The 57671-nt window shown below is 63.9% G+C and carries 46 protein-coding genes and 2 tRNA genes (2 of these 48 running past the window's edge); 23 read left to right on the top strand and 25 right to left on the bottom strand.

What is annotated here, in order from left to right:
• Positions 1-4170 carry the 3' portion of a glycosyltransferase gene (locus tag GSQ92_RS05065; protein ID WP_158802324.1) on the top strand. It extends 102 nt beyond the left edge of the window, so 4170 of the gene's 4272 nt are visible here — the last part of the coding sequence; the start codon falls outside the window, past its left edge; the stop codon is at positions 4168-4170.
• Here GSQ92_RS05065 and GSQ92_RS05060 read toward each other — a convergent pair.
• On the bottom strand, positions 4113-4856 hold the full coding sequence (locus tag GSQ92_RS05060) for a FadR/GntR family transcriptional regulator (protein ID WP_158802323.1): 744 nt from the start codon (positions 4854-4856) through the stop codon (positions 4113-4115). The two genes, GSQ92_RS05065 and GSQ92_RS05060, sit on opposite strands and share 58 nt — an antisense overlap.
• Before the next feature lie 207 nt (positions 4857-5063).
• Here GSQ92_RS05060 and GSQ92_RS05055 point away from each other — a divergent pair, with 207 nt between their 5' ends.
• From GSQ92_RS05055 to GSQ92_RS05040, 4 genes are all read left to right on the top strand, one after another.
• Positions 5064-5840 carry an SDR family oxidoreductase gene (locus GSQ92_RS05055; RefSeq protein WP_158802322.1) on the top strand — a complete coding sequence of 259 codons (777 nt, stop codon included), beginning with the start codon at positions 5064-5066 and terminating at the stop codon, positions 5838-5840.
• 120 nt (positions 5841-5960) lie between these two features.
• A complete protein-coding gene (locus GSQ92_RS05050) occupies positions 5961-6956 on the top strand; it encodes a substrate-binding domain-containing protein (protein WP_158802321.1) in 996 nt (331 codons plus the stop codon).
• 141 nt (positions 6957-7097) lie between these two features.
• The gene (locus GSQ92_RS05045; RefSeq protein ID WP_158802320.1) at positions 7098-8597 is read left to right on the top strand and encodes a sugar ABC transporter ATP-binding protein; all 1500 of its coding nucleotides are present in this window, start codon (positions 7098-7100) and stop codon (positions 8595-8597) included.
• Positions 8594-9604 (top strand): ABC transporter permease, encoded by a 1011-nt coding sequence (locus tag GSQ92_RS05040; protein ID WP_158802319.1) that lies wholly within the window; start codon positions 8594-8596, stop codon positions 9602-9604. Before GSQ92_RS05045 ends, GSQ92_RS05040 begins: the two co-directional genes overlap by 4 nt.
• A gap of 11 nt (positions 9605-9615) precedes the next feature.
• On the opposite strand, the gene GSQ92_RS05035 is transcribed toward GSQ92_RS05040, so the two are convergent.
• Genes GSQ92_RS05035 through GSQ92_RS05025 form a run of 3 tightly spaced genes read right to left on the bottom strand, consistent with a single transcriptional unit; the run spans position 9616 to position 12822 of the window.
• Complete coding sequence (locus GSQ92_RS05035; protein WP_158802318.1) at positions 9616-10713, bottom strand: glycosyltransferase; 1098 nt, start codon at positions 10711-10713, stop codon at positions 9616-9618.
• On the bottom strand, positions 10710-12086 hold the full coding sequence (locus GSQ92_RS05030) for an ATP-binding protein (protein WP_254065557.1): 1377 nt from the start codon (positions 12084-12086) through the stop codon (positions 10710-10712). The genes GSQ92_RS05035 and GSQ92_RS05030 overlap by 4 nt, the downstream gene beginning before the upstream one ends.
• A gap of 10 nt (positions 12087-12096) precedes the next feature.
• Positions 12097-12822: a response regulator gene (locus GSQ92_RS05025; protein ID WP_158802316.1), complete on the bottom strand. Its 726-nt coding sequence runs from the start codon at positions 12820-12822 to the stop codon at positions 12097-12099.
• A 135-nt stretch (positions 12823-12957) separates the two neighbouring features.
• Here GSQ92_RS05025 and GSQ92_RS05020 point away from each other — a divergent pair, with 135 nt between their 5' ends.
• Positions 12958-13527, top strand: coding sequence for a hypothetical protein (locus GSQ92_RS05020; RefSeq protein ID WP_158802315.1), 570 nt, complete (start codon positions 12958-12960; stop codon positions 13525-13527).
• A gap of 286 nt (positions 13528-13813) precedes the next feature.
• On the top strand, positions 13814-16783 hold the full coding sequence (locus GSQ92_RS05015; protein ID WP_158802314.1) for a glycosyltransferase family 2 protein: 2970 nt from the start codon (positions 13814-13816) through the stop codon (positions 16781-16783).
• A gap of 135 nt (positions 16784-16918) precedes the next feature.
• Here GSQ92_RS05015 and GSQ92_RS05010 read toward each other — a convergent pair whose 3' ends face one another.
• Complete coding sequence (locus GSQ92_RS05010) at positions 16919-17908, bottom strand: YihY/virulence factor BrkB family protein (protein WP_158802313.1); 990 nt, start codon at positions 17906-17908, stop codon at positions 16919-16921.
• A gap of 245 nt (positions 17909-18153) precedes the next feature.
• Here GSQ92_RS05010 and GSQ92_RS05005 point away from each other — a divergent pair, with 245 nt between their 5' ends.
• The 3 genes from GSQ92_RS05005 to GSQ92_RS04995 all read left to right on the top strand — a co-directional run bounded on the left by GSQ92_RS05005 (position 18154) and on the right by GSQ92_RS04995 (position 21448).
• Positions 18154-19287, top strand: coding sequence for a type III PLP-dependent enzyme (locus GSQ92_RS05005; protein ID WP_158802425.1), 1134 nt, complete (start codon positions 18154-18156; stop codon positions 19285-19287).
• A gap of 300 nt (positions 19288-19587) precedes the next feature.
• Complete coding sequence (locus GSQ92_RS05000; protein WP_158802312.1) at positions 19588-20760, top strand: tetratricopeptide repeat protein; 1173 nt, start codon at positions 19588-19590, stop codon at positions 20758-20760.
• A 55-nt stretch (positions 20761-20815) separates the two neighbouring features.
• Positions 20816-21448 carry a class I SAM-dependent methyltransferase gene (locus tag GSQ92_RS04995; RefSeq protein WP_216856745.1) on the top strand — a complete coding sequence of 211 codons (633 nt, stop codon included), beginning with the start codon at positions 20816-20818 and terminating at the stop codon, positions 21446-21448.
• Positions 21449-21665: 217 nt separating this feature from the next.
• Here the strand turns inward: GSQ92_RS04995 and GSQ92_RS04990 are convergent, their stop codons facing one another.
• Positions 21666-22796: a hypothetical protein gene (locus GSQ92_RS04990; protein WP_158802311.1), complete on the bottom strand. Its 1131-nt coding sequence runs from the start codon at positions 22794-22796 to the stop codon at positions 21666-21668.
• Positions 22797-22894: 98 nt separating this feature from the next.
• Between GSQ92_RS04990 and GSQ92_RS04985 the strand changes: the two genes are divergently transcribed.
• Positions 22895-23485, top strand: a complete 591-nt coding sequence (locus GSQ92_RS04985) for a hypothetical protein (protein WP_158802310.1) — start codon at positions 22895-22897, stop codon at positions 23483-23485.
• Between the two features lie 39 nt (positions 23486-23524).
• Here the strand turns inward: GSQ92_RS04985 and GSQ92_RS04980 are convergent.
• Positions 23525-23599 (bottom strand) — tRNA-Thr (locus tag GSQ92_RS04980).
• Positions 23600-23735: 136 nt separating this feature from the next.
• Positions 23736-24683, bottom strand: a complete 948-nt coding sequence (locus tag GSQ92_RS04975) for an alpha/beta fold hydrolase (protein ID WP_159013101.1) — start codon at positions 24681-24683, stop codon at positions 23736-23738.
• 222 nt (positions 24684-24905) lie between these two features.
• On the opposite strand from GSQ92_RS04975, the gene GSQ92_RS04970 reads away from it, so the two are divergent.
• Positions 24906-25331, top strand: a complete 426-nt coding sequence (locus tag GSQ92_RS04970) for a cupin domain-containing protein (RefSeq protein WP_158802308.1) — start codon at positions 24906-24908, stop codon at positions 25329-25331.
• Between the two features lie 640 nt (positions 25332-25971).
• Here GSQ92_RS04970 and glnA read toward each other — a convergent pair.
• Positions 25972-27396: a type I glutamate--ammonia ligase gene (gene glnA / locus GSQ92_RS04965; protein WP_158802307.1), complete on the bottom strand. Its 1425-nt coding sequence runs from the start codon at positions 27394-27396 to the stop codon at positions 25972-25974.
• A gap of 85 nt (positions 27397-27481) precedes the next feature.
• On the bottom strand, positions 27482-27820 hold the full coding sequence (locus GSQ92_RS04960) for a P-II family nitrogen regulator (RefSeq protein ID WP_158802423.1): 339 nt from the start codon (positions 27818-27820) through the stop codon (positions 27482-27484).
• Between the two features lie 278 nt (positions 27821-28098).
• Between GSQ92_RS04960 and GSQ92_RS04955 the strand changes: the two genes are divergently transcribed.
• On the top strand, positions 28099-29313 hold the full coding sequence (locus GSQ92_RS04955) for an aminotransferase (protein ID WP_158802306.1): 1215 nt from the start codon (positions 28099-28101) through the stop codon (positions 29311-29313).
• Positions 29314-29350: 37 nt separating this feature from the next.
• Positions 29351-29426, top strand: a tRNA-His gene (locus GSQ92_RS04950).
• 64 nt (positions 29427-29490) lie between these two features.
• Here GSQ92_RS04950 and GSQ92_RS04945 read toward each other — a convergent pair.
• Entirely contained in the window at positions 29491-30078 is a 588-nt protein-coding gene (locus GSQ92_RS04945; RefSeq protein ID WP_216849969.1) for a biotin transporter BioY, read from the bottom strand.
• A gap of 164 nt (positions 30079-30242) precedes the next feature.
• Between GSQ92_RS04945 and GSQ92_RS04940 the strand changes: the two genes are divergently transcribed.
• The 3 genes from GSQ92_RS04940 (at position 30243) to GSQ92_RS04930 (ending at position 32901) form a co-directional block, all read left to right on the top strand.
• Positions 30243-31121 (top strand): cytochrome c oxidase assembly protein, encoded by an 879-nt coding sequence (locus GSQ92_RS04940; protein WP_158802305.1) that lies wholly within the window; start codon positions 30243-30245, stop codon positions 31119-31121.
• A complete protein-coding gene (gene hemA / locus GSQ92_RS04935; protein ID WP_371418536.1) occupies positions 31121-32359 on the top strand; it encodes a 5-aminolevulinate synthase in 1239 nt (412 codons plus the stop codon). Before GSQ92_RS04940 ends, hemA begins: the two co-directional genes overlap by 1 nt.
• A 92-nt stretch (positions 32360-32451) precedes the next feature.
• Positions 32452-32901 (top strand): CHRD domain-containing protein, encoded by a 450-nt coding sequence (locus tag GSQ92_RS04930; protein WP_158802304.1) that lies wholly within the window; start codon positions 32452-32454, stop codon positions 32899-32901.
• On the opposite strand, the gene GSQ92_RS04925 is transcribed toward GSQ92_RS04930, so the two are convergent.
• From GSQ92_RS04925 to GSQ92_RS04910, 4 genes are read right to left on the bottom strand one after another with little or no spacing between them, the layout of a single operon-like run.
• Positions 32885-36766: a glycoside hydrolase family 99-like domain-containing protein gene (locus tag GSQ92_RS04925; protein WP_158802303.1), complete on the bottom strand. Its 3882-nt coding sequence runs from the start codon at positions 36764-36766 to the stop codon at positions 32885-32887. The two genes, GSQ92_RS04930 and GSQ92_RS04925, sit on opposite strands and share 17 nt — an antisense overlap.
• Positions 36767-36814: 48 nt before the next feature.
• A complete protein-coding gene (locus GSQ92_RS04920; RefSeq protein WP_158802302.1) occupies positions 36815-38362 on the bottom strand; it encodes a DHA2 family efflux MFS transporter permease subunit in 1548 nt (515 codons plus the stop codon).
• 5 nt (positions 38363-38367) lie between these two features.
• Positions 38368-39501: an HlyD family secretion protein gene (locus tag GSQ92_RS04915; RefSeq protein WP_158802301.1), complete on the bottom strand. Its 1134-nt coding sequence runs from the start codon at positions 39499-39501 to the stop codon at positions 38368-38370.
• Positions 39502-40008 (bottom strand): MarR family winged helix-turn-helix transcriptional regulator, encoded by a 507-nt coding sequence (locus GSQ92_RS04910; protein ID WP_158802300.1) that lies wholly within the window; start codon positions 40006-40008, stop codon positions 39502-39504.
• Between the two features lie 137 nt (positions 40009-40145).
• On the opposite strand from GSQ92_RS04910, the gene GSQ92_RS04905 reads away from it, so the two are divergent.
• Positions 40146-40808 carry a glutathione S-transferase family protein gene (locus GSQ92_RS04905; protein ID WP_158802299.1) on the top strand — a complete coding sequence of 221 codons (663 nt, stop codon included), beginning with the start codon at positions 40146-40148 and terminating at the stop codon, positions 40806-40808.
• A gap of 188 nt (positions 40809-40996) precedes the next feature.
• Here the strand turns inward: GSQ92_RS04905 and GSQ92_RS04900 are convergent, their stop codons facing one another.
• Positions 40997-41857: a DMT family transporter gene (locus GSQ92_RS04900; RefSeq protein WP_158802298.1), complete on the bottom strand. Its 861-nt coding sequence runs from the start codon at positions 41855-41857 to the stop codon at positions 40997-40999.
• Positions 41858-41987: 130 nt separating this feature from the next.
• On the opposite strand from GSQ92_RS04900, the gene GSQ92_RS04895 reads away from it, so the two are divergent.
• Positions 41988-43211 (top strand): MFS transporter, encoded by a 1224-nt coding sequence (locus GSQ92_RS04895; RefSeq protein ID WP_159013100.1) that lies wholly within the window; start codon positions 41988-41990, stop codon positions 43209-43211.
• 241 nt (positions 43212-43452) lie between these two features.
• Entirely contained in the window at positions 43453-44019 is a 567-nt protein-coding gene (locus GSQ92_RS04890) for a hypothetical protein (protein ID WP_158802296.1), read from the top strand.
• Between the two features lie 644 nt (positions 44020-44663).
• Here the strand turns inward: GSQ92_RS04890 and GSQ92_RS04885 are convergent.
• The 5 genes from GSQ92_RS04885 to GSQ92_RS04865 all read right to left on the bottom strand — a co-directional run bounded on the left by GSQ92_RS04885 (position 44664) and on the right by GSQ92_RS04865 (position 49073).
• Positions 44664-45317 carry a CoA transferase subunit B gene (locus tag GSQ92_RS04885; RefSeq protein ID WP_159013099.1) on the bottom strand — a complete coding sequence of 218 codons (654 nt, stop codon included), beginning with the start codon at positions 45315-45317 and terminating at the stop codon, positions 44664-44666.
• A gap of 11 nt (positions 45318-45328) precedes the next feature.
• Positions 45329-46066: a CoA transferase subunit A gene (locus GSQ92_RS04880; protein WP_159013098.1), complete on the bottom strand. Its 738-nt coding sequence runs from the start codon at positions 46064-46066 to the stop codon at positions 45329-45331.
• Positions 46053-47369, bottom strand: a complete 1317-nt coding sequence (locus GSQ92_RS04875) for an AmpG family muropeptide MFS transporter (RefSeq protein ID WP_254065556.1) — start codon at positions 47367-47369, stop codon at positions 46053-46055. The genes GSQ92_RS04880 and GSQ92_RS04875 overlap by 14 nt, the downstream gene beginning before the upstream one ends.
• Before the next feature lie 34 nt (positions 47370-47403).
• The gene (locus GSQ92_RS04870; protein WP_159013097.1) at positions 47404-48342 is read right to left on the bottom strand and encodes an NAD(P)H-dependent glycerol-3-phosphate dehydrogenase; all 939 of its coding nucleotides are present in this window, start codon (positions 48340-48342) and stop codon (positions 47404-47406) included.
• A 74-nt stretch (positions 48343-48416) separates the two neighbouring features.
• On the bottom strand, positions 48417-49073 hold the full coding sequence (locus GSQ92_RS04865) for an OmpW family protein (protein ID WP_158802292.1): 657 nt from the start codon (positions 49071-49073) through the stop codon (positions 48417-48419).
• Between the two features lie 48 nt (positions 49074-49121).
• Between GSQ92_RS04865 and GSQ92_RS04860 the strand changes: the two genes are divergently transcribed.
• The gene (locus GSQ92_RS04860) at positions 49122-49697 is read left to right on the top strand and encodes a M23 family metallopeptidase (protein ID WP_159013096.1); all 576 of its coding nucleotides are present in this window, start codon (positions 49122-49124) and stop codon (positions 49695-49697) included.
• On the opposite strand, the gene GSQ92_RS04855 is transcribed toward GSQ92_RS04860, so the two are convergent.
• The 3 genes from GSQ92_RS04855 to GSQ92_RS04845 all read right to left on the bottom strand — a co-directional run bounded on the left by GSQ92_RS04855 (position 49637) and on the right by GSQ92_RS04845 (position 54486).
• Positions 49637-50443 (bottom strand): YdcF family protein, encoded by an 807-nt coding sequence (locus tag GSQ92_RS04855; RefSeq protein ID WP_158802290.1) that lies wholly within the window; start codon positions 50441-50443, stop codon positions 49637-49639. The genes GSQ92_RS04860 and GSQ92_RS04855 overlap by 61 nt on opposite strands.
• A gap of 275 nt (positions 50444-50718) precedes the next feature.
• Positions 50719-51174 carry a hypothetical protein gene (locus GSQ92_RS04850; protein ID WP_158802289.1) on the bottom strand — a complete coding sequence of 152 codons (456 nt, stop codon included), beginning with the start codon at positions 51172-51174 and terminating at the stop codon, positions 50719-50721.
• 90 nt (positions 51175-51264) lie between these two features.
• A complete protein-coding gene (locus GSQ92_RS04845) occupies positions 51265-54486 on the bottom strand; it encodes an error-prone DNA polymerase (RefSeq protein WP_158802288.1) in 3222 nt (1073 codons plus the stop codon).
• Between the two features lie 194 nt (positions 54487-54680).
• On the opposite strand from GSQ92_RS04845, the gene GSQ92_RS04840 reads away from it, so the two are divergent.
• On the top strand, positions 54681-55682 hold the full coding sequence (locus GSQ92_RS04840; RefSeq protein ID WP_159013095.1) for a hypothetical protein: 1002 nt from the start codon (positions 54681-54683) through the stop codon (positions 55680-55682).
• Positions 55683-55963: 281 nt separating this feature from the next.
• Here GSQ92_RS04840 and tyrS read toward each other — a convergent pair whose 3' ends face one another.
• On the bottom strand, positions 55964-57214 hold the full coding sequence (gene tyrS / locus GSQ92_RS04835; RefSeq protein ID WP_158802286.1) for a tyrosine--tRNA ligase: 1251 nt from the start codon (positions 57212-57214) through the stop codon (positions 55964-55966).
• 61 nt (positions 57215-57275) lie between these two features.
• On the opposite strand from tyrS, the gene GSQ92_RS04830 reads away from it, so the two are divergent.
• A protein-coding gene (locus GSQ92_RS04830; RefSeq protein WP_174246641.1) for an anhydro-N-acetylmuramic acid kinase crosses the window boundary here: on the top strand, positions 57276-57671 show its start. Its footprint extends 672 nt past the window's final position; only the first 396 of its 1068 coding nucleotides appear in the window; its start codon is at positions 57276-57278; its stop codon lies off the right edge, out of view.

The raw sequence follows: 57671 nt of genomic DNA, 5'->3' as shown, positions 1-57671 counted from the left end.
AACGGGCGACCTGAGCGTCAAAGCCACAACGACGACGGTGCCCTGGACAACCGCATCGCTGGCATCGTCAACGGGCTGACCGATCGGAGCAGCCTCTCGCCCGAACGGCGCGCGGCGATCACGGACTGGCCCACGCAGTACCACCTCTCCTCCAAGCGAGCGAACCTGCTGCGGCCCTTCGCCGAGGATCTGCGCGGCAAGCGGGTGCTGGAAGTCGGCGCCGGTTGCGGCGCCATCACGCGTTATCTCGGCGAAACGGCGCGCGAAGTCGTTGCAGTCGAAAGCAACCCGCGTCGGGCTGAGATAATCCGCGCGCGCACCCGAGACCTCGCGAATGTCACCGTCATCAACGACAACCTCTTCGGTTTTACGCTTGAGGAACCAGCCGACGTCATCTTGCTCATCGGCATGCTGGAATATGCCGGGGTCTTTTTCGCCGGCCAGGAAGAGCCCGAGCGAGCGCTGCTCATCCATCTCGCGGGCCTGTTAAAGCCAGACGGATTATTGCTGGTCGCGGCGGAGAACCGGCTCGGCCTGAAACATCTCGCCGGCGCCGCGCGCGATCCTGTCGGTGCCCCCGATCTTGGCGATAGCGACAACACGGCAAGCGTCGCGGCTTTCGGAAAGAACGACCTGCAGCGGATGCTGCGAAGCGCGGGATTTGCGCGGCAGGACATCTATCTTCCTTTCCCTGACTACAAATTACCGAGCGTGGTCATCTCGCCGCTTGGCGCCGCGACACACGGCTTTGATCCCGGCGCCCTGGCGGCGGAGACCGTGCATAGCGATCAGCAGTCTCCCTTGGATCCTGCCTTCTCGCTGCAAAGGGCGTGGCCGGTGGTCGCGGGCAACGGCTTGCTTGCGGAATTGTCCAACGCCTTTCTCGTCGCGGCGCGTCCCACATCGCCAACCGCCGGGGAGCCAAGCAACGGCGTCCTGGCTTGGCATTATGCGCTCGACCGGCAGCCCGCCTTCATGAAAGAGACGGTCTTCGCGAAGCACGACGCCGCCATCCGCGTGAGCCGCCGCCCCCTGACGCTGACCGCCGCCGGCGACTCACCGATCATCCACGCCAATCCGGAAGAGGCTTACCTTCCAACGCGATCCTGGTGGTTCCGCCTGGTCGAGCTGTTCGGGCAGCCGGAATGGACCCTGGACCAGGTCACAGACTGGGCGAGAGTTTGGGTCGAGGCGCTGCTCGCCCGCATCGGCCAAGTCCCGCTTTCGGCGGAATCACTGGTCGAGGGCACGCATTTCGACGCGACACCTTTCAACCTTGCTGTGCTTCCCGAAGGTGCGCCGGTCTTCTTCGACCAGGAATGGCAAACTCGCGCGACGCTCCCGCTTGGCTTCGTGCTGGCCCGCAGTCTGCGGGAGTCGGTGCGGCGGGTGGAAGCCATCGCGCCACCTGCCGATCCGACGCTCGACACGGCCGATCGCATTGTGAGCGCGGTACTGACACAGCTCGGCTTTCTCATCACACCGTCTGATCTCGCACGTTATTCCGAGCTCGAATTGATGGTGCAGACCTGGGTCGGCGGGAAACTTCTACCCGAACACAACGCGACAATTGGCCATGTTTTCCAAAGACCTCTCCGATGGCATTTGCCCGCCGGTAGTCCCTGGCGACTTGCTCGCGTCGAGGAACTTGAAACCCAGCTTCGAGCCTCGGCCGCCGCGCTGTCGGAGATGGCCGCGCATTCCGGCGAACTCCGCCGGCTCTCCGAGGATGTCGGACGTCTCGCGGAGGATATCGCCCGGCGCGAGGCAGCCGCCCGCAGTCAGCGCGGGGAGATGCTGTTGCTCGCGGGTAATGTGAACCGCTTGCGTCTGACCGAGCGACGCGCGCAGCGCCAATGGCGCGAGGCCGCCGATCGGCTGGATACCGCCAACGAGCGTCTCGCAGCACAGGACATCCGGATCGCCGCGCTCGCGGGCTACGAGCAGACGGTCAAGACGATCTACGCCAGCACCACCTGGCGCGTGGTCGCTCCGCTCAACCGCATCGCGGAACGTCATCCGAGTTTCTTCCGGCAAGCGCGAGGAGCTGCCAAGATCCTCGTATGGACCGCGCGCGGCCAAGTTTTCTCCCGTCTCCGACAACGCCGCGCCGTAGCGGCGGGGGCCTGCCTGCCGTCACCATCTCCCACGCTGCCCGCGCTAGCACTGGTACCCGATCCCAAGGAGGCGATGGCCGCGCGACTGCAGAGCGGACTGCAGGATTTCCTCGACAGCGGCGAGCGGCTGGTTCTGCCGGCCGTGGAAAAGCCGCGACTCTCAATTCTCATTGTCTTGTTCAACAAGGCCTTCTTCACCTTGGGCTGCCTGCGGGCCTTGGCTCGGGACCTTGAGCCGGGAATGGAAATCATTCTGCAGGACAACGGCTCGACGGATGAGACCGCCGCATTGCTCGATCGCATCGATAATGCTCGTGTCCTGCGCAACGGCGGCAACCTGGGCTTTCTGCGTGGTGCCAACGCGGCGGCGGCGGCGGCGGGCGGCGAGTTCCTCCTATTCCTCAACAACGACGCCTTCGTGCATGCGGGCTCGATCGCGGCGGCGATCTCCATACTGGATCGGGAACCGGCAGCGGGCGCCGTAGTCGGCCGTCTCATCCATCCGGACCGGCGGCTACAGGAGGCAGGTGCCATCGTCTGGCGAGACGGCATCACCGAAGGCTATGCGCGCGGCCGGCCCGCCGACGCGGCCGAGGCGATGTTCCGACGCGTCGTGGACTACGGTTCCGGAGCCTTCCTGATGACCCGGCGCGACGCCTTCACGCGTCTCGGCGGTTTCGATGAACGATACGCTCCCGCCTATTACGAGGATTCTGACTACTGCCTGCGCCTGCGGGAAATCGGCCTCGCGACCGTCTACGAACCCATGGCGAGCGCCGATCACTTCGAGTTTGGCAGCCAGGCGGCCAGCGGCGAGGCGGAAGCGCTCATGCACCGCAACCGCCGCCGTTTCCGTGCCCGCCATGGCGCGGCTCTGGCCGGTCACTTGCCCGCACTTCCTGGCAACCGCCTCGCAGCACGGGTGCCGCCGGGCGCCAGCGGGCGGCGCGTGCTGGTGCTCGAGGAAAAAGTGCCGCATCGCCCGTACGGCGCTGGCTTCCCCAGGCTGCTGAGCGTGCTCAACGGCATGATCGCGCTTGGCTGGTCGGTGACCTTGCTCCCGCTCGACGAGCCGGAGATTGATTGGGAAGGCGCCTATACCGAACTCGACCCGCGCGTGGAGGTCCTGTCAGGCGGACTCGATGTGCTTGCCAGTCTTCGAGAGGAGCGCTGCGGCTTCTACGAAGTCCTCTTCATCAGCCGCCCCAACAACATGCAGCGTTTCCGCGATTTTGCCGAAACCTCGGGCCTCGACCTTTCCGGCATTCGCATCGTTTATGATGCCGAGGCTTTCGCTGCCCTGCGCGAAATGGCGCGACGTAAGCTTCACGGTGAGGCAGCAAGCGTCGAGGAGGCTGCAGCGCTGATCGAAACCGAGGCGGCGCTGGCCGCAGGCGTGGAATCCGTCACCGCAGTGAGCGAGGCGGAGGCAGCGCTGTTCCGCACTCATGCCCAAGCACCCGCCTATGTTCTCGGCGACACCGTCAGCCTCTCAATCGGTGCTCCGGACTTCGCTCAGCGGCGAGGCTTTCTTTTCGTCGGCCGCCTGCTCGAAACGGACTCGCCCAATTACGACAGCCTGCGATGGTTCGTGCAGGAGATATGGCCCGCGGTGCGGGCGATGCTTGGCCATGTCACGCTGACAGTCGCGGGCGCGCTATTCCCCGGAGCACCCGATCTCGCGGCGCCCGGTGTGGAACTGCTCGGCCAGGTCGAAGATCTCGAGCCGCTCTATGCCAGTGCTCGCATCTTCCTCGCGCCTACGCGCTTCGCCGCCGGCCTGCCGCATAAGGTGGTGGAAGCGGCGGCCGCCGGGCTGCCGACCGTCGCGACAAACCTCATCGCCGGCCAGATGGGCTGGCGCCACGGCGAGGAAATCATGAGCGCCGACCGGCCCGAGGATTTCGCCCAATCCTGCGCCAGCCTGTATGAAGACGAAACGCTATGGTGCCGTGTGCGGGATGGCGGCCAGACGCGCATCGCGGCCGAGCACAGTCAGGCGCGCTTCATCGCGACACTCGCCGCCGTATTGGACGGCACCGGCCAGAGCTGAAGATCCGCCGCCGCTACCCGCAACACCTCCCGCATCCCGCGATCCGCGCGCGCCGGATCGCGCAGCCGGATCGCCTCGACAATCTCGCGATGCGCCGAGGACGCGGCCTCCAGAGACAGTGCGGCGCCGCTCGACCGGCGAAAGGCCGCGAGCAGGACTGAGGAGACCGTCCCGGCCCATTGCAACAGGAAAAGATTGCCGCTCGCCCGCAGCACCGCGAGGTGGAAGTCGAGATCGGCCGCGACGCGCTCCTCCAGCGTTGGCGCCGATGCCATCCGGGTGAAGGCTTGATCGATGGCGGCAAGATCGGCGGCGCTCGCGCGGTCCGCGGCCAGCGCCGCCGCGCCTGGCTCGATGAGCCAGCGGCATTCCAGCAGGGCGCCCAGCATATCGGCATCCATGGTAGGACCGCACCAGGCGAGCAGCTCCGGATCCATGAGGTTCCAGCTCTCGCGCGGCAATACACGGGTGCCGGTGCGGGGGCGCACGCCGAGCATGCCCTTCGCCGTCAGCACCTTGATCGCCTCGCGCAAAGCCGATCGGCTGACCCCGAGTTCGGCGCTCAGGTCCTGTGTATTAGGCAGCCCCTCGCCAGGCGCGATGTCGCCCGACAGGATACGGCGCGCGAGCGTATCCACCACACTGCGATGCACACGGGGGCGTGGGCTAAGTCTGACTTGACTCAACGAATGATCCGAATATTGATCCGCTGCGGTAGCATACCGTTCCCGCCGTATAGGGAAAGGGCGGGATGCGGAGGAAGTCGATGAACTCCATCAGCGGGAACGTCCGCGCAGCATGACGGCCATCAAACTCCCCCCGGCAATGCTATTGGGCCCCTGCGTTGGTATCGAGGTCGGCCTAGCGGCGCCCTCAGAGACGGTGGGCTATTGATGGCGGGACGGCTGCAAGACAAGGTCGCCTTGGTGACCGGCGCTGGCCGGGGCATAGGCGCAGCGATCGCCTGGTGCTTCGCGCGCGAAGGCGCCGCCGTCGTTATCGCCGAGAAAGACCCCGAGACCGGCGCCGCTATGGCGGAACGGCTTCAGGAGCAAGGCGCACGCGCGCTCTTCGTCGAGATGGATGTAACCGCCCGGCGTGATGCCGAAACGGCGGTTGCTCAGGCGCTCGGCGCTTTCGGGCGGCTCGACACTCTCGTCAACAATGCCGGCATTAACGTCTTCCACGAGCCGCTCGAAACCAGCGAGGCCGAGTGGCGCCGCTGCTTCGCGGTGGACCTCGATGGCGTCTGGCACATGTGCCGCGCGGCACTGCCCGGAATGCTCGAGCAAGGCAGCGGTTCGATCGTGAACATCGCCTCCAGCCATTCGAGCACGATCATCCCCGGCACCTTTCCCTATCCGGTCGCGAAGCACGGTCTGCTTGGGCTTACCCGCTCGCTCGGCATCGAATATGCGGCGCGGGGCGTGCGGGTGAATGCCATCGCGCCCGGCTATATCGATACCTCAATCGCCCGCGACTATTGGGCGACCTTCCCGGACCCCGCCGCTGAAAGGGCGCGGGCTGAGGCGCTGCATCCGCCGAAGCGCATCGGGCGGCCCGAGGAAGTCGCCATGACCGCTGTTTTTCTCGCCTCCGACGAGGCACCTTTCATCAACGCCGCCTGCATCGCGATCGATGGCGGCCGGTCGGTCGTCTATCATGACTGAGCCAGCTTGGATCGCGTGCGCATTGGCGGCGCGCCATGAGACCCGCCGATCCCCGGCGGGAAGTCTGCGGAGCTGCCGCCCGGGCGCCGCACCGATCAACAAAGGGCGAAGGGACGGACAATGAAATCACGCACGACACTTCTCGCCACCGCCTGCGCCGCCGTCGTTTTTGCCGGCGGCATGACGGCGTTTTCGGCCGCCCGCGCGGCCGATGATGCGCCGCTGACGATCGCTTACATTCAGAAACAGGGCGACCAGCAGTATTTCGTCGATGAGGCCCAGGGCGCCAAAGACGAGGCCAAAGCGCTGGGCAATGTGAAGGTCGATGTCGTCAACGTGCAGATGGATGCCAATGCCGCCATCAGCGCGATGAACGTGATGGTCGGCCAGAAAGTGAACGGCATCGCCATCGTGGTGCCGGATCAGCAGATCGGGCCGCAGGTCATCGACATGGCGACGACCGCCAATATTCCGATTGTCTCGACCGATGATCCGATCAAGAGCGGCACTGGGCAATTCGCGGCTTTCGTCGGCTTCGATGGCTACCAGATGGGCTATAAGGTCGGCGAGGCGGCGGGCGATATCTACAAGCAGCTTGGCTGGACCGCAGACACCACCCGCGTCGCCGCGCCCTATGAGCAGCAGCTTTCCGTCTGCGCGGATCGGGAGAAGGGCGAGGAAGCCGGCTTCCTCGCGGCGGCAGGAACTGTGCCGACGATTATCAAGATCGGCACCGACAATTCGGTGGTGGACGCGCAGAACCGCACGGCGGCCGTCGTCACCGCCAATCCGCAGATCAAGCATTGGGTCGTCTGGGGCTGCAACGATGAGAGCGAGACCGGTGCCGTGACAGCCCTCGCCAATGCCGGCATTCCGGCCGATGGCATCGTCGGTGTTGGCCTGGGCGGCTATCTCACCTGCAAGGATTGGCAGGCGGGTCAGCCGACCGGCAACAAGGCGGCGCTGTTCATTAGCGGCCATGATGTCGGCAGCGCGGCGCTGAAGGTTCTGGTGGATTCGATCCGCAACAAGACGCCGCTGCCCCCGAAGACCATCGCGACGACGACGATCGTGACGCCCGGCAACTGGAAGAGCGTCATGGGTAGCTGCAGCTAGGGCGGGCGAGCGCGGGGTGGGTCGTAAACCCACCCCCCAACCCCTCCCTTGCAGGGAGGGGGGCCACGCGGCCTGACTTCACCCCTCCCTGGAAGGGAGGGGCCGGGGGTGGGTCAGCGGGCCGCGAGAGAAAGGCGTCCCATGACTGATCCGGTCGTCCTCAAAATGGAAAACGTCGCCAAGCGTTTTGGCGCCGTGCAGGCGTTGCGCGGCGTCTCGCTCTCGGCGCGGCGCGGCGAGGTGCTCGCACTGATGGGCGAGAACGGTGCCGGCAAATCGACGCTGCTGCGGTTGATGAGCGGTGTGCATCAGCCCGACGAAGGCAGCATCACCGTCGATGGCCAGACCGTCATTTTCGCAACGCCCCATGCGGCGCGCGAGTCCGGCGTTCGCGTGGTGGTGCAGGAACCCGAGATCATCCCGGATGTTTCCGTCGCCGAAAACGTCTATGCCGGCGCCCTGCCGCGTCGCGGTCGCCTGTTCGATCGCACCGGCCTCTATGCGCAGGTGGCGAAGGATCTCGCCCGGTACGGCTTCACCGGTGTCATCCGCCCCGAACAGCTTGGCCGCACATTGTCGCCAGCCCAGCGCCAGATCGTCGAGATTCTGCGGGCGCTGACGGGCGGTGCCCGCATCATCGCTTTCGACGAGCCGACTTCCTCCTTGTCGGATCACGAGGTGGAGTCACTCTTCCGCCTTATCACCCAGCTCACGGTGGAAGGAATCGCCGTGATCTACGTCTCGCATCGCATGAAGGAGATCTTCCGCGTCGCCACGCGTATCCTCGTGCTGCGCGACGGCGCCTCCGTCGGCGAGCGTATCGCCGCGGAGACCAATGATGGCGAGCTCGTCCGCATGATGGTCGGCCGCGACCTCTCGGCGCTTTTCCCGCGCAGCCCCCGCCAGATCGGCCGCACGGTGCTGCGCCTGCGTGACGTCACCACCGAGGACGTATCCGGCATAAGCTTCGAGGTGAGGGCAGGGGAGGTGGTGGCGCTTGCTGGTCTTGTCGGCGCCGGACGCACGGAACTCGCGCATGCCGTCATAGGCGACACGCCCATCCTATCCGGCAGTGTCGAGGTCGAGGAGAAGCCGCTTCATCTGCGTTCGCCGCGTGACGCGGTGCGCGCCGGCCTGGCCCTCGCGCCCGAGGAACGCAAGCAGCAAGCGCTGCTCATGAAGCGTTCGGTGCGCGACAATATTTGCCTTTCGGTGCTCAGCCGGTTGCAGAAATTCCACATCGTGAGTCGTGCCGAGGAATCCCGTATCGCCCGCCGCTACGTCGCCGAGCTGCGCGTACGCACGCCCACGATCGAGCAGGAGGTTTCAACACTCTCCGGGGGCAATCAGCAGAAGACGGTGCTGGCGCGCTGGCTGGCCCGGCAGGCCAAGCTTTTGATTCTCGACGAACCGACGCGCGGCGTCGATGTTGGCGCCAAGGCTGATATCTACGCCATCATCGACAAGCTGGCCGCCGAGGGCAGCGCCATCCTGGTGATCTCGTCCGAATTGCCGGAGGTGCTGGGCCTCGCCGACCGCATCATCGTGATGCAAGGCGGCCGCATGCGCGGCGAACTCACGCGCGACGAAGCGACCGAAGAGAAAATCCTGAGCCTCGCTATCCTGGAGGATGCTGCATGACCGCGACCGCAGCCGAGACGGCCGTGTCACATCCTTCCACGTTCCGCCGCGCCCTGGCGACGATCGGCGTGCAGAATGTCAGCCTGTTGCTGGCACTCGCGGCTCTTGTCGCCTTTATCGGCGTGCAGAACAGCAACTTCTTCTACGCCAGCAATATCGCGACGATCGGAACCACCGTTGCGATCGTCGGTGTGCTCGCGGTCGTGCAGACCGTGGTGATGCTGCTGGGCGGCCTCGACATTTCCGTGGGATCGCAAGCGGGGCTCACCTCCGTCGTCTCCGCGATGGTCTTCATGTCGACCGGCAGCGCGCTTGCCGGCATCGCGGCGGCGCTGGTGCTGGGTCTTTGCACCGGGCTGCTCAACGGCGTTGTCATCATCTATGGCCGTGTGAATGCGGTGATCGCGACGCTCGCGACCTTCGCCGCCTATCGCGGCGTGGCGAACCTGGTCTCCAATGGCCGGGCGCAGGGCTATACGGGCATGAACCACTTGTTCGTGTTCCTCGCGCGGGGCGACATCCTCGGCATTCCCGCGCTCATCTGGATTCTGCTGCTCGTGGCGCTGCTGGTGCAGCTCATGCTCCACTTCACGGATATTGGCCGCAACATCTACGCTGTCGGCGGCAATGCGACGGCGGCGCGGCTCGCCGGAATTCCGCTCAACCGCTACATCATCGGCATCTACATGCTTGTGGGCGTCGTCGCGGCACTGGCCGGCATTCTGCTGACCGCGCGCACCGGATCGGGGCAACCGACTTCCGGCAGCCAGGGACTTGAACTTCAGTCGATCACCGCGGCGGCGCTGGGCGGCGTCTCATTGCAGGGCGGGCGAGGAACCATCGTCGGCACGATCCTGGCGGTGATCCTGCTCGGGGTGCTTGAGAACGGCTTGATCATCCTGAACGTGAATTCCTTCTGGCAGGATATCGCGCAGGGCGCCTTGCTCGTGATCGCCGTCGTCATCCAGCAGCGCCGCGCGGGCGGCCGTGGCGTCGGCTTGCCGTAGGCTCTCGCCGCTCACGCGAGCGAAAGCAACGTCTCCTCTAAGGCCGCCGACTGCCGCCGCGCATCCAGATGTTGCACGACAAACCGCCGCGCCGCCGTGCCGAGCACCGCGAGGGTGTGCGGTTCGGCCAATAGGTGTGCGATTGCCTCCGCCAGCGCCGCCGGATCACGCGCCGGAACGATCTCGCCCGTCTCACCCGGCCGCACGACGCCCTCAACACCAGCCTCGTCGCTCGCGAGAACCGGCAGACCCAGCGCCATCGCCTCCACTGCGACGCTCGGTAAACCCTCAGCGTCGCCGCCGCTCGCGCGTAGGCTTGGCGCAACCAGAACCCTCGCCCGGCGCATCAAACGCGCGACCTCCTCGGAGGGCTGCCAGCCAACGAAGCTCAAGCGCGCCAACCCCTCGGCCTCGCGGCGTCGCACCGCCGCTTCCGGTCCGTCACCAACAATGACCGCCGCCGGCTCCTGCCCCTTCGCCCGCAGGAGGTGAAGTGCCGCGATCAAGGTCCCGAGCCCCTTTTTCTCCACGAACCGGCCAACGAACAGCACGCCGTCGCGCGGCTCCTCCGGTTGAGGCTCAGGGATCTCTGTGCCGACCGGCAGGAGTACCAGCTTCTCACGCGGGAAGCCTCGCTCGATCAGCCGGACTCGCACGCTTTCCGACACACAAACGAACAACCGCGTCTGCGCGATCAACCGCGGCAGCCGGCGAGCGAAAACTCCCGGCGGGAAGCGGCGGTAATGGGTGTTCTTATGTGCGTCCCCACCATGGAAAGTGACGACAAGTGGGATCCCAAGCGCCTGCACGATCGGCAAAGCCAGGGCGCCCCCGCGCCCAAACTGTGCATGCAGTGCCATCGGCTTCAACGCTTCGAGGGCCGCCAGGTCCGGCACTAACCCGGCCTCCTTGAAGGCAAGCCGCCGCAAGCCACCGAGCGGGCCTTCACCCCCCAGCCGCCGCGCATCCAAGCCGCTCGAAAATTCGGTCAGGCGGCGGCCGATCCAAATGGGATGGAGCCTCGTAAAGCCGCAATACTGGCGGCGCATGAAACCGGTTTCGGAGGCTGGCAGGATGACGTCGCGATAGACCAGAACCGAGCGGCTCATGCCGGCAGGGTGACTGTAACCCGTGCGCCGCCCTCCGCCCGGTTGGCCAGCACAAGGTCGCCACCATGGGCGCGGCTGATGTCTCTTGCGATCGTCAGCCCGAGGCCGACGCCGCCAGTCTCGCGATTGCGGCTCGTTTCCAGCCTTTGGAAAGGCTGCATCACCCGCTCCATGTCATCGAGCGGGATCCCAGGGCCCGTATCCAGAACCTCGACGCGCAGCATATCGCTGCCTTCCTTCGGCAGGAGCAGCCGGACCTTCGCGCTGTCGCCGTATTTCAGAGCATTGGAGACGAGATTGGTGAGGACCCGCTTGAAAGAACGCCCGCGCAACTGGGCGGTCAGATGGTCCGGCCCTTCGTAACTCAGCCGGTCGATCGTTTCGGGCGCCGCGTCACCCGCCTCGTCGAGCACGGTGCGGATAAGTTCGGGAAGATCGACCGGCGAGAGCGGTTCGGCGGAACTCGCATTGCGCCCGAAGGTGAGGGTGGCGGAGACCATGGCCTCCATCTCGTCCAGGTCATTCAGCATCTTCGCGCGCTGCTCGTCGTCTTCCATGAACTCGGCGCGCAACCGCATGCGGGTGATCGGTGTCCGCAGGTCGTGACCGATGGCCGTCAGCAGCAACGTCCGGTCCTCGATGAAGCGGCGGATGCGGCTCGCCATCGTGTTGAAGGCGGCAGCGGCGGCCGCGACCTCGAGCGGTCCATCCTCGGGCAAAGGCGGGGCATTGACATCGCGCCCCAGGCGCTCGGCGGCTTCGGCGAGGGTACGAACCGGAGCGGTCAGGCGGCGAACGGCCCAGATTGTCAACAGCGCCGCGAGCACGGTCATCACGAGGAAGGCGGCGAGGAAGGCCGGCCCTTGCAGCGCATCAGGGCGCGGCAATGGGCTCGAGACGATCAGCCAGTCTGTGCCATGCGGCATTTGCAGCGCGGTGATCTGCAACCGATGGTCCGGATCCGCCATGAGCTGGATCCGCCGTGGCCGGAACTCGGGGGGCAACGGGAAGCCGGCGATATTGACCAGCACGCTGCGGCGGAGCGACGGGGGCGCCGGGAAGGCACTCTTGGACTTCGTGTCCGGAGTGGGCGCCACGAGGGCTGCGAAGTTGCGCGGCAGCACCAGCTTCGCCAGCCGGGTCTGGCGGGCCTCAGCGGGCACATCCACCAGGTCCCGATAGATCGTCATGATCCGCAGGGTCTGGCCGCGCAGCTCGGCGGCACGGACGAACTCGTTCCGGTCGAGCGTATGGATGCCGAGGCCCAGGCACTGCACGACGACAAGGCCGAGGATCACGACAAGCGCTGTCCGCGCCGCGAGGCTGCGGGGCCAGAGACGTAGGGAGCGGCGGGCGTTGGTCTGCGCGGTCACCAGCAGATGGTTACAGCCGGTCCACCGTCGTCGCCAAGACATAGCCGCCCCCACGCACCGTCTTGATGATCTGCCCGCCACGTCCTTGGTCGTCGAGCTTGCGGCGCAACCGGCTGATGGCGACGTCGATGGCGCGATCGAAGGGCCCCGCCTGCCGCCCACGCAGCAGGTCGAGCAGCATGTCGCGGGTGAGCACGCGGTTGGCGCGATCCAGCATTGCGATGAGGAGATCGTATTCGCCGCCGGTCAGCGGCACCTCGACGCCATCCGGGTTCAGCAGCCGACGCCGCGATGGCTCCAAAGTCCATCCCGCGAATGTCACGGGGCGCGCGACGCGCTCCCCTGGCGCCGGCGATTCGCCGCTGTCGTGCGCGCGGCGCATCACGGCGCGGATCCGGGCCATGAGTTCGCGCGGGTTGAATGGCTTGGCGATATAGTCGTCAGCCCCCAGCTCCAGGCCGATGATGCGGTCGGTCTCCTCGCCCATCGCGCTGAGGACGACGATCGGCACGTCCTCCTGGTCACGCAGCCAGCGGGCCAGATCGAGGCCGTTCTCGCCGGGGAGCATGAGGTCGAGCACGACAAGGTGAAAGGCGCCGCGGGTCCAGGCCCGCCGGGCCTCCCGCGAGTCTCTGACCGCAGTGATCCTAAAGCCGCTCTTCTCAAGAAAGCGTGTCAACAGATCGCGAATTTCGCGATCGTCGTCCACGACTAATAGATGCGGGCGAGTCTCCATGACTTGCAGGTATAGGTCGGCGGCTTAAGGATTGGCAGTAGCTGGCGTGCACTGTTGCAATTTGTCGCGTTCAGGACCGAAAGCCGACACCGAGCGGCGCCAGCTTTGCCTGGTCGATAGACAAAGGAGCCCTTCATGGGACGTTTCGGGACTGCGCTCATTATTACCCTCGCGCTGGGCGGCGCGACACTGGAAGGCTACTCCGCTCGCGCTCAGTCGTCCGAGCCAGCCGCGCCGGCGGCAGCCGCCGCACCCACCGTGCCACAAGCGCGGCTGGGCTCGCCCTCCGGCACACCGGTCGGCATGCTTCTTGCCGATGCCGGCGCGCCTGGCCAAGATGCACCGCCGCCCCCGCCTGCTCCGGGTGGTCCCGCGAGCTGGGTCGGTCCCGGCGGTCCCGGCGGTCCCGGCATGGGGCCGGGGGGCATGCGGCCGCCGATGCGCGGCCTCATCCAACGTATCCATCATGAGATCGTGACCTGGGGTCTGATCTACCCGCAACGCGACAAGCACCTCAGCGTCGCTGACGTACAGATCCTTGCTCAGGCGATCCTGCTCTCCAAAGGCAATCACGACTGGAAGGTGACGGATGTCGCCGGCCAGGCCGACGGCACCATCGCCTTCGCCTATGCCACGAGCGATGGCGGGGTCATCGCGCGTTTCGCCATCGATCCCCATAGCGGCCGCATCAACCGCATCGGCTGACGCTGCACGCTGCCACCGACGCTCTTCTCAACCCGTTCGGGCAGGGAAGAGCGTCACCTGGCCCCCGAGTCGCGGCTTGCCCAGCTTCCGGTGGTGCGCCTTGCCTAGCGCCGAGCCGGTCTTTGATCCCAGGCCCTTATCCGCCTCATCCATTTCTCTGGCAAAATTATCTTCCTAGTCCAGCAGCTTGGCTAAGCCGCCAGGCGTGCGCCGTCGCGGCGGCGAAGGGAGAGGTTGCGCAATCGCCTGCGGGCGAGGGATAGACGGGTTCCGACGGAGGTCGCGCTTGCCGCCAACACCGCTTTCCCCGGGCCTCGCCACGCGCGAAAAGCCCATCGACGCGCCAGTCGTGCAAAGCGCGGCCGAGTGCCTGACGCTGACATGGCCTCCCGAGACGAGGCTGCCCCCACGCATGCTGGCTCTGCTGGATGGGCAGCCCGTCGCAACTCTGTCCCCGCAGCGCGCGGGCGCGGAGATGCGCATCCCGGTCGCCGGAGAGAAGCTGCCCGGTTTCCTCAACTTTCGCGATGCCGCTACGGGTGCGCCCTTGCTCGCGGAGCCCCTGCGGCTCGCATCGATCATCGCCCCTCGGGTCGAGCGGGCCGTCGTTGTCGCCGGTGGCAATCTGTCGCTGGAGGTCTCTCTGGCAAGCCGCCTGCTGTCCCGGCTCCAAATTCGCGGCATGACGGACGACAATGTTCTAGCCGTGGACGGCATCGCTCGGTCCGAAGCCGCGCCGGGCGATCAAGGCAGGGCGCTTTACCGCGTCGTGCTCCCGCTGCGGAGTTTTGCGTCGGTTCCCGGCGGTGCCGCGGTAACTCTGGAAATCGGCGGCTGGCGGATCGATCCCGCCATCACCATCGGCAAACAGCACGTCAACCTCGTCGGCTATGTCGAGCATGCCTCGCAGGAAGCGCTCACCGGTTGGGCCGCCGATCTCAATGACCCCGACCGACGATTGCAAATCGCGGCTCAGGTGGGTGATCGCGTCCTCGCGACGGTCACGGCGGACCACCCGCGCCCAGACCTCGCGAGCATCGGCGTCGCGGCAACGCATTGTGGCTTCCATTTCCCGACGGGCGCCTTCGGCAGCGTCACCGACGGGGAAGAAATCTCAATCGTTCTGGCGGACACAGGAATCAACCTGGTCAATAGTCCGCTCAGGATTAGCGTCTCGGCCACGATCCGCGGCCTCTTCGACACGATCGATGGCGATAGTGCCTGCGGCTGGGTGACGGACCTCTCGCAACCCGACGTGCCCTGCATGGTCGAGGCGCTTTGTGAGAACCGCGTCGTCGGTCGCGCGACCGCCAATGGCCTGCGGCGCGATGTGTTGGAAGCGGGCTGGCCAACCGAGCGCTGCGGCTTCCGAATCATCTTCAGCGAGCCCCTGCACAGTCTCCTCGGCAAGGACATCCGCGTTCGCGTCGAGGGCACGCCGACATTCCTGAACGGCGGCCCGCTGCAACCCCGTCTCAACCCGAACGAGGCAACCTATCTCGCACCGGATCGCGGCATCGCGCCTGCCGCGCTCGCCCGGCTGCGCAAGCTCGTCGCGCGCCGCACCGAGGGCGGTGGCGTCAGCCTCGTCATGCCCATCCACAACACTAAGCGCGAGTGGCTCATCGAGGCACTGCGTAGTGTCTGCACACAATGGTGCGAGCGCTGGGAATTGATCTGCGTCGATGACGCCTCGACCGAGCCGCAAGTTGCCTTCGTGCTCAACTGGTTCGCGCTAACCGAGCCCCGCATCCGCGTCATCAGCTCGCCACGCAACCTTGGCGTCGCTGGCGCCACCAACCTCGGCATCGCGGCTGCCACGCTGCCGTTCGTCGCGCTGATGGACCACGACGACGTGCTGGAACCTGACGCGGTCTATCAACTCGTCATGACGGCGAAGCAGACCGACGCAGACCTGATCTACAGCGACGAGGCGATCACCGGCGAGGACTCCGCGAGAGTTTTGGCCGTGCGTGCCCGGCCCGCCTTTAGCCACGACTACTATCTGTCGCATCCCTATTTCGTGCATCTCGTCGCGGTGCGGCGCGAAGTGGCGCAGCGCGTCGGTTTCGACGACTCGCTGCGGATCTCGGCCGATGTCGATTTCGTCCTGCGAGTGATCGAGGAATCCAGCGCCGTCGCCCATGTGCCGCGCGTGCTGTATCGCTGGCGCACCCATGGCGGCAGCACCGGGCATGGTAAGCGCGACGAGGTGATGGCAGCTACCACCGCGGCGATCCAGCGCCATCTCGACCGCATTCAACCGACCGCGATCGCCAGCGCCGCGCCCGAATTCAACCAGTTCGAGGTCGCCTGGCTGGATCCTGGCGGGCTGGTGCTCATCGTGATCCCGACCAAGGACGGCGTCGATGTGCTGCGCCAATGCGTCGAATCGATCGAGCGCACGGTTCCGGTAGAGGCTTACCGGCTCGTGGTGATCGACCACCAGTCCAAGGAGCCGCGCGCCAAGCGCTACCTGGCACAGCTCGCCGAGCGGCACATCGTCATGCCCTACAAAGGCGCCTTCAACTACGCCGCCATGAACAACCTCGCGGTGCGGACGCACGGCAAAGGCGCGGCCTTCGTGCTGCTTCTGAACAACGACGTGGAGGCGATCGACTCGGGTTGGCTGCAACGGCTGCGGTCGATCGCCGCACGACCGGAGGTCGGCGCCGTTGGCGCCCTTCTCATGTATCCGGACAAGCGCGTCCAGCATGCAGGGGTTGTGGTCGGCATCAATGGCCTCGCCGACCACGCCCTGCGCTTCGATGACGTCTGGGAAGGGGAGGGGCAGCGCGCCCTTGGCTACAACGCCTCGCTGACCGCGCTGCGCGATTTCTCAGCCGTTACCGCTGCCTGCATGATGATGCGGACGAGCGTATTCGCCGAGGTTGCCGGCTTCGACGAGACCTTCGCCGTCGGTTTCAACGACACCGACCTCTGCCTGCGCATCGGCCGCGCGGGCTACAAGATTCTCTATGATGGCCGCACCATCCTCTACCACCATGAATCCGTGACGCGCATCGCGCGCTCGGCGCTGAAGCACCCGAAGGACGACCAGCGGTTGCGGGACGAGTGGAACACACTGCTGCGCGAGGGGGATCCGTACTACAATCCGGCGCTGGAACTCGTCGGCCGGGACCACCGCCTCCGCGAAGGCCGCTGCGGTCCAATAATGCCGCGCGTGGTGCGGCTGAAATCGCAGGCCGCTGCGGAGCCGCCAAAGGCCAAGCCACGGCGGAAGATCAAGGCGTAAAAGGCCAACTGGCGGTGACTCTGGCCCATTACCGTCATGCTCGGCCTTCGCCGAGGATGACGGTTGGGAGTCGCTCCCAACACCTGGAGGTAAACCCGCCGGTTTCCGGGGGCCTCCCTCTCGTCCGACGCGCCGCTACTCCCTGCGCTCCAGCGCCTTCTTCGCTTTGCCTGGCGCCAGCCGCGCCATCGCCGCCTCGATGCGCGCATCCGTCTCCGCGCTTCTCTCCGCCGCACGTCTCTGGCGACGCTTTTCCGGCGCGCGGACCTGGGCGATCTGCGCGTTGAGTTCCGCGCCGAATAGCACCGCATAAGCGCTCACATAGAACCACATCATGACGCCGACCGCCGCGCCGAGCGGTCCATAGGTCGCGCTATAGCTCGCGATGTTGCTGACGTAGAAGGAGAACAGCACCGACACGAGCAGCCACAGCACCGCCGCCGTGAAGGCGCCCGGCAAAACCGGCCCGACCCCATCGGGATGCGGCGCCGGCCCGATGCGGTAGAACAGCACCAGGATCAGCAGCACGAACACGAATAGCCCCGCGATGCCGCAAAGATGCGCGAGCTGGGCGGTATATTTGGATAGGCCCAGAGCCGAGAACGCGGTGGGTAAGCCCACCAGCACGCCAATCCCCGCCACCGCCGCCAGAACCGCGCCGAAGGTCATCACCAGCGCGAGCGCCTGGAAGTGCAGCATGCCGCGCGTCTCCTTGCGGCGATAGGCGAAATTCAGCGCCCAGATCAGTGATTTAGTGCCCGAGGCCGCCGACCAGAAGGCGATCAGGAAACTGATCACAAGGCTCGCGCTCAGCGTGCCGCTGCGGTTGCTCACAAGCTCGTGCACGCGGTCCGATAATAGCTGGTAGGCCGCCCCCGGCATGATCTGCTTGAGATAGGCAAGCTGCGGTTCCACCGTCACCGGGTCGAAGGCCATGCCGTAGATCGAGATCAGCATGGTCACCGCAGGGAATAGCGCGAGCGTCGCATAGAAGGCGCAGCCGGCGGCGTTGAGGGACATGTAGTCCGAGATCATCGCGACCGCCGTCCGCCGGATCACCCGGCCGCGCGGAGTCTTCAGCTGTCCCTCGATCTCGCGCCGCAGCGCGCCATTCACGATCGGCATCCACTATCCCCGCCCGGCGCCGAGCCATCGCATGCCCTTCGCGCGACTGGTGTGAAGATTCGAGCCTTGCGACGCAAGATCAAGCCGTCTATCTCCCCGACCACGCAGCCACGCACGTGCCTCTGGCCCCTCAGGTCACGCAACGACGTCAAGCGTTCTGGCAAAGCGACGCTAGTTCGTTCGACCGTTTCGCAACCTCGCCCGCCGCCTTTACCCGGCGGGCGCAAAGCACAGGGGCCTTGGCGATGACGCCCAAGATCGTCCGTTTTATCCGTTCCGAGCAGCCGGCAACCCCTTGCCTGGTGCTGGACGTCGATCGGGTCGAGCATAACTACCGCGCGATTCGCGCCGCCGTTCCCCCTGCGGGCGTCTACTACGCCATGAAGGCCAATCCGGCACGCCCGATCCTCGAGCGGCTGGCCGCCCTCGGCTGCGGCTTCGACGCCGCGGGGATTGAGGAGATCGAGGCCTGCCTCGCCGCCGGCGCGCTCCCCGGCGTCATCAGCTTCGGCCATACCGTGAAGAAGACGTCGAGCATCCTCCGGGCGCATCGCCTGGGCATCTCCCTCTTTGCCTTCGACTCGGAGGAGGAACTGCGCAAGATCGCCCGCGCCGCGCCCGGCAGCCGGGTCTATTGCCGCCTGATGGTTGCCAATGACGGCGCCGACTGGCCGCTCTCACGCAAATTCGGCACCTCGGCGGAGGAGGCGATCCGCCTGCTGCCGCTGGCCGCGACCCTTGGGCTGGTGCCCTATGGCGTGTCCTTCCACGTCGGCAGCCAGCAGACCGAGCCGCGCGCCTATGCCGACGCCATCGCCGAGGCGGCGTTGGTCTTCGAGACGCTCGCGGCCCAGGGCCTGATCCTCGGCTTCCTCAACCTCGGCGGCGGCCTGCCCGTACGTTACCGTGAGGAGGTGCCCGGCCTCGACCGCTTTGGCGAGACGATCATGCAGGCGCTCGCCCGCCACTTCGGCCATGCGATGCCGGAGATTGGCATCGAGCCGGGGCGCGCGATCGTCGGCGATGCGGGACTGGTCTCAAGCGAGGTGGTGCTGGTGAGCCGGCGCGACCCCGATCCGGGCGCGCCACGCTGGGTCTATCTCGATATCGGCCGTTTCGGCGGCCTGGCCGAGACGGAGGGCGAGGCTATCCGCTACCGCCTGACCACAGAGCACGACGGCAGCGAAACCGGCCGCGCGGTCCTGGCGGGCCCGACCTGTGACGGCGCCGACATCCTGTATGAGAAGGCCGGCTATCATCTGCCGTTGTCGCTCAAGGCCGGCGACCGCCTCCAGATCGAGACGGCGGGCGCCTATGTCTCGACCTACGCCGCCCAATCCTTCAACGGCTTCACCCCGCTGGCGGAATATTATTTGTAAGACGCGCCGGACGCTGCGTCAGAATCCGCGAGCGGTCGGACATCCGCATTGCGTTTGGGGGGCTCGCGTTGGACGACTGCGGACTCTAGCGGCCGTCGCGGGTGGATCTTCGTTGCATTTTCAGCAAAGCAATCTGTCGCATGCGATAGAAAGATGCTGAGTTGAAATGAATACGATAAAGAAATAAGAAGGGCATCTGCCTTATCGGCGGGGCGGCGTCGGCAATCGCTCGCTACAGGAGCGGTCACCAGAGGCCACCTCGTCAGCGGGACGATAGGCGATGTGGGAGTGCGAACTGCGTTGGGTGCGTCTACGGAATCGGATTACCAACCTATCCTGATAGAGCGTTGCCCTGGCGCATCGAATCTGATTGTTGTTTTTGCATCTTACGAGGGGAGGTGGGATTTCAGGAGCGCACTCGCTGACAAACACGCCCACAAAGTCTTTCTAAAGGATACGACGCGCCGCTGGTATCAGCTAGGAGCCGATGGCTTCGATGGAATAGACCAAGTTGTCGAGTTTCTCCGCGTGACGATCCAAGAACTCGGGGTTCAAAAGGTGTGTACCCTCGGGAGTTCTCTTGGGGGATACGGCTCCCTTATGTTTGGAGATCTTATCGAGGCTGATCACTCGATTGCCTTCGCACCGCAATCTTTTCTTACCGCCGAATTGAGGGCGATGGAACGCGATGACAGATGGAGGCAGGATTTTCTTCGATTTGAACCTGGTAAGTTCGGTGATCTAGGAAAAATACCGAATGTGAGGGCTGGAGAGCGAACAATCATTGTTTCGCAAGGCGTTCCAATTGACATGGTTCACGCCCTTCACCTGTCTGGTTCCCAGAATACTCGAATCCTCGCAATGGAAGCAGGGAGTCACAATCCGGCTCTCTTAATGAAATACAGAGGAACGCTTGACAAGATTCTGAGCGATTTGGTGTTTGAAGAGGAGCCGTCGGACTCTTCCTTTGCCGATTTTGTGGTGCCGGAGATCTCCCTACGACAAGAGATCGACAACTCTCTAGTTGAAATTGTTTCTGACATTATGTCGCAGCTACATAGATCGAAAAGTTTCGAGATTTGGAAAGTTCTGCAAGCGCTGTGTCTGAGGAATGACTGGGCATATGGTCACAACTTGATGGGAAAGTATTATCGAGATCTATCCGAGTTTAGTAAGGCTTCGTCCCACTTCGACCAAGCGATCGCTCTGCGCCCAGAATTCGACGACGCTCTTTTTGAGCGGTCTATGCTGCATATTCGAGATAGAGAGTTCGACGCAGCAGTGTTACTTTTGCAAATTGCCAGAAGAAATGATCCTTATCGAGCGGCCATAAGAGCTCGTTTGGGGCAGGCATTCCTGGGACTAAAGAAACCGGCTGAAGCAATAAGCCAGCTAGAGAGGGCGGTAGCACTTGCTGAGAATTGGGACTTGCCGAGAAAACTTCTCTCTGAAGCCTACCTTCTCCTAAATTAGATCAAAAGCCATCCAGTACGCCCTACCTAAACAAACGAAACTTAGAGGCGTTAGAATGTTGGAAAAAAACGACACAGACTCGGCACGGCGCGACGATTACAGAAAATCAATCATCGGCAAAGCACTGGAGCTGATTCATACCCAAGATTGTCGCGTGCTTCCGAGTCGCTTGCATCTTCTCGATACGTGGAAGCAGAATGCGATAATTGCCGAAATTGGCGTTGCATCAGGCGCTTTTAGTGAGCAAATTTTCGCGAGATGTCAGCCGGCTAAACTACACCTGATTGATCTTTGGGAGGGCGAGCGTTACGAGCGTGGTCTAGTTCACGTGAGGCAACGACTTTCAAGTGAAATCAAGGGTGGCAGAGTAGTAATAAATCAAGGCTACTCTACGAAAAAACTTGCCGAATACCCCGACCAGTTTTTTGACGTGATCTATGTTGACACAGATCACTCGTATAAGCTCACTTTAGCGGAGCTTCGGCTAAGCAAGCAAAAAATTAAAAGTGGCGGAACAATTGCGGGGCACGATTTCTGCGTGGGCAATGTCGTCGCTCCCTACGTATATGGCGTCATACAGGCAGCGTGCGAATTCGCACGCTCCGAAGGATGGACATTCACATACGTCACGCTAGAGCCACACGGCTTTTGGAGCTTCGCCATGCAGGAGATCGAGAGTCGCCGTTAATCGCACTTATACCAATCGGCTAGGACATTGACCGATCCGACGGGCGCTCTTCATGCTCGGCGAAGGGCGCCCCACCAGGGGCCGAGCATACAGGTCTTGCCTTCGCGCCGTGAGTAAGACGTGGATCCTCGGCCTTCGCGGAGGATGACGTTGGTGGGCCGTGCCAACCCCGGTCTGCTTTGCAAAGGTAGTGGCACAAAAACCGATCGCAACGAGTTCACTTCCCCAACTGCGACGGCGCACCCAAGGCCGACACCTTCCGCTCCAGTCTTGGGTCGAAGTGATCGCGGAAACCCTTGCTCCGCCGCACTCTCAGCGCGAGCGCATCGTAGCCGTGATCACCCGAGACGTAAGCGTAGCTGCCGAAGGCCTCCACCAACACACCGTAGAACACCTGTTTGATGCGCCCGCTTCGATCATGCTCTATGCCGATTCGAGTGCTGCCGGTTCCATCGACATCGCCATTCGCCTCGACGCGGGAGGCGAGCCATCCGATCCCCTTCCTCAGCATGCGCAGGATCCCGGCACGGCCCGCCAAGCTATCCGCCACAACCAAGTAGCGCGCGGCGAAGACGAGTCCGGCGGCCTGATAACCCACATCGAACCCACCTTTCTCCGGATCGACCCCATTCGCGCGCTGAGCGAGCACTCCGCGCCGAGCGAATTGCCCCGAGATAGCGAGAAGCCGCGCATCCCCGGTAAGCTTGCCCGCATCGCCGAGCGCCGCGGCATAAAGCCAGAACCGATGAGCGAATTGCCGATCGAAGACCAACTCCCAATCGCTGTCCAAATTATGCGCGCCAATCCACCACGCCGCTTTCGCGACCCCCGGCACGAACTCCCGCTCATGCGATGTGTCGCCGAATTCTCTCGCGAGCAGAAGCGACCGTCCCAAGGCTTCGATGAACAGGGCGGTGCCGAATTCTGGCTGCTTGCCCTCGGGAAAGCTGCCATCCGGCAATTGGTGGCTCATGCCCCAGCGAAAGATCCGCCAGCCTACGGAACACCAATCGGGCCGGTTGTGAACCAGGCCATACTGGATCCAGTCACCGCCATTGGCTTGCATCTCGATCAACAGGTCGGGCCGTTTGCCGGCCTCGAAATCCCCATTGAGTCCGACAGCGCCGCTCGCAATCGGCTTCCCCATGGGGCCGCGCGGATCCATGCTATCGACTAGCGGACTGGCAACCAGCCCCCGCAAGCTAAGAGGAATCAAGGCCTCGGCTATCGCCGGACACAAGCCCGCGCCCTGGGCGAATAGAATGCCGCCGGTCGCGGTCGTCATCTTCAGGAAAAGACGCCGAGCCTCTTGTCGTTTACTATCCGCTGGATATCGGTCGCGGATCATGGGAAGCTCCAGAGGTGGCGAGTTCATCGTAACCTGCGCCATGTCCGAGATGCCACTAACGATAGGCTAACGGCTCCAGTGACACGCGCAGGCCGCAGGTGAACGCCACCCCGGACACCATCGAAATCTTCCAGCATGTTCGCATTGTCTTGGGCATTGTGCTGGGCCTCAGCATCACGCGGCTGCTCACCGGCGTCGCCCGCCTCCTGCAGCATCCCGGCCAATACAAAGCCTATCCAGTACATCTCGGCTGGGTGCTGATGCTGCTGCTGACGCTCGTACATTTCTGGTGGTGGCAGTTCCGGCTGATCGATCTCCAGCACTGGACCTTCGAGATCTACCTCTTCCTCATCGGCTATGCGATTCTGCTTTTTCTACTGTGCACGCTGCTCTTCCCGGACTCGATCAGCGAATATTCCGGCTACGAGGATTTCTTCATCTCGCGCCGAAAATGGTTCTTCGGCATTTTCGCGCTCACGATCCTCTTCGATGTGGTGGACAGCCGAATCAAGGGCTCGGGTCATTTCGCTGTTTTCGCCACGGAATATCTATTCCGTGTTCCGATCTATCTGGCGCTCTGCGCGATCGCGATCTGGACGCCGAACCGGCGCTTCCACCAAATCTTCGTGGCGGGAAGTCTGGTCTACGAAATCTCCTGGATCGCCCGCCTTTTCAACACTTTGAGTTAGGAGGGGAGGGGGAAGGCGCCTCGGCGCTTGCGGAGCCGCTGGTGCCGGGTGCAGGATTTGAACCCGCGACCTTCGGTTTACAAAACCGCTGCACTACCACTGTGCTAACCCGGCCAAAAGCCAGTCGTTTCAGTCGCCTGTCAGACAGCCGTCCTTTGGCGCCGCAGGCTCTGTGAAGCGCCGGGCGGGGGGCGATGAATACTTTGCGGCGCATCCTCCCGCAAGCCCGGTACGGCGTAGCCGCTCATCGTCATTCGGCCAGGCTCGTCTTCCCGGCACGGACCGCGTTGACGACATCGATGACGGCATCCGTTACCAGGCCGGGCTGCTCCTTCTGGATCTCATGGCCGCTCTTCGTGCGCGTGATGTGCCTGGCCCCCGGCACCAGCGCGGCCAGACGATCCTGTGCCTTTTTCTGTGCTGCATCCGTGATGTAGCCGAAATTGGGGGGGATATCCGCCGGCAACGTGCCATTGGCGATCAGCGCCGGGACTTGCGGACCCCAGGGCCGGTCCGCGGACAGCACAATGAGCGGTAGGAGGCTAAGCGGCGGCGCCGCCCGGACCTGATCGAAGCTGAGGTCCGGGTCGATCCTTTCCAGCGCCGGATAGAGCGCCAGGCCCGCCGCTATGTCGCCTTCCATTAGCTTGCGTTGCGTCGCCCATTGCCGCGGTGTCTCCGCCTCCTGAAGCCCTTCGCTGAGCGCATCGACGAGCACAAGGCCGGCGGCATCCCGCGGATAAGTCTGCGCATAGAGCTTGGCGACCAGCCCGCCATAGGAATGCCCTACAAGCACATAGGGCGCCGATTCGTGCGCCGAGCCAAGCAGGGCATGCAAGTCGCGCACGGCGTCCCCCGCCGTCGTCGGCTGCCGCACCGGGTCGCTGCGGCTCGGCTGCTCTCCGACAGGTGTTCCTGGGCGGTCATAGGCGCAAACCCGTGTGACATCGGCGACTGCGGAGAAGACCGTCGGCGCCTTGTCCCGGGTGATGTTCCAATCGCCGGCGGAAGCCTTGAGGCCGCCCACCAGCACAACCGTCGGCGAACCGGTCCCGCGGCATTCCAAATACATCTTGCGACCGCCGCCGACATCGATGAGGCCGGCGAAGTTTCCGGCCGCCTGGGACTGGGCAGCGGCTGCCGCCGTTCCGACAATGGATAGGCCGATGGCGAGCGGGACGAGGAGCGCGTTCGGCATCTGCTGGGTCTCCGCACCTTGTGAGGAATCCAAACCCGATAGGCTATCGTTCTTCCCAACCGGTCAATTGCCTGCGCCGACCGGCGCCCAGCGACCAATGCCCGCCGTGCCGGGTGATGGCTGAACAGGAGTGACCCTTTGCGCTCGGTGTTTTACTCGCCTGAAATCAGGCATTCTGCGCTCAAGGCAAGACCCAACCGAGCCGCGGGCAAAGAGAAAGAGATGTCAGAGATAATTCGCATTGGCGGGCTAGATGTGCGGTTTCTTCAGAGTAAGGAAGACACCGGGGGAAGTCTCGACGTGTTCGAAATGACGGTGCATCCAAATGCTCGCATGCCGGTGCCCCACTATCACGAAAGCTGGGACGAGGTCGCCTGCGGGTTTACGGGCGCGATAACCTTTCGCGTGGCTGATCAGGATGTCGTACTGAATCCGGGCCAATCCATCTTCGTCAAGCGTGGGGTCGTGCACAGCTTCCGAAACGACACGCAGGAGGCCGCGAGTTGCCTCTGCATCCTCACGCCAGGTGTTCTCGGCCCAGCCTATTTTCGCGAAATGGCGACCCTTCTGGCAGGCGGCTCTCCCGACGTTGCGAAGATGAAGGAGACGATGTTGCGCCACGGGCTGATAGCGGTTCCGCCCACATAGTCTCGCGGAATACGTGAGAGGCGCGGTGGCCGGCGCCAACGGATACACCCGCTTGCTATACGTCTCGTCGCCTTCCGGATCGCAGGGAGAGGCGGACAGCCAGTGAGCGACATCTAGTCCTGCCTGCAACCCGCTCGATCGAATCCGTCTATGGCTTCGCGATGTTTGCTGGTAACGGTTTTGTCTTCGGTTTCACATACGATGTCTGGCACTCCTTCGACGCGGCCACGACTTTGCTCGGCGGTTTTTCCTTCTGGAGCATCGTGTTCGGTATAAGACTAAGCAAATAGAAAACGTTTCCATCTTTATGGGTAGATTTGTCCTGCTCTCCCACGCGATGTCCTAGCGGTCGGCAGCCTCCTCCTTTAATCACTTCCAACGAGGTTCCTCCGCTCCGACCATGGGTTGATGCCTGATGGTCTACGGGAAGGAACTTAATTTCGGATTACGAGAGCCCAGGTTGTCGTCTCGATCTCCCGAGGCACACGGATTTGTTACTGCTCATTGCTGCATCGTTTTCAATTCATGCGGCGTTTTCGTAATAACAAGGAAGTATCAGACCGCCCAACCGAAAACGACGCCAAACGCAAAACGAGGGGCCGAAGCCCCTCATTTGTCGCGGCCTAGGCGAAATGTCTCGTCAGGCGGAGTAGTACATCTCGAACTCGACTGGATGCGGCGTATGCTCGAAGCGGTACACTTCTTTCCACTTCAGCTCGATATAGCTCTCGATCATATCCTTGCCGAAGACATCGCCCTGCAGCAGGAACTCGTGGTCGGCGGCAAGGGATTGCAGCGCCTCGCGCAGGCTGCCGCAGACCGTCGGGATATCCTTCAGCTCCTCGGGCGGCAGGTCGTAGAGATCCTTGTCCATGGCGTCGCCCGGATGGATCTTGTTCTTGATCCCGTCGAGGCCGGCCATCGCGATTGCCGAGAAGGCGAGGTACGGGTTCGCGGTCGGATCAGGGAAACGCACTTCGACGCGCTTGGCCTTGGGGCTGGTCGTATAGGGGATGCGGCAGGAGGCGGAGCGGTTGCGGGCGGAGTAGGCCAGCAACACGGGTGCCTCGAAACCGGGGATCAGGCGCTTGTAGCTATTAGTCGAGGGGTTGGTGAAAGCATTCACCGCCTTGGCATGCTTGATGATGCCGCCGATGAAATACAGGCACATCTCGGACAGGTCGGCATAGCCGTTGCCGGCGAATAGCGGCTTGCCGTCCTTCCAGATCGACTGGTGGGTATGCATGCCCGAGCCGTTATCGCCATAGATCGGCTTCGGCATGAAGGTCGCCGTCTTGCCATAGCTATGGGCGACGTTGTGGACGCAATATTTGTAGATCTGCATCTGGTCGGCCATGGCCGTCAGCGTGGTGAAGCGTGTGCCCAGTTCGTGCTGGCTCTGCGCCACCTCGTGATGGTGCTTTTCGATGATCAGCCCCATCTCGCCCATGGTCGAGAGCATCTCGGCGCGCAGATCGACGTCGCCATCGACCGGGGCGACTGGGAAGTAGCCGCCCTTGACGGCCGGCCGGTGACCCATATTGCCTTCGGGGTAATCCTTCATCGAGGAGCCGGGGCCTTCGATGCTCTCGACCTGGTAGGTGCCGAAATTGCCGCCGGTGCCGAACTTCACGCTGTCGAAGATGAAGAACTCGGCCTCGGCGCCGACCACGATGGTGTCGCCGATACCCTGCGCCTTCACATAGGCCTCGACCTTCTTGGCGGTCGAGCGCGGGTCGCGGCTATAGCCCTGGCCGGTCGAGGGCTCGATGATGTCGCAGAACAGGATCAGCTGCGGCTTGGCGGTGAAGGGATCCATCACCGCGGTTTCCGGATCCGGCATCAGGATCATGTCGCTCTCGTTGATCGCTTTCCAACCGGCGATCGAGGAGCCGTCGAACATTAGGCCGTCGGCGAAAGCATCCTCGTCGATGGTCGAGACATGCTGGGCGGTGTGCTGCCATTTGCCGCGCATGTCGGTGAAGCGGAGATCAACATACTCGACCGAGTGCTCGTTGATCATGTCCATTACTTTTTGGACGGCCGCCTTGGTGTCGCTCGCCATTCTTGGATCCTTGATGCTGGAGAGAGAGTGCTAACAGGGTGCCTCGACTGCCGGTGCAGGCGACACTCCGAAGGGTTGTGCCGGTTCAGACAGCGTCCGCGCCACGCTCCCCGGTGCGGATGCGGATGACCTCTTCGACCGAACTCACGAATATCTTGCCGTCGCCGATGCGGCCGGTCCGCGCGGCGCTCATGATCGCCTCCACCGCGCGCTCGGCCAGGGCATCCTCGCAGACCACCTCGATCTTCACCTTAGGAAGGAAATCCACCACGTATTCGGCGCCGCGATAGAGTTCCGTATGGCCTTTCTGGCGGCCGAAGCCCTTGGCCTCGACCACGGTGATGCCCTGCAGCCCCACTTCGTGCAGCGCTTCCTTCACTTCGTCGAGCTTGAAGGGCTTAATAACCGCTTCGATCTTTTTCATCGTATCCTCGCCGGGGAGCGGCCGGACGCCGCCCCACCTTGTCATTGCGGTCATGCGATGTCTCCGAGGAGACGGCAGACGCCTCGGGTCTTCGCATGCTGCGATGCGGCCTGCAATGCGGCCCCCCGGTTGCGAACGAAGGAATCTTGGCGTCGGAAACCGCCAGCGCCACCTATTTGGGCAGACCTGCAAAACCTTGCCTTGTCCTTGGGCAAGCGGTGGGGATTGTTCTCCGCGAGAGCCCCCATCACTATGGCGGCTTGCGGCTGGAGGGTTAGGTGAAGCCAGGGAACACATTGCTCGGTCAGGGCGGGACGACGATCTTCACGGTGATGTCGGCGCTCGCGCTGACGCATCAGGCGATCAATCTCGGCCAGGGCTTCCCTGACACCGATGGTCCGGCGGATCTCATCGATGCCGCCGCCGCGGCCCTCCGGGACGGCCGCAACCAGTATCCGCCGCTCACGGGCGTCCCGGAGCTGCGCCGCCAGGTCGCCGCCGCGAACCAGCGCTTCTATGGCCTGGACTTCGACCCGGACCGCGAGGTGGTCGTAACCTCAGGCGCCACCGAGGCGATCACCGCCTGCCTGATGGCGCTGCTCGACCCCGGCGACGAGGTCGTGCTCATCGAGCCGCTGTACGATACTTATCTTCCAGTCGTCCGCCTGCTGGGCGCCGTGCCGCGCCTGGTGCGCTTGGAACCGCCGCATTGGTCGCTGCCGCGCGAGGCCCTAGCCGCCGCCTTCGGTCCGCGCACCAAGGCGATCCTGCTGAACTCCCCGATGAATCCGACCGGCAAGGTCTTCGACGAGGAGGAACTCGGCTTCATCGCTGACCTTCTGCAGCGCCACGACGCCTATGCGGTTTGCGACGAGGTCTATGAGCACCTGGTCTTCGACGGCCGCCGCCACCAGCCTTTGATGACGCTGCCGGGGATGCGGGAGCGTTGCCTTCGTATCGGCAGCGCCGGCAAGACCTTCAGCCTAACCGGCTGGAAGGTGGGCTACGTGAGTGGCCCAGCGGCGCTGACCGGGCTCGTCGCCCGCGCCCACCAGAACCTCACCTTCACCACGCCGCCGAACCTGCAGCGGGCTGTCGCGGTGGGACTAGCCAAGGACGACGCCTATTTCGCGGGTCTCGCCACTGACCTCGCGGCACAACGCGACCTGCTTGTGGACGGGCTGGAGTCCCTGGGCTTCCGCACCCTCCCAAGCGGCGGCAGCTACTTCGTGCTCGCCGACTATTCGGCGCTCGATCCGGTTCGCGACGATGCGGCCTTCTGCCGCCACCTCACCGAGGTCGCTGGCGTGGCGGCGATACCGCTTTCCGCTTTCTATGTGGATCGCGCGCCGGCCCATCATATCCGCTTCGCCTTCTGCAAGCGTCCGGCGGTGCTGGACGAGGCGATCAGCCGCCTCCGCCGTCACTTCTCCGAATTCGCCGAGGCCGGTGCGCCGGAGCCGGCGTTGACGGGCTCGGCGCGATCGTTTTAAAGGAGCCGCCCCGCCAAGATGCGGGGAAGATGCGATGGCGGACGTAGCTCAGTTGGTAGAGCGCCAGGTTGTGGTCTTGGATGTCGTGGGTTCGAAACCCATCGTTCGCCCCATTCGCAGCGGTTCATTATTCTAAATCACCACCCCGATCGACGCGCGGGCGTTGAATCCGCGTCTTCACGCGAATGCCGGCCGAACCATCGCGCCTGCCCGGTATAGCAGCACCGCCATCACCAGCTTCGTCGCCTCTGAGGGCAGGAACGGCAGCAGCCCGGCCGCGATCGCTTTCTGCGGGCCGATGAGCAAGCTCAGCCAGCCGATACCGCAGCCGAAAATAATGGCGGCCCCGACCGCGAACGCCAGCACCGTGCCAAACCACCCGCGCATCACTCCCTGCGCGCTGCACTGGCCCATGAAGCTCGCGGCGGCCAGGAAGCCAATGAGGTAACCAACCGTTGGTCCCGCCATATAGGCCAGCCCGGCCCCAGTGGCCAAAACCGGCAGACCGACGGCTCCCGCGACCAAATAGGCGCCGACCGTCGCCTCGGCCAAACCGGAACCATAGGCGGCGCCAAGCAGCAGCACGACGCCGCTCTGCATCGTCATCGGAACCGGCCAGAAGGGCAGGGCGATATGGGCGGAGGCGGCCAACAGCGCCACGCCGATCACCACAAGGACAATGCGCAATGGCCAGATCGCGACAGGATTGTCCCGAATGCTCATAGGACCCCAGCGGCGGTGGGCAGTTTTCACTCGCACGGGCATGGCCTAGTCTCCGGCACAGTTGCGGCGGGTCGCGACCGGGTTCGTTCGCGAGTCTGGAAGGCGGCTTTTGTTGAGGCAGTCATGCTGGCCGCGATGCACCGCCCGGACAAGACGTCAGGCGGGGCGGCAGGTCTGACGGGTAGACGGATCAGGAGCCGGACGGCATGCGGCGTCGCCTCGCAACACTACTCGGGCTCTGCGGCGTGATCGCCATCATGATCACGCTGGTCGGCTTCTCGGTGCCCCTCTACCGGCTGTTCTGCGAGGCCACCGGCTATAATGGCACCACGCAGCGCGTCACCAGCAACAACTCGAAGATCTCCGACAAGACCGTCACGGTCTTTTTCACAACCACCACCTCCAGCAGTCTGCCCTGGCGCTTCGAGCCGGTTCAGGACCACGTGAAGCTCAAGCTCGGGCAGGAGGCGCTCGTTTTCTTCCGCGCCACTAATCTATCCAAGGAGGACATCGTCGGCCGTGCGCTGTTCAACGTGACGCCGGACAAGGCGGGGCTCTATTTCAAGAAGGTTCAGTGCTTCTGCTTTACCCAGGAATTGCTGAAGGCCGGGCAGACGGTGGAGATGCCGGTCGATTTCTTCGTCGATCCGCGCATCGCGACCGCCGACGACACCTCGGATGTCGATCAGATCACACTGTCCTACACATTCTTCCGTGCGACCCACGCCAACGACATCAAGGATCTCACGCGCTTCGTCGGCGCGCCGCCGGACCCCGCAGCCGGCGAGAAACTCTTCATGCAGAACTGCGCCGAATGCCACCAGACAGGCCGCAACGCCGCCGGACCGCCGCTCGACACCATCTACGGCCACGTCGCCGGGAAGATGCCGGGTTACCCCTACAGCACCGTGCTGGCCGCCTCCTCCGTGGTGTGGAACACGCAGACTCTGGATCGCTGGATCGCCGGGCCTCAGGCGATGATGCCGGGCGCTCTGATGCCGGTCCATCTGGATGATGCGGTGGCGCGGCGCGACATCATCGCCTATCTGAAGCAGTTCGACAGCAAGCCGGAGGTGGGCGGCTGATGACCCAGCTTTCCGCCGGAGCGCCGATGAACGCCTTTCTCGCGCATTGTCGATCGCATCTCGCCGATGTTCGGGCGCAAGGCCGCTATCGGCAGTTCACTCCGCTCCAACGGGACGCCGCGCGCTTCCCGGTCTACGCGATGGAACGCGATGGCCAGCGGCGGGATGTTATCGTCTGGTCATCCAACGACTATCTCGCCATGGGCGTCGATCCGATCGTCACGGAAGCCGCCTGTGCTGCGGTCAGGGCATCCGGCGCCGGGGCAGGGGGCACCCGCAACATTGGCGGCACCTCCAGCCTGCACACCGCGCTGGAAACTGAACTCGCCTCGCTGCATGGCAAGGAGGCAGCTCTCCTCTTCAGCTCTGGCTTCGTCTCGAATCAGGCGAGCCTGAGCGGCATTCTTCGCGGCCTGCCGGACTGGCACGTATTTTCCGACGCGAAGAACCACGCCTCGATGATCGCCGGCATCAAGATGAGTTCCGCGATTTGCCATATCTTTCGCCACAACGATCTTGCCCATCTTGCCGAGTTGCTCGCGGCGGCCCCCACTGCGGCGCCTAAACTCATCGCCTTCGAATCCGTCTATTCGATGGATGCCGATATCGCGCCCGTCGCTGCGATCTGCGATCTAGCGGATCGCTACGGCGCGCTGACCTATCTCGACGAGGTTCATGCCGTCGGCATGTACGGCCCGCAGGGCGGCGGTGTCGCGGAACGCGATGGTGTCGCGCATCGCCTGACTGTCGTCGAGGGCACGCTCGCCAAAGCCTTCGGCTGTCATGGCGGCTATATCGCGGCGGATGCCGTCGTGGTCGATTACCTCCGCTCGACGGCGCCCGCCTTTATCTTCACCACCTCGCTACCGCCGGCCGTTGTCGGCGGTTCACTCGCCAGCATCCGTCACCTGCGGCAGGACGCCCCACGCCGCGCGGCTTTGTTCGAGCGTGCCGAGACCATGAAGTCCAAGCTCGCCGCGGCACGCTTGCCGGTGCTGCCGTCTCCAAGCCACATTGTGCCGGTGGCGATTGGGGAGGCCGTGCGGTGCCGAGAGATCAGTCGCCTCCTACTCGAGCATCACGGGCATTACGCGACGCCCATAAACTACCCGACCGTATCGCGCGGCCAGGAACGTCTGCGGCTGACGCCCACCCCCCGTCATACCGACGCGATGATGGACGATCTCGTCGCCAGCCTGGGCCTCGCCATCCGGGAGGTAGACCGGCTAGCCGCCTGACTCTAAAGCGTCACGATCCCGTGATCGCCCCCTCAACATCACCGAGCAGGGAGCGAGATATTTTTATGAGTGCCACAGCAAGGATATTCGCGATGAAGCAATTTCTCGGCCGGCGCAGCCTCATGACCCTCGCGGCTGTGACGCTCCTCGGCGTCGGCGGTCTACTCGCCTCGGGCTCGGCTCAGGCTGCCGTTGTTACCCTCACCGCCAAGCTCATTCCAGTGACTGGCGCGCCTCCGACGGGGCTTGGCTACGTCACGGCGCAGTATGACGCGGCGACGCTTACGCTACAGTGGCACATCACCTATTCGGGCCTCTCCGGCCCGGTGATGGCGGCGCATTTCCATGGCCCCGCGACACCCGGCATAGACGCGCCGCCGGTGGTCCCGATCCCACCGCCGCTGACCAGCCCGATCGACGGCGCCGCCAAGCTGACGCTCGACGAGGTGTCGCAGCTTCTAGGCGGCCTCTACTACGTGAACCTCCATACGCAAGCCTTCCCGAACGGTGAGATCCGCGGTCAGGTCAACGTCCAGCCTTAGAAGACCGGGCGCGAGCCGCCCGTTTCGTTGGGTCGCGGAGGCGCGGGGGCATGCCTCCCGCGCCAAGCTGCTTCGAAACCTCCTCAAGATATTGCTTTTGACGAGCAATCCGCGCCGACTGCAGCGGTAGAAATCTAGCCACCGCCGCCTGCGCCGCCGCGATTTCCGCGACATGGCGATCCGCGTCCAGCAACCGCGTTACGCTCGCGCGATGCCGCCGGTGCCGATTGAGCGGCAACGCCACATAGGCAATCCGCGCGCCTGGGACCGACAAGACCTCCGCATACAGTCGCCAATCTCCCGCGACCATGAAAGTGTCGAGCGCCGCTTCGCATCGCTCAAATGCCGCCAGCAACGCCGAGCGCCGCCACACGACGGAACTTACATTGAGTATAAGATTTCGCTCGCTGAGGCACCGCTCCAGGAAGAGCCCGCCGGGAAACACGCCGTCGATCGTGAGGAAGCCGGGGGCAGAAATATTGTAGTAGTGCTGATAACTCGCCTCGATCGTTTCGCCCGCCTCGTCAATCGAGGCGCTGTCGGTAAACGCCATTACCGCCGCAGGCTCGGCATCTAGCGCGGCCACTGCCTTTTCGAGAAATCGCGGATCGCTGTCGTCATCCGCCTCCGCGATCCAGAGGTAGCGCCCGCTCACCGCTTCGGCGGCCTTGCGCCATTGCCGCAGCACCGCCCCGGAATTGCGCTCGTTTGGCAAAATGCGTAGATCGCGCCGCCAAGTTTCCGCCGTCTCTCGCGCTACGGATAGGCTGTCATCCGTGGAAGCGTCGTCGAGCAGCAACACCTCCCGAACGGGCAGCGTCTGGCCGAAGATCGCACCCAGCCGCTCGGGCAAGTATTGTGCATAATTATAATTGGGCACCGCGACCGAGACCTCCAGCAGAGTAGGATCGACATGATCCACGATGTCGCGCGCATAGCGGCCAAAATCGAAATACTCTTCGGCGATAGCTGCAAGCCGCTCGCGCCGATCGGCAATCTCCACGTCCGCGAGATCGCCTAGCTGCCGCGCCGCCAGCGCCATCGCCGCCACATTGCCCATCGGCATCGCTTCCCCGGCGACAAACTCGGCCAGCATCTCAGGCACACCGCCGGAACCGAGGAAAGCGACACTCGGCAGTCCGGCCGCAAGAGCCTCCAGCACCGTCGAGGGAAAGGGATCCTCCCGCGAGGTCAGCACAAAGACATCGGCGGCCGAAAGCAACGCCGCCACGTCTCGACGGAACCCGGCCAGGTGGAAGCTGCCGGCCTCCATCGCCGCGGAGATCTCGGGCTGAAGATAGCCGGTGAGTGTCGTGTCCAGCTTGCCCGCCCAAAGGCAATGCACCGGCTCGTTTCCGCCTTGACTGGCGCGCCAAAGCTGCAGGAACAGATCGAACCCCTTGCGCAGATCGCCATAACCCAAGCCAAGCAAGAGCCGCGCCCCCGCGGGCACGCCAAATTCCGCTCGAACGCGCAATCGAGCCGCAAGATCGAAGACGACCGGCTGGTAAACACCCTGCGGAAGAATGACCTCACCAACCAAATCCACCCCGGCAGGCGTGAGCCCGACGAAGGCGTTGCGCACAAAAGTCGAGGGGAAGACAGCGTGTTTCGCCGCTTCCACCGCCGACACCGCAATCCCCGTAAGAGACTTCTCGCGAATCAAACTCGGCAATTCGTGAACCAGCAGCACCGGCGCCACGCCGCGCTCCGCCAGCGCCACACAGGCGCGCCCCGAGGCAACGCTATTGACTATCGCGCTGGTAAAACCGCGCGCCAGCAACCCGTTGATCTCCCGCTCCAGATCCTTCGTGCCGCTCAGTACCGCCGTCGGCGCTTCGGCAGCATACTGGGCGAGCATTGGACCGCCGTCGAGCAGCAGGAATTCCACGGCCAGACCATGCGCCGCACGAAGTTTGCGACCAAGTTCGAGCAGCAGCGTCTGCGCCCCATGGCGATGCGCGTCATGGCCTACCAGCAGAAATTTCGCGCGATGATGCGGCGGCGCGGCGGCGCTGATCGCGCGGCTCGCCGCATTGAGGAAGGCGGCACCGAAATGGGTGTCGGGCTCCAGATAGGCGCCCTCGGCCCACTCGTTCCAGGCATTGATGCAGACGATCGCCTTGCCGAAGAAAGGCGCCGTGCGCGCGCGATCGACCAGCTCACTGACCCAGTGTTCGAAGGCGGCGGGCGTCGCGCCATGCACCACCATGCCTTTGCCTTCCCGCCGGGCATCATTGTCCCAGCCTGGGCAAGCGGTCTTGATAAGCGGGAAGGGCGGTGTCGGCTCGTCCAGCGATTGCCGCACGGCATCTTCGAAACGCACAATCTTGCCCTGAGCGTCCGGATCGAACCACATCAGGCTATCGGCGATCGACGGCAAATCGGCACAAAGCTTGTGCGGGGGAAACTCGACGGCACCATCCAGCCCGAACTCGCGCGGATCCGCGGCACCAAACCCCTGAGCCATGACCATCAGCGGATCCTCGCCGGTGATCCGCTGGAACATCTCGCGCCACCGTGCGATGGTTCCGGTCGCATCGGGAATGATGTTCGGGCGATAGATCATCAGCACGGGCCGGCCTTGCAGCCGGATATAGCGCGGATCGGCGAAATGGCGCGCGAAGCAGCGGATCAGCGACTCATCGTCGGACGGCCGATAGTCCTGCGAGATGAGTATTTCGGTTTCCAGACCGTCCCACCGGCGCGTCCAATTCTCATTCGCCCACATAAGGCAGAAAGGCATGTCGAGCGTGGGATCGGCGAGAAACCGCTCGATCGGGCTGTCCAGCAGACGTTCGCCGTCGAACCAGTAGAAGTAGAAGATGAAACCACCCAGACCGGCGGCCTTCGCCATCGCGATTTGCCGGCGCATGGTGGCTGGGTCGTTGAGATCGTAGAAGCCTAAGTCGCGCGGCGTGCGCGGCTGGTAATGGCCACCGAAGCGCGGCAGGCCCCGCGCCAGATTGGTCCATTCGGTGAAGCCCTTGCCCCACCACGCGTCATTCTCGCGCGTCGCATGAAACTGCGGCAGGTAATAAGCCAGCACCATCGCCCGTCGCGGCGCACCCGGTGGGAGTGGCTGGAATTCCTCGAAAAACTCGCCTGGCCGGGTGAAGCGGCGCATCTCCGCCGGGATTGTCTCCTCGTGCAAAGGGCGGCGCACGAAGACAAGATCGCGCTCACGCCTTTCCCGGTAGTCGAGCAGCGGATTGGCATCGGGCTGATTGCGCAGATACCGGCTCCGATAAAACGCCGTGTCGAAACTGGGAGAGGGGTCACGGTTCTCCCGAAACCCCTGCTCCATGAAATGGCTGAAGGGATCAACGCCTGCTTCAGCGACATCGGAATTCTCCGAGAGGTAGAAATTCGCGTCAAAGCCGGGCAGCGGATTGACCGTTCCGGTTCCGCGCAACCGCAGATAATGCGCGAGACACAACTCGCCCGATGGCGGGTTGTATGTCTGGCGATACCAGGCAGGGTCGAAAAGCGGTGAGGGTTTACGGCCTTCGGCCTCCCCATTGTCGATGTAGTGGACAAGGGGGTTGATGCCGTGGGCCTCGACGTCCCGGTACTGCGCGAGATACCAATCGGGCTGAAAGCAAAGATTGGGCTGAAATCCACTCTTGCAGCCCCGCTCGAACCAGTCGGCAAGCGCATCGACCTTGGGTCGAATCTCGTAGCGGAGCCGATACCAGGCTTCGTCGAACAATCCGCTTCGGCTAATCCCGTCAAGGGCTGGGTCAACGGGAGGCTTCCGCGCGCGCGCCACGCGGCGCGCCTGACGCCGAGCTTTATCGCCGTCTTTTGTCAGCCGATCATGCGCGCCATTTGTCATCGCCGCATTTATGGGAGAAAGTTGCATAACTGCAACTAACCATTAACGTCTCTGTGTTAGGCGGCGGCCGCGCCCTCAATCCATCGCCGCGTGAGCCGGCCCGTCCCCCGCGGGAGCCGGGGTCTTCGGCTTGCGCATGAGCAGGAGCAGTGCGGCGCAGGGGATAGAGGTCAGCATCAGCAGTTTGAACGCATCGATGTAGCCGATGATATTCGCCTGCCGCGTGATCATGCCGTCCAGCCGAACCGCCCCCGCGGCGGTCCGCGGGTCGATCGGCATGCCCGTCTGCAACGCATGCGCGAAGGGCGTGATGAAATAGCTCAGCACCGCATGCTCATATTGCCCCATCTGAGCCACCACCGCTGAACTCACCGAAGTGCCGATCGCCATGCCGATGTTGCGCGTAAGGCTCATTGCGGCAGCGCCGTCGCCGCGCAGTGTCGGGCTAAGCGTCGCGAAGGCAATCAGCTGCAGCGGCATGAAGACGAAGCCCAGGCCCGCGCCCTGCACGATGATCGCGAACAAGATGGATGAGCTCGCCACATCCGGCGTCCATTGCGTCATCCAGTACAGTGACAACACCAGCAGGATGACGCCGACCAGCATCTGCAACCGCGCATCGATCTTGGTCCCGACCCGCCCGGAGATCAGCATCGCGGCCATGGTCCCGAACCCGCGCGGCGCCATCTCCAGCCCCGCCTCGCGCACTGAATACCCCGACAGGCGCTGAAGGTAAGGGGCAAGCAGCGCCGAACTCGACAACAGCACCATGCCGACGAGGAACATCATTAGGATGGCGCTCAGCATATTGCGGTCAGTGAACAGCGCCTTGGGCAGCAGCGGCCGGTTCGAGGTCAGCATATGCACGGTGAAGAGGTAAATGCCGAGCCCCGCCACTACCGCCTCGACGATGATTTCCTTCGAGGTAAACCAATCCTGCGTCTCGCCGCGATCGAGCGCGAGCTGTAGCCCAGCCAGCGCGAAGCCGAGGATCACAAAGCCTGTCCAGTCGAAGCCGGGAACCTTCCGCTCACCCTCCTCGCGCATGAACAGCACGATCCCGAGAATGGCCGCGATGCCGAAGGGCAGGTTGACAAAAAACACCCAGCGCCAGTTGTAGAGGTCCGTCAGATAGCCGCCGAGTGTGGGGCCGAGGATCGGCCCGAGCATCACGCCCATGCCCCAGATCGACATCGCCGGTCCGCGCTGCGCCGGCGAATAGATATTCAGTAGCGTCGACTGCGACAGCGGCACCAGGGCGGCACCGAAGACGCCCTGGAGAAAGCGGAAGATCACCATCTCGCCAATGCCGCCCGCGATGCCACACAGCATTGACGTAGCGGTGAACCCAACGAGGCTCACCAGCAGCACATTCTTGGCGCCGAAGCGCGCCGTCAGCCAACCCACCGGCGCCGTCATGATGGCGGCGGCAACGACGTAGGAGGTCAGCACCCAGTTGATCTGGTCGGCATTCGCTGACAGCGTGCCCTGCATATAAGGCAGCGCCACATTCGCGATTGTGCTGTCGAGCGCCTGCATCAGCGTCGCCAGCATCACGCAGATGGTGACAATCGTGCGGGTTGCCGGGGTGATCCGCTCGTAGAGGGGGCGGGTATCGGCCATCGACATCAGGGAATGATGTCGCTCAGCTGGCGCTTATGGCCCGTGTCGATCGAGACCTCGACGCTCATTCCCGCACGCAAGTCCAGGTCCGCGGGCCCGCCAGTCACCTTCACCCGGATCGGAATGCGCTGCACGACCTTCACCCAGTTGCCCGAGGAATTCTCGGCCGGCAGCAGCGAGAATTGCGAGCCCGAGGCAGGTGAGATGCTCTCGACGACGCCGTTCCACTTCGCGCCGGGATAGCTGTCGACCGTGATCGTAACCGGCTGGCCGGGCCGCACATGGGTAAGCTGTGTTTCCTTGGGCTGCGCGGTGACGAAGACGTCATCGGTCGAAACCAGCCCGAAGGCCGCGGCCGAGGCATTGAGATACTGGCCGCGCTGAACAGCTTCGACATTGGTGACGATACCGTTGAACGGCGCCACAACGACGGTGTGGTCGAGCTGACGCTGCGCCTCGGCGACATCCGCCTGGGCGCTCTTATAGTCAGGGAAATTCTCGACCGACGAATCCGCGACGCCGCCCAGCCGCGCCAATTGCGTGCGGGCCTGTTCCTGGAGGGCGCCAAGCCGTGCCTGATCCGCGAGCAGCTTGTAATGCGCCGTATCATACTCGGCTCGCGTCACGCCGCCGCTGTGGATTAGGGAGGAAAACCGGCCGAAATCCGCCTGATCGCCATCGACCTGCGCCTTCGCCGTGTCCACATCGCGCAGCATCCGAAGATAATCCTGCTGCATCGCTGCGTAGTTCAGCGCGATTTGCGCGAGCTTTGCCTTCGCGCCATCGAGCATGATCTGGAAATGATGCTCGCCCAGGTGAAACAGCACCTGGCCCGTCTTCACATGGTCGCCCTCGTGCACCAATACCCGCGACACCAGACCGGAGACATCGGTCGTAACATTGAGTTCCGCGGCCTGGACGTAGGCGTCGTCGGTCGAAACGTAGCGGCCGCCGGTCAGCCACATATAGCCTGAACCGCCGAGCACTATGACGATCCCGCCCAGCATCAGCGGCAGCCTTAGGGAAACGCGGCGGCGGCGGACAGGCGCGGCCGCCGTGGTACGGCGGCTCTCCGGCGTCGGACCGGCCATCGTGTCGGCAGCCGCTTCCGAGCGGTCGCGGGGGGAAACCTGATCCATTTATGCCTCCAAGGCCTCGTCCTGCGGCAAAAGCGGTTCAGTTCGCGGAACTGAGTCGCTCGCCTGGGCGCGCAAGGCCGCCGCCACATTGCTTTTCGATCGGATGAGACCCTGCCGCAGCGTCTCCGCCATGGCGGGCGGAATGCCCCGCCCCACCAGTTCTGCGATTTCGGCGCGATGCAGGCCGATCTCGGCGAGATAGGGCTGCGCCGCCGGCAGCAGATGCACGCGCCAGACCCGGCGATCCTGATCATCCGGCTTGCGCGTCACGAGTCCGCGCGCCTCCAGCTTGTCGATCAGCCGGCCGACCGTGATCGGCTCGACCTCCATGAACTCCGCGAGATCGCGTTGCGAAAGCCCGGGATGGCGGTCTAGCTTAATGAGCAGCACCCATTGCGCCCGGCTCATGCCATGCTGCCGCGCCAGCCGATCGACATGGATGCCGATCATCCGGGCGGTGTCATGGATGAGAAAGAGGAGATCTTCCTCGAGCGGGAGATACGCCATTACAATCGTCATTATAACGGGCGTTACGATCTTCGCTCATCACTTTCCGTCATGGCTGCCATTGCGGCTGGTAACGGGTTGCCCGGGGCGGGTCGGGCATGGGATGGACGCGTATCGGGAGCAAGCGAGTATTCGAAATGTCTGAGGGACGATTGGTTATCGGCAACCGCCGCTATTCCTCCTGGTCAATGCGGGGCTGGCTCGCCGTGGCCTCCGCTGGCCTGGATGTCACCGAGGTGCTGATTCCCCTGGAGGGCGGCAATACGCCAGCCGTGAAACAGGCGAGCCCGAGCGGCCTGGTGCCCTATCTCGAACATGACGGGGCGCGGATCTGGGAGACCATCGCCATCATCGAATACTGTGCGGAGTTCCAGCCCTCGCTCTGGCCCGAGGACCGGCGCGCGCGCGCGATGGCGCGATCCGTCGCCGCCGAGATGCACGCCTCGTATCGCGACCTTCGCCAGTCCATGCCGATGAATCTCGGGCGCAAGGATTACGGCGGGCTGGGCCAGACGGCCGGCGCCTTGGCCGATGTCGGCCGCATCGAATCGCTCTGGGCCTCGGTCCGCGCCGAGTTTGGGGCGAGCGGCCCCTATCTTTTTGGCGCGCCCTTCACTGGCGCCGACATCATGTTCGCCCCGGTCGTCGCGCGCTTCCTGACCTACGAGCCGGTGATCGGCGATGCGAGCGCCGATTATTGCGCGGCGGTGCGCGCCCATCCCCTGGTTGGAGCCTGGTATCGCGGCGCGGCCGAGGAGCCGGAGGCCTGGCACCTGCCGAAGTATGAGGGGCTGGCCTGAGGGGTCGTTAGCGCCCGTTGGCCTTCGCCAAGGACGATGGTGGTCCGGGATCGAATGGACCATCATGGCACGCGAAGGCGTGCGGGGCACCCCGTGCCACCCGCGCTTTTCCATCGGCGCCAAGACGAAGGCGTGGATCCTCGGCCTTCGCCGAGGATGACGGCGGGTAGGGTCGGGCGTAGCTCAACCTACCCCGCGTTCACCAGCCCAACCCCCAGCAAGATCAGCGCGACCCCTGCCCATTGCCGCATGGCCATTCGCTCACGCAGCAGAATGAACCCCAGCACGGCGGTCAGTGCGCTGCACAGAGAACTCAGCACCGCCACGATCGCCACCTGACCCGTCGCGAGACCCAGCGCCAGGCTGATATAGGCGGTCGCCGTCAGCACCCCGTAGCCGAAAGTGAAGCCGAGCAGGCGTAGCGGCGGCCAGGCCAGGCTCTCCCGCCGGGCGCGCAGGAACACCAAAGCAATCGCGACATTGCCGCAGTAAGTAATGGTGAGCGGCGCCGCCGGTCCGAGCTGCGGCATCACGAAGCGCCCCTGGATCCATAGCGCGGTGCCATAACCCGCAGCAGCGGCTAGCGCCCAGCCTATCCCAGCCGTCTCCCGCCGCAGTGCCGCATCGTTCCGAGGCGCCGCTGCCGCCGCCGCAATGCCACCGATGCAAACAGCAATGCCCAGCGCCGGTAGCGCCGCGAGAGTCTCGCCGCTGAGGAGGGCGAGCACGGTCGAGATCGCGCCGTAGCTCGCGATGATCGGCACCACCAGCGAAAGAGCGCCCACCATCAGCGCCCGTGTCATCGCATAGGTCGAGAAGATGGAAAAACTCGCGCCGAGACAGGCCAAGACCCAAATCGAGGGCGGTGCCGCGGCGAGGCGGGGCCAGTGCGCCGTATCGAGCAGAAGCCACGACGAGATCACCAAGGCACCGGGCATCTGCCCGAAGAAGGTGCTGCGCCACGCGCCCAAGCCACGCGCCGAGAAGCGCGACAGGAAGTCGCCCAGACCCCAGCAAAGTGCCGCGATGAGACCAAAGGTGACCGCCATCCACCGCCTGTATGGTCTCGCCTGGCCCTTGTCACCTCCAGCCATTGGCAAGGCTGCTTCGCGGCTTCCCCCTGGTCGCTCCCGTGCGAGGCATGCTCTAGATGAACGCTCGGATGGAGCGCGTGCAGGCATGGCGGTGACCGCCCCAGTGATTGAGCAGGGCGTTCAGAGCCGGTTCGCGCGACACCTGGTGATTGCGACCGTGGTGCTCGCCCTGCTCGGGAGCAGCGCGCCTTCGCCGCTGTATGGCTTCTATCAGGATCGCTGGCACTTCGCCGCGACGGTCCTCACCGAGATCTACACCGCCTATTCGCTCGGCACATTGACTACCCTGCTGGTGATCGGCCGTGTCTCCGACCGGCTGGGTGACCGCCGCAGCCTGTTGCTCTTCGGCCTCGGAGCAGTAGCCGTCGGTGCCGTCATCATGGCAATGGCGGGTTCGGTGGACGCTTTGCTCGTCGGCCGGGTTTTCGCCGGATTCGGAACGGGCGCCGTCATGGGACCCGCGACCGCGGCGCTCGTCGAGCTCGATCCCAAGCGGGACGGCAAAAAAGCCGCTGTCATCGCCACCGTGGCGATTACGGCGGGTGGCACACTCGGGCCCATCCTGAGCGGCGCCGCGCTCGCCTTGAACGCCGCGCCGAGCGTCACGCCTTACATCGTCCTCGCCGTCGCGGCGGTGGTGACGGCGATTTGCCTGTCACGCACGGCGTGGCCAGCCACGTCGCCGGTCGTGCATCTGTCGGTCGGGATCGCCACTGACGGCTTTGGCCGGACGCTGCGCAACGCGGGGCTGCCCTATGTCATCGCCTGTGCCGGCATGGCGCTCGCCTGGATGGTTGGCGGGACCTTCGTGGGCCTGGGGCCGACCTTCGCCCGCCACCTGATCGGCATCCATAGCGCAGCACTTGCCGGCCTGACCGTCTCCGCCTTCCAGGTCGTCGCGGGAACAAGTCAGTTGCTCACCCGGTCCATGACGCTGAAGCGTATGCTGGTCGGCGGCGCCATTCTCATGGGGCTGAGCCTGCTGCTCTGCACTCTGGCCGCAGCCATGGATTCCGCCGTCATCTTCTGTCTTGGGACGGTATTGACAGGGGCGGGCTTCGGCTGCTGCTTCGCCGGCTCGGCGGCGCTGGCGAGCCGCAGCGCGCCACCGCACTCGCGAGCAACCCTCGTCTCGCTCGCCTATGCCGTCGGCTATATCGGCAACCTGCTGCCAGTAGTGGCCCTGGGCGCCATCGCGGACGACCTCGGCCTGTTCGACGCCATGGCCGCCTGCGCCTTGGCCACCACGATCGGCGCGGCGGGAATCGCCGCGGCGGCATGGCGGGTGCGAGGCGTCTCGGCGGATTAGCGGCGCATACTGAATTGGGCGAGCAGCTCGCTAGTCGCTGCCAGCGAAACGCTGATTAGACGCAGAACCGTCTCAGTAATTTCATTTTCGAAACAATCTTGTTCTTTGTCCGAGACACAAATAGCTTGTGCGGGTGCAAGCGACACTGGCCGGCGTAACCCGCCCGTGTCCTTTCACTTGGTCGAGTATTTATCTGAGCGCCGAAGTTGTGTGCTCCTGATGCAGAGGACGTCCTGCCAACATGTCTCGACTTCAACCGGCCGCGGCGTTTCGCCATGCCCGCGTGGTTTCGCCCGATCTCTCCAAGGCTTCGATCGCTAATGGCTTAGTCGAAGCGCGGAAGTTTTCCGATATCCTCTTGCTCGCTCGGCCCAAGGCTACAGTCGATGCGAAGGCTCTCGGGCGCCGGTTGACGGTCGCCAGGAATACGACAAACTTGCAAATCCAGGCTCTAAATTGGCTGGAGACGCGCGCCAGGCGCGCGTCGTCCGGGGATGACAAAGCCATCGAGGAACTTGACGCGGTCATCTCGGTCCTGAAGCTAATTCAGCCGGAGGCTGCTCCGAACTCGTCCGCTGATGTCACACAGCTAGTCGGCTCGAAGCCTGTCGTGCAGACTTCGACGTCCGCCGCCGCACCTACACCGCCCGCAAAATCCGAACCCGATACTAAGAAGTCGCTCACGACGATCGAGAAGATCGTTAAATTTGGCGACTACTTAGATAAGGCCTTTAAGCCAATCACGCAGGCTATCAGCACAGCAGCTTCCTTAATGACAATCTTAAAAGACCTTGGTGTAACTTTATGACTCTTTTCAGCGACGAAAGCATCGCTAGGAGAGTTTCGTTGTCAGGCGCTTGAGTCTAGCCTCGTCTCAAAGCCTATGGGCTTAGGACCAGCCTCGACCGCGGTCTGGTGCTTTTACTTTTTACTCAATCCTGTTCCCTAGTCTCGTTTGTAGTCGTGAGCATTTCGCGCTGGCAGAGAGGGGAACGACATGTCACGGGTAGCGAGTCTGGCAGCACGATCGACCACCCATCAGTCACCAATCGATCCGGGTAAGCACGATTTCGCGGTCCCGCTCCAGGAGCGCGCTCTTGGCTTCCTCACAGACTCGAACTCAACTGCGCCACCAAACCTCGCTGACGTCAGGGTGACAATTGCTGAGTTCGAGCGTTTACTGGCGCCACTAATTGCCAACCCGCAGAATGAGCCAAACGGCGTCGTGAAGACTGCTCCGCGGATGGAAAGTCGCTGGGGACGCTTACGACCGCTCACATCAGAAATCAACGTGCAATAAATTCTGCGTTGATCGCTCGGCAGAACCGACGACCCGATCACCCAGTTTTAAGTGATATCGAGCCTCCACAGCGGCGGGGGTTGAGAGCGGCCCTGGCACGTCTATTTCGCAGAGGGGCGTAGGCGCCCTATTTCCTTTCCAACGGCAACTGGTCAGGCAGCGCGTCTGGCCAACTCCGGATGCACATCGAAGGAAGCCTCCGTCTTGGCGCGCACCTCGTCCACGGTCACACCCGGGGCGAGGTCCACTAAAGTCAGACCCGGCCGGGCGACATCGAAGACGCCGAGATCGGTGACGATCATATCCACCACGCCCTTGCCGGTCAGTGGCAAACTACACTCGCGGAGGATCTTCGCCTCGCCCTTCGCGGTATGCTCCATCAGCACCACCACGCGCTTGACGCCGGCGACCAAATCCATAGCGCCGCCCATGCCCTTCACCATCTTGCCGGGCACCATCCAATTCGCGAGATCGCCATTTTCCGCGACCTGAAGCGCGCCGAGAATAGAAAGGTTGATGTGCCCGCCGCGAATCATCGCGAAGCTCTCGGCGCTGTCGAAGAAGCTCGTGGTCGGCAGCACCGTCACGGTCTGCTTGCCGGCATTGATGAGGTCGGCATCCTCTTCCCCTTCGAAGGGAAACGGACCCATCCCCAGCATGCCGTTCTCGCTATGCAGGATGATCTTCATGTCGGGCGGCACGAAATTCGCCACAAGCGTCGGAATGCCGATGCCGAGATTGACGTAGAAGCCATCGTGCAACTCGCGCGCCGCGCGGGCCGCCATCTCATCGCGTGTCCAGGCCATGATGCCGCTCCCTAACCGTCGCTGCCGGCAAGCGCCGGTGCCGCTTCGCGCTTGCGCACCGTGCGCTGCTCGATACGCTTGTCGATCACATCCAGCTTCACCAGCCGCGATACGTAAATGCCCGGCGTCACGATGTGGTCGGGATCGAAGCTGCCCGGCTCATGCAACTCCTCGACTTCCGCCACCGTCACCTTCGCGGCCGTCGCCATCATCGGATTGAAGTTGCGCGCGGTCTTTCGATAGATGAGGTTGCCCTCCGTATCGCCCTTCCAGGCATGGATTACCGCGAGGTCACCGAAAATCCCACGCTCCATTACGTAGTGATGCCCGTCGAACTCCCGCGTTTCCTTGCCCTCGGCGACCGCAGTGCCATAGCCGGTGCGCGTGAAGAAAGCCGGGATGCCGGCGCCCCCGGCGCGAATGCGCTCGGCGAGCGTGCCCTGCGGATTGAACTCGATCTCCAGCTCGCCGGCCAGGAACTGCTGCATGAACAGCTTGTTCTCTCCGACATAGGAGCTGACCATCCTCTTCACCTGCTTGCTCTCCAGCAGCACGCCGAGGCCCACGCCATCGATGCCGGCATTGTTGGAGACAATGGTGAGATTGGTCACGCCGCTCTCGCGGATCGCCTCGATAAGAGCGGAGGGAATGCCACACAGGCCGAAGCCGCCGGACAGGATCAGCATCCCGTCCTTCAGAACATCCGCCAATGCATCCTTCGCGCTGGCCCGAACCTTAGACGATGGCATTCAGCTCTCCATCCTGAGCCACGGGTATCTCCCGTGGCGGGTAACGCCGCAGCAGGTAGACCATGACGGCTATTGAGGGAAGCGTCGCTAAAGCCGTCATAACGTAGAAGGCATGCCAGCCGAGGGCATGAGCCATGAAGCCCGAGAGTCCTCCCACCGTGCGCAGCGCCAGCGCGGCGACCGAGGAGAGCAGGGCATATTGCGTCGCCGTATGCCGCCGGTCGCAGAGGCCCGACAGATAGGTGATGAAAGCGGCGTCCGCGAGCCCCTCGGCCCCGGATTCCACCGCCGCCGTCAGGATCAGAACGGCGTGGCTGCCGGCGGAATAGGACAGCAGCACATACATGCCCATGCAGAGCGTCTGGAACGAGCCGGTAATGAGCAGCGCGCGTCCGGTCCCGATCCGCGCGACCAGCCAGCCGCCGACCGCCGCGCCCACCAGCACGGCCACCAGCGACACCGGCCCATTCGCCAGCGCGACCTGCGCCCGGTCATAGCCGAGGTGACGGTAGAAGGGCGGCAGCATCGTCCCGGCCAGCGCCTCGCCAAGCCGGAACAGCACGATGAAGGCGAGGATGGCGGTGGCACCGCGCCGCGACAGGAACTCCCGCAACGGCTCCGCCACCGACCGCGCGAAACGCCTGGCGAAGGAAACCTTGGCGCCAAGCTCCCGCACCAAGGAGGCCGCCAGCGCTGGCTCGCGCGCCATCAGCGTCACGATTGGACCGATCAAGGTCAGCGCCGCCATAACGACGAAAACGCCATGCCAGCCTAGGTTGGTCGCGAGGCGGATCGCGGCGGCGCCCGAAACCAGCAGCGCCGCCCGATAGCCCCAGACATAGCCCGCGAGGGCCGTGCCCTGCATCGCCTGGGGAAAGCTCTCGATACGCCAGGCGTCGATGATGGTGTCCTGGCTCGCCGAGCAGAAAGCGAGCAGCGCCGCGAGCCCGATCAGCAAAAACGGCGACGCGCTGGGACTCGCCAATGCCATGGAAAGGCAAGCGAGGCTGAGCAGCGGCTGCACGCCCAGCAGCCAGCCACGCCTTCGGCCAAGCCGGGCGAGGGGGCCTGGCGCCGCATTGTCGAAGATCGGCGACCACAGAAACTTCAGCGCATAGGCGAGGCCGATCGTCGCGGTCAGGCCGATCAGTCCGAGCCCGACATTCCCCTCCGCCAGCCACTGCCGCAGCGTGAAGCCCGATAGCGGCAGCGGCAGGCCGGAGGCAAAACCGAAGCCGGTCATAAGCCAAAGCCGGCGGTCGGCGAGGATGGTGCGGAGGGAGGGCCGGTTGTCAGGACTCACGCCATAGTCTCACACGGCAAGAATGGTTCGGCCATCAGTCGATTGCCTCCAGCAACAGGGGCCGCAACTCCGCTGGCCGCCGCACGGCCGCGCTGAGACGCTCGAAGAAAACGGACTGCACTTCGCCGCGGCGAAGAAAGGCGAGAAACGTTTCGATCGACTGCTGACCCTCAGCGAGCGGCGCAGGCACGCCCGAAGCCGGAATATCCGCCGTCTCGCCGAGCGCCCTGCCATAGCGATAATTTCGCGACTGGGCGGAGGTGCAGGTCAGGATAAGATCGCCTAGCGCGCCCGGCTCGAACAAGGTCCCGGCCGAGGCGCCCAGCAGCGGCAGTAGCCGGCCGAGTTCGCGAATGCCCCGCGCCACGTAGCTCGCACGCGTATTCTCGCCGAGACCCAATCCCTCGCAGAGGCCGGCGCCGAGTGCGATGATGTTCTTCGTCACGCCGACAATCTCCAGACCCCGCAAGTCGCACGTTGCCTGCAGGCCCAGGCGCGGCCCGGCAAGGCGCTCCGCCAGTGTCCGGCCGTGTTCCAGATCGGTGCAGCCGAGCGACATCCAGACGCGATGGCCCGCCTGCATCTCGCTCGCGAAGGTGGGACCGGACAGCATGCCGATGGGATGGGACGGAAAATGCCGAGCGATGACCTCGGTGGGGAAGGCGCAGGCGGCGCCATCCATCCCTTTCATGCAGGACAGAAAGCTAGCCGTCGGCGCGACCGGGTGCGCGATCTGCCCCAGCACTTCCGCCAGTGCCCGGCTTGGCAGTGCGAGGATCACCACGTCGTACGCCGCCAGCTCGATGTGTTCGAGGTGATGGAGGAACCGCGAGGCGGCCAAGAACTCCGTTACCAGCCGGCGGCTGAATACTTCCACCCGGATATCGCCTCGGCATTGCAGCGCCGCCGCCAGGGCCCGGCCGAAGGCGCCATAGCCAATCACCAGCACGCGAAGGGTGCCGTGTTCCATCATGGGGCGATCCGCGCGCTGCTCACGCAGGACGCCTTACGGCAAAGTCGGTGGATGTCCAGCCGGTCAGTCGCGTTTCAGAAGCGGTAGCCGAGTCCCGCGCCGATTATGAGCGGGTCAATGTCGGTATCGGCCGTGACCTCGCCATGATTGATCCGCGCATGGGCGGAGAGAAACAGCTGCTTGATATCGAAGTTGCCATACCACGGGCCACTGATCTGATAGTCGACGCCGATCTGCAGCGCGGCCCCGGCCGCCGCATCGACCCCGAAAGTCTGCACCAGCGGCCCCTCCGGATTCGCGTCGTAATACCAGGCGGCCGCGACACCCGCTCCGATATAGGGGTTGAAGCGGTAATTGGGCAGGAAGTGGTATTCGGCCGTTACAACCAGCGGCACGCTGGAGATCTTGCCGATCGGCACGGTCCCCAGCAGCGTGTCATGGGCCGACAGGCTGGTGCGGAGAAACCCGGTAGTGGCGCCGATCGCAATATGGTCGGTGACGAAGTAGGACAGATCGAAAGCCGGAGAGACGGTGTCATCGACGTCGATATGACCGCCAATCAACGACACCGTCGAATTGCGATCCTCCGGCAGAATGCCGATGACCGAGGCTCGCACGATCAGGCTTCCCGCCCTGAGGCCGCCCGCTGGCGGGACCGACTGTGCCTGCGCTGCCCAAGAGAAGAGGCCAAGGCCACCCGCAAGAAGCACCCGAGAAGCAGCACGCGTCATGACGCCTCCGGAGAAACTCACTGTTCTTCCAGACTCGCTGTATCGAAGTTGCGCGCCGTCTTCCAGTATTTAATAGAGGTTGAGGCGCTATCCCTCGGCCGCGCAACGTTTCTTGGCGTATTACTGGGTGTTTGGGCAGTTCCCGCGCTTGCTGCCTCGGCACCCGCCACCACCTCCCTGCCGACGTTGATCGTTCCGGTCTCGCCTGGCTGCGTGACATCTCCCTTCGGTCCGAGGATCATCGCCGGGCAGCCGATCGCCGGCACCTATCATTGGGGCGTCGATTTGCGCGCGGCGGCGGGCGCCTGGGTGCGGGCGGTGGCGAATGGCCGCGTCATCCGCATCGATCGCCGCGGCATGGGCGGGCTTGAGGTCGCGGTCCAGCATGACGGGTTTCGCGCGCTCTACGCCCATCTCGGCCAGGTCTCACCGGCACTGGCCGAGGGCGCGACGCAGGTCCGGGCCGGCCAATGGATTGGCCGCATCGGCCGCACCGGCCTTACCTTCGGCACCCACCTCTATTTCGAGATCGCGGTGGACGGACACCGCGTCGATCCCGCACCCTATCTCGGCGTCGTCCCCTGCGGCGCTGGAAACCAGGCATCGGTGCGGCCGAGCAAGTGATAGGCCACCATCCCCACCCATTCATGGCTCGCGAGGTCGATCATGCCGAGCCGTTCCGGAAGCCCGCCCAACATCAGCACATCGAGCCGCATCGCCGTCTTATAACCGACCGGCCAGGGCAGCACGTTCCAGCCGGCTTTGCGGAAAATGCCGACCGAGCGCGGCATATGCCAGGCCGACGTAATCAGCGCCCAGTGCTGATCTGGACGTGGCATCAGCAGCCGCTTGAGCAGAACCGCATTCTCATAGGTCGTGCGGGATCCGCTCTCGTAGCGCACCCGGCCGGGCGGCACGCCCAGCGAGTCGAATAAAGACCGCGCTACATCCGCTTCGCTCAGCCTTCCGCGCAGCAGTCGCCCGTTGCCGCCGGTGAAGGCCAGGATAGCAGCGGGATAGCGCCGGCTGAGGGCCACCAGCGTCGTCATCCGCTCGGCCGCATCGTTGAGCGCCGGGATGCCATGGGCCTCGGTTAGATCGGTATCGACCGCGCCGCCAAGGACGATGATGCCATCCACCTGCGCTGGCGGCACCGTCACCTGCGGGAACCGGCCTTCCAGCGGCTCCAGCATGAGGGGACCGATCGGCAGCAGGACCACCAACCCCATCGCGCCGAGCGACAGCGTAAGGCAGACCAGCGCCCCAGCGCGCCGCCGAGCGTAGAGCAGCAACAGTCCCAGGAGGCCCAGCAGCAGCAAGAAGCTGCTCGGCCTCAGCAGGATCCAGAGTAGTTTCGAGATTAGGAACACTTGGGCCGCCCATTCAACCGGTGATGTTGGGTGGCGAGGGGCAAAGATGTGTAATGAACGCGATCCAGAGATCCGTCATGGCACGCGAAGGCGTGCCATCCACGCCTGGCCCTTTGTGAAGCAAGAAAAGGCGTGGATGCCCGGCCTTCGCCGAGCATGACGTGGTGGAATGGGCGAGGTTCAAGCCGAAAGCCAATCGGAGGCGAGGACCGCTCAACGGGTTGGACAACTAAGTCAGGAGCACGTTGCGATCCCGCAGCACCACTGCCGAAAACCTACTCGCAGCGGCCGATGACTTTGCCCGGCGCCGGATAGGCGGCCGGATCGCTGCCCGGCGGCAGGATCTGGATGCCGCGCACCATCCCGGCCCAGGTGCCGCCGCCCTGCCACTGGAACAGCGCGAGGTCCGGGTAATAGCAGCCGTTCTGCACGAACAGGGTGTGATTGGCCTGGCTCGGGTCGGCCGCATCATAAACCGCGATCCACTGCCCCGTGCCGTTCGACAGGGATGTTGTTGGGAAGTTCGGCACCGGTCCGCTCGCCGACATATCCTCCGTCGAGCCCGTGCAGCCGATACCGGTCCACAGCCGCACCAGGCCGGAGGGCGGGGTGCCGCAGGAGCTCTGTGCCAAGGCCGGCGCGGCGAAGCCGAGCAGCAGCGCGCCTCCCAGAAGCACCATGGAGAGCAGCGCGCGGCGAGGGGAGGAACGTGATGCAGAAACCTCGGTCATGGACTGTCCTACCTGAAATCGGGCTGGAAACTACGCCGCCCCAGGCCTTCAAGACAACCTGGGCGGCCTGAGAACCCGCCGGACCGCCTGTCAGCGGAAGTCCCGCGTCGGCACCTTGATGCCGGGTTTGCCCTCCCGAGGGTCCGGCGCACTGCCGCGTTTGACCTCGTCGCCACGGCCATGGGGCAGGGGAAAATCCTCCTCGCCCCGGCCTAGCGACGCCAGCATCGGCGAAAGATCTCCAACCGTCGCCGCCACGATATGCACCACCAACCCCTCTCGCTGGATCCGGCCACGCACCTCCAGCATGCGGGCGGAGATGATCAGCGGCCGGTTGGCGTCGAAGACCGAGGGCCAGATCACGACATTGCCGATCCCCGTCTCGTCCTCGATGGTAATGAACATCACGCCGTTGGCAGAACCGGGCTTCTGCCGCACCAGCACGAGGCCGGCGAATCGTCCCCATCGTCCGTCTCGCGCGGAAGGGAGATCGCCGCAGGGTACCACGCCGCGTGCCTTCAGGGCCGGGCGCAGAAACGCCACCGGATGGCGGCGCAGCGTGAGGCTCACGCTGCGGTAATCCTCCACCACCTCCCGCGCCTCGCTCATCACTGTCAGGGAAACCCCAGGCTCCGCCACCTCGGCCTGAGGCAGGGCGCCCGCATCAGCGGCGGCCCAAAGCGGCAAGGCGCTATCGGCCAAACCACGGATCGCCCAAAGCGCCTGCCGCCGATCGAGGCCGATCGGCGAGAAGGCATCCGCCTCGGCCAGCCGCTCCAGCGCCGCGACGGGCACGCCGCAGCGCCGCCAAGTCTCCTCCACCGTGGCGAAGGGACGGTCCGCCCGCTGCACCACGATTTTGGCGCCATCCTCATTGCCGAGCCCTTTGGCCATGCGCAGCCCGAGCCGGACCGCGTGCGGAGACCCGGTGTTCCCCTCCAAAGTGCAATCCCAGCGCGAGGCATTGATCGACACAGGCCGGATCTCGACGCCATGCGCCGCCGCATCCCGCACCACCTGCGCAGGCGCATAAAAACCCATAGGCTGGCTATTGAGCAAAGCGCAGCAGAAGACGTCGGGGTGATGACACTTCACCCAACTGCTCGCATAGGCAATGATCGCGAAACTCGCGGCATGGCTCTCGGGAAAACCGTACGAGCCGAATCCCTCGATCTGCCGGAAGGTATTTTCCGCGAAGGTGGCATTGTGACCATTGTCTGCCATGCCCTTGAGAAACTTCTCGCGGAACTGGCTTACCCCGCCTGTCACCTTGAAGGTCGCCATCGATCGTCGGAGCTGGTCTGCTTCGCTCGGCGAAAAGCCCGCGCAATGGATCGCGACCTGCATAGCCTGTTCCTGGAACAGCGGCACGCCGAGCGTTTTCGCCAGCACCCGTTTCAATTCCGGTGTCGGATAGTCCGGTTTCTCCCGCCCTTCCCGTCGCCGCAGATAGGGATGCACCATATCGCCTTGGATCGGTCCCGGCCGGACAATCGCGACCTGGATGACGAGATCATAAAACTTCGCCGGCTTGAGTCGCGGCAGCATCGACATCTGCGCCCGGCTCTCGATCTGGAAAGTGCCGAGCGTATCGGCCTTCTGGATCATCGCGAAGGTCGGTTTGTCCTCCTTCGGTATCGTATCCATTGTGAGCGACAAATTCTTATGCGTTTCCATCAAGTCGAAGGCGCGGCGCATGCAGCCGAGCATGCCAAGCCCGAGAACATCGACCTTCATGAATTTCAAATGGTCGATATCGTCCTTGTCCCATTCGATGACCTGGCGATTCTCCATCGCCGCCGGCCCAACCGGCACGAGATCGTCCAGCCGGTCGCGGGTCAGCACGAAACCGCCGGGATGTGTGCCAAGCTGGCGCGGAAAACCGATCAGCAGGCGGGCGAGATCCAGCGTCATCCGCAGCCGCCGGTCCTCGAGGTTGAGATTGAGCGCCTCCGCATGTTCGCGCTCAACCCCATCGCGTGACCAGCCCCAAACCTGCGCCGCCAGCGCTCCCGTCACATCCTCCGACAAGCCGAGCACCTTGCCGACATCCCGCACCGCGCCGCGCGACCGAAAGCGCATGACGGTCGCGCACAACGCGGCATGGCCGCGGCCATAGTGGCTGTAGACCCATTGGATGACGATCTCGCGCTGCTCATGCTCGAAATCGACATCGATATCCGGCGGCTCATTGCGGTTGGCGGAAACGAAGCGCTCGAACAGCAGGCCCGAGAGAACCGGATCGATCTCGGTAATGCCAAGCACGTAACACACAGCGGAATTCGCCGCCGAACCGCGGCCTTGGCAAAGGATGCCCTTTGATCGGGCAAACCTCACGATGGAATGCACCGTGAGGAAATACGGCGCGTATTTCATTTCGGCGATAAGCGTCAATTCGTGCCGTAGCTGAGCGGCGACGTTCTCCGGCAGCTCATTCGGATAGCGAAAGGCAACGCCTTCCTCCCAGACCAATCTTTCGAGCATGTCTTGTGCCGTTTCATTCGGCCGCTCGCTTTCATCCGGATATTGGTATTCGATATCCTTCAGCGCGAATTTGCAGCGCTTCGCGATGATCTCGGTATTGGCGATGGCCTCGGGGTAGTCGGCGAAAAGCCGCGCCATTTCCTTGGGCGGCACGAGGTGACGGTCGGCGAAGCGTTCGCGCCGGAAGCCGACATCATCGATCTTCGTGTGCTCGCGGATGCAGGTCACGATGTCCTGCAGGATGCGCCGCTCGGGCTCGTGATACAGCACATCGCCGGTCGCCAGTAGCGGCACCCGCGCGGACTGGGCGAGCATGGCGAGGTTGTGCCGCCGCACGGCATCGCCGGGGCGCCGGCGCAGGCTGAAGGCGAGATAGGCGCGGTCGGGAAACGTATCACGCAGGCGGGTGAGGTGGCCGGGCAAGGCGTCGTCCGGTTCATCCCCCAGCATGGCGGCGATCAGCCCGCGCGCATGAGCCGCCACATCCGCCCAGTGCAGCAGGCACGACCCGGCGGGCAGCCCGTGCTTATGCGCGCGCCGTTTCCCTAAAGTTAGCAGCCGACAGAGATTGGACCAGGCCGCCCGATCCGTCGGGTAGACGAGCAGGGACGGCGCATCCTCCAGCACCAGCCGGCAGCCCGGCACCAGCCGCAGCCCGGCCTCTTCCGCTCTCTGAGAGGCGCGGGCCATGCCCGCCACGGTGTTGCGATCGGTGACCGCGATTGCCTCGTAGCCCATCAGCTGGGCCGTCGCGATCAACTCCTCCACATGGCTCGCGCCGCGCAGGAAGGAGTAGTTCGTGGTGAGTTGAAGCTCGATATAGGCCATCGCGAAACCCGGTGTTGGTCGGCAGAACGTCTTCTAACTGACGATGAGGTGGATTGGAACAAAACAAGAACAACTCATTCACGCTGACGGGGCATTTTTCACAAAGATTAAAGAATCCCCGACTAAAGTGGAGGTCTTTCAATTGTGGTGCCGCCTTGACACAGCTCCCGAGTGCCGCCGGCTCCCATCCGTCCATGACGTCCGACAGGTGCGAAGTCGCTTCACCATCCCCCGAGTTTTGCTGCCATCCGTCCGATTACCAGGGGACGGAGGCGAAAACCGTTGAGGCAAAGAAATCGCTTATTAAGCGTGCTCAGCGGACCATCGGAAAAGTCTGGCTCGAACATAGACCTGTACCGCTCGCTAACGGCAACGAACTCACGCTGGTGCACCAGCTCGGAACCCGCCGCATTACCACTGAGGAGGAGGAAACCGCACAGCACTTCCTCAACGAGATTTCCATTGATGTGGACACGACGATCGCCATGGTATCCGGTCCCTGGGACAAGCGGCTCAACGAACTGGGGGCTGCCTGCTTCCTCTTCGCGCCAGAAGGGCCTACGCCAAAAGAAAAAGGCGATCTCCTAAAGATGCTGACGCAAGTCAGAAAGGCGTTGCACAAGCCGATCCGCATCAAGCTATCGGACTATTTGTCCGAGGGTCTCATTGGCTACGTTAACGTCGGGCCGGTTTCCAAAAGACCCAATGGAAAGATATGGTTAAGCCAAATGGAAGGGCTGCCAATAGCGAAGGGAGAAGTGCATCTCAGCCGCGAAGGTTTCAAAAAGTCTCCTGGGATGGAGGCAGCGGTGCTGCATGAAGTCTCACATCGCGAAGCGAATACGACAGATGTCCGCAGCTTGGGGCAAGACGACGAACAGGCCACGTCAGGCTATATCGACTATCCATTTCTTCACTTGGCGCAAGAAATCCGCTTCAGAAAGGGTAGAACGCCCGAAAAACATTTGGCGAAAGTCAATGCTGACGCTTTCACCTATTTCATTCGCGCGCTCGTGGACAAAGAAAAAGTGTCGTCGATATCGACGAAACCCGAGCCAGACCCAGCTAAGCCAACCCCGGCCGTACCAACCGCCACCACCACCTTGGCCCCCACAAAGCCGCCACCGACAAAAACCGACTCGAGGGCAGTAGCGAGACCCCTTCCACTCAACAGTCGCTCGGGTCGTTCCGGCTAAATCGCACCGCCTCAGTAACCGACCCGCACCAGCCGATGCTGCTTCCGGCCCGCCAGTAGCTTTAGCGCGCCATCGCGCAGATCGGCCGCGAGACACCGGCCTTTCATTGCTGATCGCTACGTCGTTCAGTACCCAGCATACCCGACAAACGCTTCAGAAGGCCCACCAGTTACCTACTTCTAAAATCTTGCCACCATTTACAAACTGGCCAGAAGCTAAGGCGGCAACGAGACCCATCTCACACAGCAACGCGCGTCGCTCCGGAAAAAAATCGTCTCGCCTCAGTCGCCGACGCGAACCAACCGATGTTGCTTCCGGCCCGCCGACAACTTCAGCGCGCCATCCCGCAGATCCGCCGCCGAGATCACCAGCCCCTCATCGCTGATCGCCACATCGTTCAGCCGGGCGCCGCCGCCGCGAATGAGCCGGCGCGCCTCCCCGTTGCTTGCGGCGAGACCCGCCGAAACGAAAAGCGCGAAGGCCGGGACCCCCGCCGCAAGTTCCGCCTCCGGCAAGGTCACGCTCGGCAGATTCTCGGCCGCCGCGCCCTCCTCGAAGGCGAGACGCGCGGTCTCGGCCGACGCCGCGGCGGCTTCGGCGCCGTGCGCGAGGGTCGTCGCCTCAGTCGCCAGCCGCTTCTTCGCCTCGTTGATCTCGGCGCCGCCAAGCACCTCCAGGCGCGCGATCTCCTCCAGCGGCACGTCAGTAAATAGCCGCAGGAAGCGGCCGACATCGGCGTCCTCCGTATTGCGCCAGAACTGCCAGTAATCGAAGGGCGACAGCCGCTCCGCTGTCAGCCAGACAGCACCCTTCGCCGTCTTGCCCATCTTAGCGCCCGACGCGGTGGTGATCAGCGGTGCCGTCAGCCCGAAAACCTGCCGCCCATCGGTGCGCCGCACCAGATCGACGCCCGAAACGATATTGCCCCACTGATCCGAGCCGCCCATCTGCAACGCAACCCCAAGCCGGCGGCTGAGTTCGCGAAAATCATAGCTCTGCAATATGGAATAGTTGAATTCGAGGAACGTGAGCCCCTGCTCGCGATCCAGCCGGGACTTCACGCTGTCGAAGGACAGCATGCGGCTGATGCTGAAATGCGGCCCGATCTCACGCAGCAGCTCGATATAGCCAAGCTTGTCGAGCCAATCGGCATTATTCGCCATGATGGCATCCGAAGGCCCGTCGCCGAAACGCAGGAAGGGCGCGATATTGCGGCGGATGCCGGCGATATTCTCCGCGATCTGCGCGTCGGTCAGCAGTTGCCGCGCTTCCTCGCGGAAGGAGGGATCACCGATCTTCGCCGTGCCGCCACCCAGAAGTGCTACCGGCTTATGTCCGTGCTTCTGCAACAGCCGCAGCAGCATGATCTGCACCATATGCCCGACATGCAGGCTGTCACCGGTCGGATCGAAGCCGATATAGCCCGCCACCGTCCCGGCCGAGAGCGCCGCGTCCAGCTCCGCTTCATCCGTGCATTGAAATACGAAGCCGCGCGCATGCGCCTCCGCCAGAAACCCGCTCTTCGTCGTCATCGCCTGCGATCCGTGGCTAAACTGCGCCGCTGGCTATCACGGGAGGGATGAAACGGAAATGTTGCGGGTGATCGGGCTGATGAGCGGCACCTCGCTAGACGGCGTCGATGCCGCCTGGCTAGAGACGGATGGCGAGGCGGTCGACGCCCTCGGCCCGAGCATAACCGTCCCCTACGACCCCAGCCTAAGAGACGACCTCCGCCGCATTCTGGATGACGCCCCCGGACTGGCCCCGGAGGACCCGCATCTACTCGCGGTCACTCGGCGGCTGACCGAAACCCACGTCGAAGCCGTGCGCGCCCTGGCGGCCGAGGCCGATCTCATCGGCTTCCACGGCCAGACCATCCTGCACGACCCGGGTCGTCGGCGAACCTGGCAGATCGGCGACGCGGCCTATCTCGCCGACGCTCTGGACACGCCGGTCGCCTATGCTTTCCGCGAAGCGGATGTTGCGGCA

This window comes from Acidisoma sp. S159 (assembly GCF_009766125.1).
GTDB lineage: Bacteria > Pseudomonadota > Alphaproteobacteria > Acetobacterales > Acetobacteraceae > Acidisoma.
This window is presented reverse-complemented; position numbering and strand designations above follow the sequence as displayed.

Excerpts from the sequence above, each read along its gene's own strand:
- GSQ92_RS05055 (WP_158802322.1), top strand. The coding sequence starts at position 5,064 with ATGGCGGGACGGCTGCAAGACAAGGTCGCCTTGGTGACCGGCGCTGGC.
- GSQ92_RS05050 (WP_158802321.1), top strand. The coding sequence starts at position 5,961 with ATGAAATCACGCACGACACTTCTCGCCACCGCCTGCGCCGCCGTCGTT.
- GSQ92_RS05045 (WP_158802320.1), top strand. The coding sequence starts at position 7,098 with ATGACTGATCCGGTCGTCCTCAAAATGGAAAACGTCGCCAAGCGTTTT.
- GSQ92_RS05040 (WP_158802319.1), top strand. The coding sequence starts at position 8,594 with ATGACCGCGACCGCAGCCGAGACGGCCGTGTCACATCCTTCCACGTTC.
- GSQ92_RS05035 (WP_158802318.1), bottom strand. The coding sequence starts at position 10,713 with ATGAGCCGCTCGGTTCTGGTCTATCGCGACGTCATCCTGCCAGCCTCC.
- GSQ92_RS05025 (WP_158802316.1), bottom strand. The coding sequence starts at position 12,822 with ATGGAGACTCGCCCGCATCTATTAGTCGTGGACGACGATCGCGAAATT.
- GSQ92_RS05020 (WP_158802315.1), top strand. The coding sequence starts at position 12,958 with ATGGGACGTTTCGGGACTGCGCTCATTATTACCCTCGCGCTGGGCGGC.
- GSQ92_RS05010 (WP_158802313.1), bottom strand. The coding sequence starts at position 17,908 with ATGCCGATCGTGAATGGCGCGCTGCGGCGCGAGATCGAGGGACAGCTG.
- GSQ92_RS05005 (WP_158802425.1), top strand. The coding sequence starts at position 18,154 with ATGACGCCCAAGATCGTCCGTTTTATCCGTTCCGAGCAGCCGGCAACC.
- GSQ92_RS04995 (WP_216856745.1), top strand. The coding sequence starts at position 20,816 with ATGTTGGAAAAAAACGACACAGACTCGGCACGGCGCGACGATTACAGA.
- GSQ92_RS04990 (WP_158802311.1), bottom strand. The coding sequence starts at position 22,796 with ATGATCCGCGACCGATATCCAGCGGATAGTAAACGACAAGAGGCTCGG.
- GSQ92_RS04975 (WP_159013101.1), bottom strand. The coding sequence starts at position 24,683 with ATGCCGAACGCGCTCCTCGTCCCGCTCGCCATCGGCCTATCCATTGTC.
- GSQ92_RS04970 (WP_158802308.1), top strand. The coding sequence starts at position 24,906 with ATGTCAGAGATAATTCGCATTGGCGGGCTAGATGTGCGGTTTCTTCAG.
- glnA (WP_158802307.1), bottom strand. The coding sequence starts at position 27,396 with ATGGCGAGCGACACCAAGGCGGCCGTCCAAAAAGTAATGGACATGATC.
- GSQ92_RS04960 (WP_158802423.1), bottom strand. The coding sequence starts at position 27,820 with ATGAAAAAGATCGAAGCGGTTATTAAGCCCTTCAAGCTCGACGAAGTG.
- GSQ92_RS04945 (WP_216849969.1), bottom strand. The coding sequence starts at position 30,078 with ATGCCCGTGCGAGTGAAAACTGCCCACCGCCGCTGGGGTCCTATGAGC.
- GSQ92_RS04940 (WP_158802305.1), top strand. The coding sequence starts at position 30,243 with ATGCGGCGTCGCCTCGCAACACTACTCGGGCTCTGCGGCGTGATCGCC.
- hemA (WP_371418536.1), top strand. The coding sequence starts at position 31,121 with ATGACCCAGCTTTCCGCCGGAGCGCCGATGAACGCCTTTCTCGCGCAT.
- GSQ92_RS04930 (WP_158802304.1), top strand. The coding sequence starts at position 32,452 with ATGAAGCAATTTCTCGGCCGGCGCAGCCTCATGACCCTCGCGGCTGTG.
- GSQ92_RS04925 (WP_158802303.1), bottom strand. The coding sequence starts at position 36,766 with ATGCAACTTTCTCCCATAAATGCGGCGATGACAAATGGCGCGCATGAT.
- GSQ92_RS04920 (WP_158802302.1), bottom strand. The coding sequence starts at position 38,362 with ATGGCCGATACCCGCCCCCTCTACGAGCGGATCACCCCGGCAACCCGC.
- GSQ92_RS04915 (WP_158802301.1), bottom strand. The coding sequence starts at position 39,501 with ATGGATCAGGTTTCCCCCCGCGACCGCTCGGAAGCGGCTGCCGACACG.
- GSQ92_RS04910 (WP_158802300.1), bottom strand. The coding sequence starts at position 40,008 with ATGGCGTATCTCCCGCTCGAGGAAGATCTCCTCTTTCTCATCCATGAC.
- GSQ92_RS04905 (WP_158802299.1), top strand. The coding sequence starts at position 40,146 with ATGTCTGAGGGACGATTGGTTATCGGCAACCGCCGCTATTCCTCCTGG.
- GSQ92_RS04900 (WP_158802298.1), bottom strand. The coding sequence starts at position 41,857 with ATGGCGGTCACCTTTGGTCTCATCGCGGCACTTTGCTGGGGTCTGGGC.
- GSQ92_RS04895 (WP_159013100.1), top strand. The coding sequence starts at position 41,988 with ATGGCGGTGACCGCCCCAGTGATTGAGCAGGGCGTTCAGAGCCGGTTC.
- GSQ92_RS04890 (WP_158802296.1), top strand. The coding sequence starts at position 43,453 with ATGTCTCGACTTCAACCGGCCGCGGCGTTTCGCCATGCCCGCGTGGTT.
- GSQ92_RS04885 (WP_159013099.1), bottom strand. The coding sequence starts at position 45,317 with ATGGCCTGGACACGCGATGAGATGGCGGCCCGCGCGGCGCGCGAGTTG.
- GSQ92_RS04880 (WP_159013098.1), bottom strand. The coding sequence starts at position 46,066 with ATGCCATCGTCTAAGGTTCGGGCCAGCGCGAAGGATGCATTGGCGGAT.
- GSQ92_RS04870 (WP_159013097.1), bottom strand. The coding sequence starts at position 48,342 with ATGATGGAACACGGCACCCTTCGCGTGCTGGTGATTGGCTATGGCGCC.
- GSQ92_RS04865 (WP_158802292.1), bottom strand. The coding sequence starts at position 49,073 with ATGACGCGTGCTGCTTCTCGGGTGCTTCTTGCGGGTGGCCTTGGCCTC.
- GSQ92_RS04850 (WP_158802289.1), bottom strand. The coding sequence starts at position 51,174 with ATGACCGAGGTTTCTGCATCACGTTCCTCCCCTCGCCGCGCGCTGCTC.
- GSQ92_RS04845 (WP_158802288.1), bottom strand. The coding sequence starts at position 54,486 with ATGGCCTATATCGAGCTTCAACTCACCACGAACTACTCCTTCCTGCGC.
- GSQ92_RS04840 (WP_159013095.1), top strand. The coding sequence starts at position 54,681 with ATGACGTCCGACAGGTGCGAAGTCGCTTCACCATCCCCCGAGTTTTGC.
- tyrS (WP_158802286.1), bottom strand. The coding sequence starts at position 57,214 with ATGACGACGAAGAGCGGGTTTCTGGCGGAGGCGCATGCGCGCGGCTTC.